Below are 55,358 nucleotides of genomic sequence, written 5' to 3' on the forward strand. Positions count from 1 at the left end.
CGCGGCCAACGATCCTCCGGTGGCCGACGATGACCGGGTGACTGGTCAGGAAGACCAGCCGGTCACGTTCAACCCGCTGACCAACGACAGCGATCCGGAGAGCGAGCCGCTGACGATCACCGAGATCAACGGCAGCCCGATCGTGCCAGGTACGCCGGTGGACATCACCGATCCGGCCACCGGTGACGTGATCGGCCAACTGGTCCTGAATCCGAATGGCACGCTGACGTTCACGCCGGAGCCGGACTTCAACACGACCACGCCGATCCCGATCCGCTACACGATCAGTGATCCGCATGGCGCAACGGCGTCCGCCACCATCGGACTGGTGATCACTCCGGTCAACGATGCGCCGGTGGCAACGGACAACGGCCCGGTGCCAGTGGCGCCTGGTGCGCCGGTGTCGGGCAACGTGCTGACCGACAACAGTGGCAGCGGCGTCGACAGCGATGTGGACGGCGATCCGCTGACGGTCACCGGCTTCACGGTCGACACCAACGGCGACGGTACGCCCGAGAACTTCGTGGCAGGTCAGACCGCCACGATCACCGACAGCGCCGGCCAACCGGTCGGTACGCTGGTGATCGGCCCGAACGGCAGCTTCACCTTCACGCCTGCACAAGGCTACGAAGGCCCGGTGCCGAGCGCGACCTACACCATCAGCGATGGCCAAGGCGGAACCGATTCGGCGGTACTGAGCTTCGGCGACGTTCCCAACCAGCCGCCGGTGGCGGTCGATGACGGTCCGACGCCGACCTCGGTGAACACCCCGGTGACGGGCAATGTGCTCACCAACGACTCGGACCCGAATGGCGATCCGCTGACGGTCACGGGCTTCACCGTGACGGGTGTGCCAGGGACGTTCAATCCGGGCGATACCGCCACCATTCCTGGTGTCGGTACGCTGGTGATCAGCCAGGATGGCAGCTTCACGTTCACCCCGGTGACCGGTTACACGGGTCCGATCCCGAGCGCCACCTACATCGTCACCGACGGTACGTCGACCAGTTCGGCCGTGCTGTCGTTCGCGGCGATCCCAGCCCCACCGGCTCCACCGGCGCCGGCTCCTGCGCCCGCTCCGGCTCCCGCACCTGCTCCGGCGGCACCCGTGGACGAAACGCGGCCGACCTGGCCAGCGCCGACTCCAGTGGCTCCGGCTCCGACGGGTGCGCCGCCACCGGCACCGGCAGCGCTGCACGTTCTGTACGCCGTCGCCGATGCCCACAACGTGAGTGACCTCACCAGCTCTCCGCTGGGTGTGGTGCAGGCCAGCGCGCCGCTGATGGGCGAAGCGCAGTCGCAGCTGCCCGACGGCCTGCTGTTTGCCAACAACTCGCACGGCGAGCACATCGGCCTGATCCGCGAACGTGGATTCGGTGAAGTGCAGGAAGTGCGCCCGGACCTGTACGTGCAGCTGGCGGTTCGCCACCAGCAGATCACGACCGATCCGAGCCTGTGGGTCCAGCATGCGGTGCGTTCGTCGCAACTGGAATCGCAACTCCGTGGTGCCAGCCTGGAGGCCAGCAACTCGGCCACACCGGGTTACAGCAGCCTGATGGATCCGTTCGCGCTGGGTACACCTCAGCCTGAAGGCTCTCCGATCAAGGTGGCCGACGCCGGTACCGACCAGAACCGCCAGGATGCGGTGGCCAAGGTCGCGCCGGAACCTGTTGCGAAACCGGAAGCAGTGAAGGCCGTGAGCCATGCACCCGATAAGGTGGTGGACAAGCCCCGTGCCGCCGCCGGATTGCGCAACCAGCTCCAGCACTTTGCGAAGGACCGCGCGTCCAGCGCTCGCCCCATTACCCGTTCCACTGTCAACAGCTGAACAACATTCTGAAAGAGGACCTCAAGATGAGCACACAAAAAACGACCTTCTCCGGCGCTGTTCAACTGTTGCCGCGCACCCTGGTGGCGCTGGCGGTCACGGCGGTGGTCGCGGGCTGCTCGGTCACCCCGAAAGCCATCACGGCCGACGAAGTGCGTGACCGGGTCAAGTCCGACACGGCCAAGATGTATGTCGATCAGGCACCCATCAGCGCGCCGATCACCATGGAAGAAGCCGTGGCGCGGGCACTGAAGTACAACCTGGACTACCGCCTCAAGAAGATGGAGTCGGCGCTGGCCCAGGGCCTGACCGACTACGCCAGCTATGACATGCTGCCGCAGATGGTTGCGTCGGCGGGCTATCGCCACCGCAACAACGATTCGGGCGGCGTCAGCGTGGGCATCCTCGACGGTGAAATGTCGGAACGCCCGACCACCTCCGACGAACGCAGCCGCACGCTGCGTGGCATCGAGTTCTCCTGGAACGTGCTGGACTTCGGTGTGTCCTACTACCGCGCCCGCCAGCAGGGTGACCAGTTCCTGATCGCCGAAGAGCGCCGCCGCAAGGTGGTGCAGAACCTGTTGCAGGACGTGCGTGCTGCCTACTGGCGCGCCCTGGGTGCCCAGCGCCTGAATGCGCAGGCCGACGACATCCTGCAGCGCGCTTCGCTGGCCATGAGCCGTTCGCGCGAAGCCGAGACGCAGAAGATCATTCCGCCGGGCCTGGCCCTGGCTTATCAGCGCGCCCTGCTGGATGCCACCACGCTGCTGAACCAGCGCCGCCAGGACCTCGAGTTCGCCAAGCGCGAACTGGCCGCCCTGATGAACGTGCCGCCCGGTGCCGACTTCAAGGTCGCAGAAGCCAACGAAACCTCCTTGCCCGGCGTTCCGCGCGACGTGACCAAGCTGGAAGAAATGGCCCTGCTGCAGCGCCCCGAACTGCGCGAGGAAGACTTCCGCAAGCGCATCACGGCCGACGAAGCGCGCAAGCAGATCCTGGGTGTGCTGCCCGGCATCACGCTCAACTACGGCCGCAAGTACGACTCCAACATCTTCACGTACAACAACAACTGGTCGGAAGGCGGCGTGAGCCTGGCCTGGAACCTGATGCGTCTGGTGTCCCTGCCGGCCCTGCGCGACGCCCAGAAGTACCAGGAAGCCACCGACGAAGCCCGTCGCATGGCCCTGTCGATGGCCATCCTGACGCAGACCCGCGTGAGCGCCGAGCGCTACAAGATGGCGCTGGAAGACTTCCGTCTGGCCGATCAGGCCGCCCAGGTCGACACCCGCCTGGCCGCTTTCACCAAGGCCTCGGTGACCGCCAAGCTTGACAGCGAACTCGAAGCCATCCGCACCCAGGCCCGTGCCGTGCTGGGTCAGTACCAGCGCGCCAATGCCTATGCGAACGCGCACATTGCCTTCGGCCGCCTGTACAACACGCTGGGCTTTGACCCGATCGCCGACGACTTCGATGGCAATGACCTGGGCAAGCTGACCGAACGCGTCAAGTCCCACCTGCAGGCTACCGAGAAGGACGCTTTCGCCCTGTCGTCGAACCTGTTCGGTCGCGCGGCGTCGGTCAACGTCAATCTGGCCGGCATTCAGGATCCGGTGCAGCAGGTCCGCATGAAGGCCCTGGTCACCGAACTGCTGGGTCGCCACCACATCACCACCGACGCCAAGGACGGCGTGCCGCTCAAGTTGGAGTTCGCTTCGGCCGAAAGCAACGGAGTGGAAAAGGCCTCCTGGACGGTCAAACTGACCGACGAGTCGGGCAAGCCCCAGCAGGCCCGCTTTGCGACTACCATCCCGGCCAACGCCCGTTCGTCGGTCTACGAGTCCAGCCTGGTGGCTGCGCTCAATGCCAATCTTGGCGACATCAAATCCTGGCTGAATGTTGACTGATCTTTCTCTCCATCGTCCCCTGCGCGCCGCTGGCGCCGCACTGTTCATCGGTGCGTTCGCCCTGAGCGCGTCGGCGCAGACCAGCCCCGCCGCAGCACCCGCCAAGGCGCCTGCGCCGGCAGCGGCACCACAGACCGCAGCTGCTGCATCAGCGGCCCCGGCCGCCGGTGAATCGGTGCGCGTGCTGGTGTTGCCGGCGGGTGAAACCGTGCTGGCTAGCCCGGTGCCGGGCCGCATCGCCAAGCTGCATGTTGGTCTGGGCATGCCCTTCAAGCAAGGCGAAGTCCTGGTGTCCATGGACTGCGACGAGCCACAGGCCCGTCTGGCCATGGCCAAGGCCGACCAGTCGGCGGCCACCGACCAGTACGAAGCCAAGCTGCGCATGCAAGGTCTGGAGCAGGCCAGCGACGTGGAAGTGGCACTGGCCGCCAGCGCCGTGGCGAAAAGCAAGGCACAGGTCGAGCTCTACAAGTTCCAGATTTCCCAGTGCACGATCCGGGCGCCCTGGGATGGCCGGACCGCCAAGCTGCATGTGCGCAGCTTCATGACCGTCAATGCCGGCCAGCCGCTGCTGGATCTGGTGCGCAGCGGCCTGCTGCTGATGAAGCTCAACGTCCCGTCTGCCTGGATTTCCAAGCTGAAGATGGGTCACAAGTTTGATGTGGCCATCGACGAAACCGGTCAGACCTATGCCGCGCAGGTTCACCGCATCAATGGCCGTGTCGACCCGGTGAGCCAGACCATCGAGCTTGAAGCCACGATGACCAAGGCCTACCCGGACCTGTTGCCCGGCATGAGCGGAGTCGCGAAATTCACCGGAATGCGGTGAGCGGACCATGAGCGACTCGTCGGATCTGGGCATCCTGCTGCAGATCGAAACCAGGGCGCTGGAAGCGACGACGCTTGCAGCGCTGCGATTCACCATCGTCAATGAAACCCACGCGCTGACGCCTTACCGTCAGGCCGCCATGTTCGAGCTTGAGGGCGAGAAGATGCGGCTGGTCGCGGCCTCGGGTCTGGTCAGCGTGGCCACCGACTCCCCGTTTGCGGTCTGGCTCAGCCGCTTTGCGCAGCGACTGCCGCGCGATGGCGCCATTCACCGCCTGGACTTTGCCGATGCACCGCCGGACGACGCTGCGGGCTGGGGCGAGTGGCTTCCTGAACATCTGGTGCTGGTGCCGCTGCGTGACCGCAAGGGCGGCATGCAGGCCATGGTGCTGTATGCCTCGGAAACGCCCTGGAGCGACGAGGCTTGTGCGCTGCTCGGACGCCTGCACGCCACCTACGGCTACTGTTTCGCCGCCATGCGCCAGACGGTTCAGGACCGCTGGGGCTGGCTGCGGACGCTGTTCAAGAAGCGCAACCGGTGGTTGATCGCGGCCGCGCTCCTGCTCAGCCTGCTGGTGCCGGTGCGCTTGTCGGTGCTGGCACCGGCCGAGGTGATTGCACTGAACGCCATGGCCGTCGCGGCACCCCAGGACGGAGTCGTGGGTTCGTTTGCCGTCGCGCCCAACGCGCGCGTGAAGGCGGGCGACCTGCTGTTTTCGCTGGACGACTCTGCCCTGCTCAACCGCCTGCAGGTGGCGCGCAAGGCGCTGGAAATCGCGCAGGCCGACGCCCATGTGGCGGAGCAGCGCGCCTTCGACGACGTGCGCAGCAAGGCCGATGTGGCGGTGGCCCTGGGTCGTGTGCGCGAAAAAGAGGCGGAACTGGCCTCGGTGCAGACGCAGGCGCAGCGCGTGGAAGTGCGCGCCGACCGCGAGGGCATCGCGATTTTTTCCGACACCAACGACTGGATTGGCCGACCGGTGCAGACCGGCGAGCGCGTGATGCAGTTGGCGCAGCCCGAAGATGGCGGCATCCAGGTCTGGCTGGCGGTGGCCGATGCCATCAACCTGGAGCTGGATTCGCCGGTGCGGCTGTTCCTGCATACAGAACCGCTGAGCCCACGCTCTGGTCGCCTGATCGAGGCCAGCTACCAGGCCACGCAGGGGCCGGAAGGGGTGGCATCGTACAAGCTGCGCGCCAAGTTCGATGAAGGTACCGAGCTGCCGCGCATCGGCCTGCGTGGCACGGCGCGGATCTCCGGCGACTGGGTGCTGCTGGGCTACTACCTGTTCCGCCGCCCGCTGTCGCACCTGAGGGAATGGAGCGGGCTGTGACTGCCGCTGTCGCGGTTTCCTCCGGCGGGGCTGTGGTTCCGGCCGCTCCGCCCCGCAAGATTGCCCTGCCGCCGATCCGCGACGAACTGATCCTGTTTGCGGCGGCGCCGAACGAAGACGGCACACCAGCCTGGATGATCCAGGACCCGGTGACCAATCGCTTCTATCGCATCGGCTGGCTCGATTTCGAGCTGCTGGTGCACTGGGCCGACAACGATGCAGCCTCACTGGTGCGGACCGTCAACGAGCAGACCCCGCTGAACGTGACAGAAGACGACGTCCGGGCGCTGGTGAAGTTCCTGGCCGACAACCAGCTGCTGCGGGCCACCAACAAGGCAGACGTCATGCGCATGCTGGGACGTGCGCAGATGATGAAGCGCTCTCTGTTCGAGACGGTGCTGCACAACTACCTGTTCTTCCGCCTGCCATTGCTGCGTCCACAGGCCTGGCTGGCGGCGCTGCAGCCATGGCTGGCGCGGATCAACATGCCGCTGGTCGCGGCGCTGATCCTGGCGATCACGCTGGTGGGCATCTATCTGGTGTCGCGGCAGTGGGACGTGTTCACCCACACCCTGGTCGACAACATGACCTGGAAGGGCATGTTCGGCTATGGTTTCGCGCTGGTGTTTGCCAAGGCCCTGCACGAGATGGGGCATGCGCTCGCCGCTACCCGCTACGGAGTGCGCGTGGCTCACATGGGCGTGGCGTTTCTGGTGATGTTCCCCATGCTCTACACCGACACCGGGGAGAGCTGGCGGCTGCGGGATTCGCGCCAGCGGCTGGCGATCGCCTCGGCCGGCATCGCGGTCGAGCTGGCGCTGGCGGGCATTGCCACGCTGGCCTGGACCCTCGCACCGGAGGGATCGTTCCGCAACGGCATGTTCTTCCTGGCGACCACGAGCTGGGTGATGACGGTGCTGATCAACGCCAGCCCGTTCATGCGCTTCGATGGGTATTTCATCGCCAGCGACGTGCTTGACCTGCCCAACCTGCATGAGCGCTCCGGCGCGCTGGCCAAGACCTGGATGCGGCGCACCCTGCTGGGGTTCGAGGACAAGTGGCCGGAAGCGTTCGGTGACCACAAGCGCCGTGTGCTGATCGGCTTTGCGCTGTTCACCTGGATGTACCGTCTGGTCGTGATCGCCGGCATCGCGATCACGGTGTATTTCTATTTCTTCAAGCTGCTGGGCATCGCGCTCATGCTGGTGGAAGTCGTCTGGTTCATTGGAAAGCCTGTGATGCGCGAACTCGAGGTCTGGAACAAGCGCCGTGCCGAGATCCACCCCAGCCGCAAGCGCTGGCTGGCGATGGGCCTGCTGGCCGGGCTGGCGCTGCTGTTCTTCCCGTTCAGCAGCAACGTGTCCGGTCACGGCTGGTACCACGCGCAGGAGCAGCAGCTCATTCACGCGCCGTTCCCGGCACAGATCGTGTCGATGCCGGCGCAGAAGGAATTCAAGGCGGGCGACGTGCTGTTCGTGCTCGACTCGTCGCAGCTGAGCATCGCCAGCGGCAAGTCGCGCCAGCTGGCCAAGGCACGCGAGGCGCAGATCGCCGGCCTGCTGGGCCTGCCGGACGGTGAAGCACAGCGCCAGTCGCTCAACTCGCAGAAGGCCTACTACGAGGCCGAAGAGAAGATGAGTGAGGACGAGCGCGGCCGGCTGACGCTGCGGGCGCCGTTCGATGGTGTGCTGCGGGACGTGGACCACGGCCTGGCGCCTGGCGTCTGGGTCAAGCCGCGCGAGCCGCTGGCCGTTCTCGTGGACCACGGCCAGTGGGTGATCGATGCGTACATCGCCGAAGCCGACATGGCCCGGCTGAAGGTGGGTCAGAACGTGCGCGCCGGTTTGATGGCCAACGCGCTGTCCTGGTCCGACGGACGTGTCGAGTCGATCGACGTGTCGCGCACCCTGGTGCTGCCCACGACCATGCTGGACGCGAACAACGGCGGCCCGATTCCCACGGTGTCGGAAGCGACCAAGGAAGGGCAGGAGCGCACGCAAGTGGTCCGCGATGCCCTGTACCGCGTGCGCATCGTGCTCGACAAGCCGCTGCCGACACACCAGGTGTCGACGGTCCGCGTGGCGATCGAAGGCAAGTCCGAATCGATCGCCGCCGGGTTCTTCCGGCGCGTCGCCTCGATCTTCATTCGCGAGAGCGGCTTCTAGCGCAGGCTCGTGCGATCATTGCGCGCATGAGCATCCTGCGCGTGGCGACATACAACATCCACAAGGGCGTCCAGGGCCTGGGGCCGGCGCGCCGGCTGGAGATCCACAACCTGGCGCACGCCGTCGAGCAGTTCGACGCCGACATCGTCTGCCTGCAGGAAGTGCGGCGTCACCACCGCAAGCTCGAGAAACACTTCACCCGCTGGCCGGACCTGGAGCAGGCCGACTACCTGTCGCCGGAGGGCTACGAATCGGTCTACCGCACCAACGCGGTCACGCGCCACGGCGAACACGGCAACGCACTGCTCTCGCGCTGGCCAGTGCTCGATACGCGCCATTCGGATGTGTCCGACCACCGCTTCGAGCAGCGTGGCCTGCTGCATGTGCAACTGCTGGTCGACGGCCGGGAGATCCATGTGGTGGTGGTCCATTTCGGCCTGATCCACGCCAGCCGGGAACGCCAGGTGCAGCGGCTGGGACGCTATGTGGCCAACGAGGTGCCGGCCGAGGCGCCGCTGATCGTCGCCGGCGACTTCAACGACTGGGGCGCGCAGCTGCTCAAGCCGATGGCGGCACTGGACCTGCGCACCTTTGACGGCATCCGCCTGCCGACCTACCCGGCGCGGCTGCCGATGCTGCACCTGGACCGCATCTACATGCGCGGGCTCAAACCGCTGAGCGCCCATGTGCCGCACGGCCGGGCCTGGACGCGCATGTCCGACCACCTGCCGCTGATTGCCGAGCTGGAGCTGTGAACCCCGAGGCCGACGCCCCCCCGCCGGTCGCGCACCGCAACATCTCGGTGCCGCGGCCGGGCCACCAGCTGTTGTTGCTGGAGGGCGGTGATGCACTGTTCCCGGCGCTGGTCGAAGCGATGGACGCGGCGCGGCGCGTGGTGCATCTCGAAACCTACATCTTCCATTTCGCGGGATCGGCGCTCACGGTGGCCGAGGCGCTGGAGCGTGCGGCGCAGCGCGGTGTGCTGGTGCGTCTGGTGGTGGACGGTGTGGGCACTCCCCGGGTGCCCGACGAGTGGCAGCAGCGCTTTGCGAAGGCGGGCGTGCGCTGGCGCGTGTATGCGCCCATGGGCAGTCTGGGCCTGCTGATTCCCAGCCGCTGGCGGCGGCTGCACCGCAAGCTCTGCGTGGTCGACGGCGCGGTCGGCTTCTGTGGTGGCATCAACATCATCGATGACCGCGACGACGTGTCCCTGGGCCGGCTCAGTGCGCCGAGGCTGGACTTCTCGCTGCGCGTGGCGGGACCTCTGGTGGATGACATGGTCGAGACCATGGAACAGCTCTGGTGGCGTTTGCAGGCCGTGCGCAAGGCGCGCCAGCGCGAGTTCAAGGCGGCCTGGGATGCCCTGCGCGAGACCCGCCCGATTGGCGACTTCTCCCGGCTGCTTCGCAAGATCGAGGTCTACACCGGCGTCGGTTCGCGGGTGAACACCGACGCCGAAGACGAAGAGGGCGTTCTGCTCTGCGAGGGGCCGATGGGCGTCAACGACGCAAAAGCTTCGCTGCTGCTGCGGGACAACGTCAGCCACCGGCACGACATCGAACGGGCCTACCTCAAGGCGCTGGGCTCGGCCCGGCAGGACATCGTGATCGCCAACGCCTATTTCGTTCCCGGGCGCAAGCTGCGGCGCGCGCTGACCATGGCGGCGGCGCGGGGTGTGCGGGTGCGGCTGATGATGCAGGGCCGCTACGAGAATTTCTTCCAGTACCGCGCCGCGCGGCCGGTCTACCAGAAGCTGGTGGATGCCGGCATCGACATCCGCGAGTACGCGCCCAGCGCACTGCACGCCAAGGTGGCGGTGGTGGACCAGGCCTGGGCCACCGTCGGCTCGACCAACCTGGACCCGTTGTCGATGTTGCTGGCGCGCGAGGCCAATGTCATGACGAACGACCGGCGCTTCGCCGAACTGCTGCACCAGCGCCTGGACGCCCTGGTCGAACACGCGGGCCAGAGGCTGGATGCCCGCACGTTGGCCCAGCGACCCTGGCACCAGCGGCTGCTGGACCGTCTGGCGTTCATGGTCATGCGCACCTTGCTCTTTCTGACCGGGCACCGTTACTGATACCCACAGCAGGGGCGTGGCGGAAGGTCCGGTGTTAGCATGATCCAATGCTGATGAAATCCGGAACACCCATGAGCAAGCCCGAACAGCTGGACGATGGTGAAGGCACCCCCGTCTCGGTCAAGATCCGCGAGCGCCTGAAGGCCGCGCGGCACCGCTTCCATTCCAACGACAACATCGCCGAGTTCATCGAACCTGGCGAGTTGGAGAAGCTGCTGGACGAAGTGACTGTCAAGATGCAGGGTGTGCTCGACGCCATGGTGATCGACACCGAAAACGACCACAACACCGGCGACACTGCGCGCCGTGTGGCCAAGATGTACCTCAAGGAGGTCTTCAACGGCCGCTACATCAAGGGTCCGAGCGTCACCGAGTTTCCCAACGCCGAACACCTCAACGAGCTGATGATCGTCGGTCCGATCACGGTGCGCAGCGCCTGCAGCCACCATTTCTGCCCGGTGATCGGCCGCATCTGGATCGGCGTCATGCCCAACGAACACACCAACGTGATCGGCCTGTCCAAGTACGCGCGGCTGGCCGAGTGGATCATGGGCCGCCCGCAGATCCAGGAAGAGGCCGTGGTGCAGCTGGCCGACCTGATCCAGGAGAAGACGCAGCCCGACGGCATGGCGATCGTGATGGAAGCCAGCCACTACTGCATGGCCTGGCGCGGCGTGAAGGACATGGACAGCAAGATGATCAACTCGGTCATGCGCGGCGTGTTCCTCAAGGACCCCAACCTGCGCCGCGAATTCCTCTCCCTCATTCCCCGTTAAACACCAAGAACCCACCATGCTGGTACGTCTGCTGTATGTGAGCCGCGCCGTCGACCAGGACAGCGCCAAGGCCATTGAATCGATCCTCGAAACGTCGCGGGCCCACAACCTCAGCAACGGCATCACTGGCGTGCTTTGCTACGGCGGCGGTGTCTTCCTGCAGGCCATCGAGGGCGGGCGCGAAGCGGTCAACACCCTCTACAACCACATCGTGCGCGACAAGCGCCACAGTGATGTGGCCCTGCTGCACTACGAAGAGATCACCGAGCGCCGTTTCGGCGGCTGGACCATGGGCACGGTCAACCTGGCCAAGCTCAACACCTCGATCGTGCTCAAGTACTCCGAGCGGCCCGAGTTCGATCCCTACAAGGTCTCGGGCAAGGTGTCGCTGGCGTTGCTGGAAGAGCTGATGGCCACGGCCTCGATCATCGGTCGCGCCTGATTCCGCTGGAACCGAAGCCGCAGCGACCCTCTCGGGGCCTGCGGTTTTCTTTTTTCTCCGTCTGTGACGCCTTCCGCCTTTTCGCTCGTCGTGCTGGCTGGCCTGATCCACGCCGGCTGGAACATCGTTGCCAAGAAGGCGGCGGGCGACGCGCGCTTTGCCTTCTTCACGGCCTTCATCATGATGCTGCTGTGGGCGCCGCTGGGCTGGGTGCTCGGCCGCGATGTGGTGCCGAACTGGGGCCGCGCCGAGTGGGCGCTGGTGGTGGCCAGCGGCGTGCTGCACGTCTTCTACTACGTGACCCTGCTGCGCGGCTACCGCAAGGCGGACCTGACGGTGGTTTATCCGCTGGCGCGCGGCAGCGGGCCGCTGCTGTCGTCGCTGTTGGCCATCGTTTTTCTCGGCGAGCAGATCTCGGCGCTGGGCGCGGCCGGCATTGCCGGTGTGGTGCTGGGCGTGTTCCTGATCGCGGGCGGACCGGGCCTGTGGCGCGCAGCGCACGACCCGGTGGCGCGCCATCGGGTGCGCAAAGGCATGTTCTACGGTGTGCTGACAGGCGCCTTCATCGCGTCATACACGCTGGTCGACGGCTATGCGGTCAAGTGGCTGCTGATGTCGCCGATCCTGCTGGACTACGTGGGCAACTTCGTGCGTGTGGCGTTGCTGGCGCCCAGCGTGCTGCGCGACCGCGCCACCGCCTGGACGCTGTGGCAGCGCCAGTGGCGTTACGCGCTGGCGGTCGCGGCCTTCAGCCCGGTGGCCTATGTGCTGGTGCTCTATGCGATGCAGCAGGCGCCGCTGTCGCATGTCGCGCCGGCACGCGAGGTGTCGATGCTGTTCGCGGCGCTGATCGGCGGGCAGTTGCTGGGCGAAGGGGAGCGCGGTCTGCGCATCCTGGGTGCCGTCTGTATTGCGGGCGGCGTGGTCGCGCTGGGGCTGGGGTGAAGGCATGAGCGCGCCCTCCACCATCCTGCTGGGTTGCGACTTCACCAGCGCACCCTCGAAGCGCAAGCCGGTCACGCTGGCGGTGGGCCGCAGCGACCGTGGCCGTGTGGTGCTGGACCGCGTGGAGACCTTCGAGACGCTGGACGCCTGGCAGGCGCGGCTGGCGGCAACACCGGACGGTGGCTGGATCGGCGGCTTCGACCTGCCGTTCGGCCTGCCACGCGAACTGGTCGAGACGCTGGGGTGGCCTACCGGCTGGCGCGACTGCATGGCGCACTACGCGTCGCTCTCGCGCGAACAGATCCGCGACACCTTCGCCGCCTTCTGCGACGCGCGCCCGGTCGGCGGAAAGTTCGCGCACCGAGCGACCGACGGACCGGCCGGGTCGAGCCCGAGCATGAAGTGGGTCAATCCGCCGGTGGCTTTCATGCTGCACGCGGGTGTGCCACGACTGATCGAGTCGGGGGTGAGCCTGCCGGGGCTGCATGCGGCCGATCCGCAACGTGTGGCGCTGGAGGCCTACCCGGGCCTGCTGGCGCGCAGCGTGCTGGGCAGCACCAGCTACAAGAGCGACGACCGCGCGAAGCAGACCCCCGAGCGCCTGATCGCGCGCAAGAGCCTGATCCACGCGCTTGAAAGCGGGGAGGCGCCGATGTTGCGCAGCGCCGGCCTGCGCCTGAAGCTCAGCCACGCCCAGCGAGACGCCCTGGCCGATGATCCGAGCGGCGATGCGCTGGACGCCGTGCTCTGCCTGCTGCAGGCGGCCTGGGCGCTGCAGCAGCACACGTCGGGTCACCCCTGTTACGGTCTGCCACGTTTCGACCCGCTCGAAGGCTGGATCGTCGGCGCCTGACTTCCCGGACAATACCGCCACCCATGAGCACTTCCGCCCCACCCCCCCTTCCTGCCGACCTCCGTTTTGCCTTTGTCGAAGCGGTCTGGCACGCCGACATCGTCCAGCAGGCTCGTGATGCCTTCTTTGCACGCATGGCCGAGGCCGGCATTGGCCCGGAACGCATCGACCTGTTCGACGTGCCCGGTGCGTTCGAGATCCCGCTGCACGCCCAGCGCCTGGCGCGCTCGGGCCGCTACGCCGCCGTGGTCGGCAGCGCGCTGGTGGTCGACGACGGCATCTACCGCTTCGACGCCCTGATGCAGACGGTCGTCAAGGCCATGATGGATGTGCAACTGGACACGGGCGTGCCCATGATCCTGGCGGTGCACACGCCGCACCATTTCCACGAACACGCCGAGCACCGCAAGTATTTCCTGCGCCATTTCGCGGTCAAGGGCACCGAGGCCGCCGAGGCCTGCCTGCGGACCGTGGCAGGCCTGCGCCAGATCGACACCCAACTGCCTGCCTGACCCGGACCGATCCATGAAAACCATCGCTTTCTTCGGGCTGGCATGGCTGGCGCAGGGTGCCTGGGCGGCCGACATCTGCGAGCCGCTGCGGGAACAGATCGAGGCCCAGATCGCCGCCACCGGCAAGTCCGGTTTCGCCGTGATCGTGGCGGATGTCGATGCCGACGTGGCGGGCAAGGTGGTCGGCACCTGCGCCAAGGGCGCGCGCAAGCTGGTCTATGTGCAGGCGGCCGCCTCGGGTTCGGGGACGGTGGCGTCCGCCAAGGCTGCACGTCCTGCCATGACGGCCCAGGCGCCCAGGCCCAAGGGACCGCTGGTCATCACCGAATGCCGCGACGGCACGGTGGTGCAGGGCAACGCGACCTGCAAGCCCTGAACGGATCAAGGCCTTTCCGGGGTCAGGGCACTCAGTACACGTCGAAGAAGGTCTGTACGGCCTGCGGATCCCGGGTGCGGGTCAATGCAAGTTGCAGCAGGATGCGCGCCTTGGGCGGACTGAGCGTGTCCCCGGTCACGGTGCCGTGGGCCGCATCGTCGAACTCCATGCCACGACCCACCACACCGTGTGCACCGCGCGGCGCCCGCACCACCACCACGCCCCTGGACACCGCGTCCAGGATCGCCGGTTTCACCCGTGCGCTGACCGAAGCCGTGCCGGCGCCAGCGTGCACGATGCCCTGCGCGCCGGCGGCCACGAAAGCGTCGATGGCAGTCCGGTCGTCGTCCTCGTGGCCATAGGCAATGTCCACCCGCGGCAGCGACGACAGGGTTGTGATGTCGAACTCGCTGGCTTCGGTGTGCCGGCGCAGGCCACCGCGGTAGAACCGTGCCGTGCCGTCGGTCACCAGCCCCATCACACCGAACAGCGGTGAACGGAAGGCGTCCACCGCCAGGGTGTCGGACTTGTGCAGGTCGCGCGCGCCAATGATCTGGTCGTTCATCACCACCATCACTCCGCGGCCGCCCGCCTGCGGGCTGGCAGCAACCACGGCAGCCCGGAACAGGTTCATCGGCCCGTCGGCGCTGAGCGCGTTGGCTGGCCGCATCGCCCCCACCAACACCACCGGTTTGCGACTGCGCACGGTCAGGTTGAGGAAGTACGCGGATTCCTCCAGCGTGTTGGTGCCGTGGGTGACGATCACGCCGTCGCAGTCGTCCGCGGCTAGCAGGGCGTTGATGCGACGGGCCAGGGCCAGGCGCAGTGCACCCGTCATGTCCTGGCTGGCCACCTGGGCCACCTGTTCTGCAGCGATGTCCGCCAGCTCGGCCAGCGCCGGCACGGCGGCCAGCAACTCATCGGCCGCGGCGACGGCAGGACGGTAGCCCACGTACTGGGTGGCCGACGCGCTGGAGCCGGCGATGGTGCCGCCGGTCGCGAGCAGGCGGAGGCGAGGTCGTGCTGTCATGCAGGGGATTCTGCAGGCTTCAGCCGAGCTCCTTGAACGACTGCAGCGGCGACAGTGGCGTGAACTGCCCGGCGCGCTTTTCCTTCATCGCGGTGATCGACTCGCGCACGTGCGCATTGCTCCAGACCGCGCCCTGCAGCCAGCCCATCTGGCGCAGGCTGTCTTCCACCGAGTGGTCGCGCGCGTAGGTGACGGCCTGTTTGGTTCCCCATATGGCGATCGGCGGCTTGCTGGCAATTTCTTTGGCACATTGCAGCGCAGCGGCCAGCAGCGCTTCGGGCGTGTCGAAAACCTCGTTGACCAGGCCATAGGCCAGGGCGCGATCGGCCGGCAGACGTCGGCCGGTGTAGGCCATTTCCTTGACCACCGCGAACGGCACCAGCTTGGGCAGGCGCTGCAGCGTGCCCACATCCGCCACCATGCCGATGTTGATTTCCTGGATGCAGAAGAAGGCGTCGGCGGTGGCGTAGCGGAGGCAGCCGGTGGTGACCATGTCGACCGCGCCGCCGATGCAGCCGCCCTGGATCGCGAAGATCACTGGCACCCGCAGGCTTTCGATCTTGGTGAAGGTGGCCTGCATGTCGGTCAGCAAGTCGAAGATCGCGGCGCGGCCTTCGGGGCTCTGGTCGTCCATGCTGATCGCGCCGGCGAAAGTCTCCAGCGCCATGCCGGCCGAGAAGTGTTTACCGGTCGAGCTGATCACCAGCGCGCGGGCCGTGCCTTCGCGGTGCAGCTGCGTGAGGATCTCGTCCAGCTCGCGCCAGAAGGTCGGGTGCATGGTGTTGAGCTGGTCGGGGCGGCTGAGCACCAGGTGCGCAATGTGTCCGTCAATCCAGTTCAGGGAAAAGCAGGTCGGTGTGCTCATCGGGTTTGTCTTTCGGTGGGCGGGGAGGGCGGCCATCAATGTATTCCGGCGCGCTAGCTTCGGCTGTCCCCACCTTGACCAGCTTGCCCACCCGCACGCCCAGCAACCTGAAACGCCGCGACAGGTCGACCCGCTTGAGGCTCAGCCCGGCCTGGCGTCGGATCACTGCGGCATCGGCGGTGTAGACGTCGATGGTCTGGTCGCGAGTGACCTTCTCGAAGTTGTCGAAGGTGATCTTGATGCCGATGGTCTTGCCCAGGTAGCCCTTGCGCTGCAGATCGCCCGCCACCTGTTCGCACAGTTTGGTGAGCACCGCGCCGGCCTCGGCCCGGTCACGCACGGCGTGCAGATCGCGGTCAAAGGTGGTTTCGCGGCTCATGCTGACGGGCTCGCTCTCGGTCTCCACCGGCCGGTCGTCCCGCCCCCAGGCGGCCTCGTGCAGCCAGGCGCCGTAGCTCTTGCCGAAGGTCTCGATCAGCCAGTGCTTCTCGCGCGCGGCCAGCTCGCCGATGGTGCGGATGTCGTGGCTTTGCAGCTTCTCGTCGGCCTTGGGTCCGACGCCGTTGATCTTGCGGCACGGCAGGGGCCAGATCATGGTCTGCAGATCGTCCGGACGCACGATGCTGATGCCGTTGGGCTTGTTGAACTCGCTGGCCATCTTGGCCAGCAGCTTGTTGGGCGCGACGCCGATCGAGCAGGTCAGGCCGGTGGCCTGCAGGATGCTTTTCTGGATCAGCCGGGCCAGCACGCGACCACCCTCGCGCTGGCCGCCGGGCACATGGGTGAAGTCGATGTAGACCTCGTCCACGCCGCGGTCCTGCATCACCGGCGCGATTTCCAGGATGGTGCTCTTGAACAGGCGCGAGAGCCGCTTGACCTCTTCAAAGTCGACCGGCAGCAGGATCGCGTCGGGGCACAGCTTGGCCGCCTTCATCAGGCCCATCGCCGAGCCGACGCCGAACTGCCGCGCGGCGTAGGTCGCGGTGGTGGCGACGCCGCGGCCGGCGTAGTCCTTGAGGCGCGGAAAGAAGTCGACCGGGATGCGGTCCAGCGAGTCCGGCCCCCATTCGCGCTCGGGGTAGGCCGCCTGCAGCCGCGCGAACATCTCGGCTTCGCGCCGCCGGCCGCCGCCGATCACCATCGGCAAACCCTTGAGCTGCGGGTATCGCAGCAACTCGACCGACGCGTAGAACGCGTCCATGTCCAGGTGCGCGATGCGGCGGAGAAGGGGGGCGGGCTCGGTCACGGTGGCTGCGGGTGCGGTGCCCGCCCGGTGTCAGATGGTCTTCTGGACCAGCGCGCCCTTGAACAGCCAGGGCAGGCGCGGGCCCTGCGACTGCGGCACACCGCCCTTGTTTTCCACGCTGATGGCCAGCTCGGTCACGCCCGTCAGCGCGGTCCCCTTGGCCGGCAGCTGCAGGGTCTTGAGCTTGCTCCCGATCACGCCCAGCGACTGCGGCGGCTGACCGGGCTGGATGGCCCACAGCTGCATGCTGTCTTCCTGGCCTTCTTTCACTTCGTTCAGGCGTTGCAGCTGCAGCACGCCCGAGGTGGTGTCCATGGTTACCAGCAGCGCCGGTGCGGCTTTGTCATCGAGCAGCACGGCGATGTGCCGCACTTGCGGCAGCTTGGCCAGCTTGGCCTGCAGGTGGCTGATCTGCGCCTTGGACTGCTCGAACAGGCTGGCGGTGGCGGCCCAGCCCAGCAGGATCACCAGCAGCAGGAAGATCGCGAGTGCGCGCCACCAGGAAGGGACGCGGCGGAAAGCGGGTTCGGGGGTGGATGCAGGGGCGTCGCCGGCCGGTCCGGCCGAGGTGGTCTGGTTCATGCCCGAAGTATGCCTGCCCGGGGCTCGGGACTTGCCCTAGGGTGAAACCCAGAGGCATCGCCGGTACACTGCGCCGCTTCGGAAAACCCGTCAAACGCCAGTCTGTGCAGTGTTTGGCGCTATCGATCCGCTAGTAATCCCCGCCCCACACCCGACATGCAGGCCACCGAAATGGCGATCTGGTCGGCCATGGCGGGCGTCCTGCTGACCCTGGCGGTCGTGGCGACGTTCGACATGGCCTCGCGTCCCACGCTGGCGGCGGTGCGGGCGTGGGTGAGCATGCTGCTCACCGGTTGGGTCTGCGTGCTGATGTCGGGTTTGCCGCTGGCCTTGTGGCCATCGTGGCAACTGATCGACTGGCTGCCTGTCAAGGCCTCGCTGGGTCCGCTGTGCGGCGCGCTGGTCATGACCTACCTGGGCTACTGGTCCGGCCTGCGGCGCGAAGACCGGCTCGTGAAACGGATGATGGAGCCGGGCGCGGCGGTGCTGGTGACCGGCACGTTCGGGCTGCTGGCGCTGGTCCTGGCCGGCTTCGATGCCGCCACGGTGTTGCCGCTGACAGCGGCGCTCAACGGGCTGGCTGTGCTGATGGGGGTGCTGATCGCGGTGCGCAGCGTCACGCTGGGTGATGCGATGGCGCGCTGGATGGTGATGGCCTGCCTGTGCCTGGCGCAGATGACCGCGGGTCTGTACGCCAAGGGCCTGGGCCTGGCCATGGGCAACGTCTACTGGGCGGTCACCGCCACATCGACGGTGGGCTATTTCGTCACCGTGGTGGTGCTGGTGCGCGGGCGCAACCGCGAGTACCGCCGCCTGCGCCGGCAGGCGCTGGGCCAGTCGCCCTCGGTGGATCTGCCGACCCTGCCCTGGGGCGCGCAGCTGGTGCCCCGTATCGAAGATGCGCTGTGGCGCAGCATGCGCATGGGCCGGCCCTGTCTGGTGGCCGCCGTGTCGGTGTCCAACCTCTATGCCTACCGCGAAGCCGCGGTGCCCGATCCGGTGGGCGACATTCTGGTCGCGCTGGCGGCGCGCATCCGGCAGCTGGTGGGCTTTCGCAACGTGGTGGGGCTCTACCACCAGCGCTGCTTCGTGCTGGCGATCTCGGCGGTGCAGGACCCCAAGCGCGCCGAACTGGTGACCGACCGGCTGCTGCGCGAGCTGCGCATGTCGGTGAACGTCGGCCCCGATCCGCTGGCGATGGCGTTCCAGCCCGAGGTCTCCATCGGCGTGGTGCAGGTGCCGGCGGGCACCGGCGAGGCTTCGGCGGTCCGCATCATCAACCTGGCCGAGCAACTGGCCCTGCAGGCACTGGACGAGCCCGAGCGCGTGTTGCAGCGGACCTGGGTCGGACAGGCGCCCACCCCGATCGCGGTGGTGCCCTGTCTTGCGGAAACCCGGCCGGCGCCGCTCTGAGGCTGTGGTTCCGGCGCACTGCCGGGAAGCGTTTCCTGCTTCAAGAGCGGTGGGGGAACTTCCGATATCCCGGACAATCCCTGCATCAATGACAGAGCCACTCCAAGGCTCGGCCTCAGGGAAGCCCGACAAGAACAACCGTTTCCCCCATGATCCCCATCCAGCAGGACCCCGGCAACACGCAATGGCCAGACAGCGGCAGTGAAGTCTCCAGCCAGGACACCGGCCGCCTGATCTACGCCAGCATCAGTTCGGTCGACGTGCCCGTGCTCGACGAGATGCGCCGCATCCGCGACCACGCGGTGATCCACAACCAGGAAAGCGGCCTGCGCGTGGCGCTGATGCACCGCTGCGGCTGGTTCGTCGAGTGGATCGAAGGTCCGCCCGACGGCATCAAGGACCTGCTCGCGCGCGTCTCGCTCGACGAGCGCCACCGCAGCCTCAAGATCGTCCACGAAAGCGTTGGCCGGCCGCGCCTGTTCAAGCCCTGGATCGGCTCGATCGCCGAACCCACCGAATCCGCCGGCGAGTTCGCGCGCCGGGTGATGGCGTTGCACGAGCGGCATCTGCGCAACAAGGGTTACGAACCGGCCAGCGTCTGGCGCAGCCTGTGTTCGCCGCTGCCGGGCCACGTCGAGGTCGCGGCGGCGCGCGAGGGCACCTACCAGCGCGTGATGCTGATGGCGGCCAAACAGACCGGGTCGTTCGACCTGTTGCACTGGCTGTCCAGGGAAACCGAGCGCCCGGTCGTGCACCGCCGGTTCGCTGGCGCGGCGCAGGACGCGCTGGACGTCGAGAGCGACTACATCGACCTGCCCGACCAGGCCAAACAGGGTCGTCGCCTGATCGCCAACGCCCGCAAAGGGCTGGCCATGGGCATGACCCACGCCTTCCTGCCCGACTACTCGGCAGTCGTGCTGATGCTGGACGCTACGGCCGAGCGCAACGAGCAGGTGCTCGAACGCATCCTCAAGGCCTGCCAGCAGGTGCACCACCAGCCTGCGGTCATCGGTCTGGGCGCCGACGGCTGGTTCAGCGACAGCCTGCGCTCCGCCACGGAAGCACGCGGCATGCGCTGGCACGAAGCCCGCACTGGCAACAACGCGCCCGACAAGGCCGAACAGTGGTGGGCACTGCGCCAGATCCTTGACCAGCTGTAGCCCCCACGCTCCGCCGCTGCGCGGGTCGCTGCCCCCCGAGGGGGGCTGATCCGGCCTGGGGCGGCCCGGCACCGGATCGCTCCCGTGTGGCACTCAGGCCGTCGGGTAGGTGCCCGGCAGCAGGATGTTCTGGTCGACGTTGCCGATCAGGGTGTGGCCGCAGAAGGCCATGGTCACGTCCAGTTCCTTGTGCAGGATCTGCAGCGCCTTGAGCACGCCTTCCTCACCCATCGCGCCCAGGCCGTAGACCATCGCGCGGCCGATCATGGTGCCGCGAGCGCCCAGCGCCCAGGCCTTGAGCACGTCCTGTCCGCTGCGGATGCCGCCGTCCATCCAGACCTCGATCTGCTCGCCCACCGCCGACACGATGGCTGGCAGCGCTTCGATGCTGCTGGGTGCGCCGTCGAGCTGGCGGCCGCCGTGGTTGCTCACCACGATGGCGTCGGCGCCGCTGGCTACGGCCAGCTTCGCATCCTCCACGTCCATGATGCCCTTGAGGATCAGCTTGCCGCCCCACTGCGCCTTGACCCAGGCCACATCGGCCCAGGACAGCGTCGGGTCGAACTGCTCGTTGGTCCACGAGGCCAGCGACTTCATGTCGGTCACCGCCTTCACGTGACCGACCAGGTTGCCGAAACTGTGGCGCTTCGTGCCCGCCATTCCCATGCACCAGCGCGGCTTGGTCATGAGGTTGATGATGTTGGCGATGGTCGGCCGGGGCGGCGCGGTCAGGCCGTTCTTCAAATCTTTGTGGCGCTGACCGATCACCTGCAGGTCCAGCGTCAGCACCAGCGCGCTGCATTTGGCGGCGCGCGCGCGTTCGATCATGCGGGCCATCGCTTCGCGGTCGCGCATCATGTAAAGCTGAAACCAGAACGGTGCGCTGGTGTGCTGCGCGATGTCCTCGATCGAGCAGATGCTCATGGTCGAGAGCGTGAACGGGATGCCGAAGCGCTCGGCTGCCTTGGCCGCCTTGATCTCGCCGTCGGCGCTCTGCATGCCGGTCAGGCCCACCGGCGCGATGCACACCGGCATCTTCACGTCCTGCCCGACCATCTTGGTCGCCGTGCTGCGGTTTTCCATGTTCACCGCCACGCGCTGGCGCAGCTTGATCTTCTGGAAATCGTCGCTGTTGGCGCGGTAGGTGCTCTCGGTCCACGAGCCGGAATCGGCGTAGTCGTAGAACATGCGCGGCACGCGCTTTTCGGCCAGGACGCGCAGGTCTTCGATGTTGGTGATCACGGGCATGGGACAGTCTCCGGGTCTGAGGAATCGGACGATGGTAGCCAGCCGCCCCGCGAATGGCTTGTGAAACCGCGACAGACCGGTTTGAAATTTATTGGGGCAGGCTCGCCGCCCGCTCGGCCACGGTCAGCGGCTCCAGCCAGCCGAACTGCTGCTCCAGCACCGCCAGCGTCGCCTCCGACGCGTCGCTGCCGGCCGCCTGACGCGCATTGATGCGCCGCCGCAATTCGTCGGGCGGCGCCTCGCAGGCCAGGATGTGGAACGGGCAAGCCTCTGCCTGCGCCAGCTCGGCAAAGGCCTGGCGCTCCGCCTCGCGCAGGAAGGCCGCGTCCACGATCACCGACCAGCCGTCGTGCAGCAGCATGCGCGCCCGCGCGCGCAGCGAGGCATAGGTCTCTTCGTGCGCCTGCGGGCGGTAGAGGCCTTCGTTCAGGCCCGAGCCGCTGGCCGCCAGCGGGCTCACGCCATGCAGGCGTTTGCGCTCCACGTCCGAGCGCAGCCGGATCGCGCGGCCGCTGGTCTCGGCCTGCAGCCACTGGCCCGAGGCCCAGGTCTTGCCACTGCCCGAGAGGCCGTGCGTGATGACCAGTTTCGACTGGGGCGGGTGCGCGATCCGGTCGGCCAGCGCGAGGTAGCGCCGCGCTTCGTCCAGGCTTTGGTCCGCCTCCGGGTTGTCGGCCTGCTGCCCGGCGCGGATGGCGGCCACCTTCGCCCGCACGCCGGCGCGGTAGCTGGCGAAAAAGCTCCAGACGCTGGGCGCCGACACGTCGCCGCTGGCGTCCAGCCACTCGCTGAGCAGCATGTTCGCCAGCCCCGGCCGGTCGTGGTCCAGCAGGTCCATCCACGCAAACGCCATGTCGCTCGCCACATCAATCCAGCGCAGCTCGTCGTTGAATTCGATGGCGTCGAACGGCAACACCTCGTCCTCGATCAGCACGAGGTTGGCCAGGTGCAGGTCGCCGTGTCCTTCGCGCACGCGGCCCTTCTGGCGCCGCCGCGAGAGCAGCGGTTCGATCGCGATGAAGCGCTGTTCGGTCCAGTCGCTCTGCGCGCGCACCAGCGCCGCATCCTCCGGCGCTTTCAGCAGCGAACGCAGAGACGTGAAGTTGTCGCGCGGCCAGCGCATCGCCGCCGCCGCGTGGCCCCAGGGCTGGGCCTTGTCGGCCACCGCCGCCCGGGCCTGGAACGCCGCCATGCGCCGCGCCAGCCCGCCGATGTGTTCCGCCGTCAGCGCGCCGCGCACGCAGAGGTGGTCCAGCCGCGCCGCCTCGTCGAAGCGCCGCATCTGCACCGCGAACTCGATCGCCGGCTGGACAGTCCCATCGGTGCCGGCCTCGCCCCAGCGCGGGTCCTCCGGCGTGCCGACGATGGGCAGCACGCCCAGGTACAGCTGCGTGGCCGGCCGGTCGTGCGACTGGAAGCGCCGGTTCACCCGGATTTCGGTCTCGCAGGCGTGGCGCCGCGCGCCCAGCGTGCCGAAGTCCATGAACGGAAAGCGAACCGGCTTCTTGATCTTGTAGGCGAATTCCCCCGCCAGCAGCACCCAGGCGCCGTGCGTCTGCACCAGCTCCACCCGCTCGACGGCGTGCGGGTACCGCGCCGGGTCCAGCAGGGCGGTGATCAGCGGGGGCAGGGTGTCGCTCATGCAAACCACTGTAAGGCCGTACACCTTCTGCCAGCCTGACGCGACAGCTTGCCCGTGCGCCGGCGCCGACAATGCGCCCACCCGCACCCCATCTCCCGGAGGCCGCCCCATGAACCTCGCCCACCTGCTGCAGCGCAAGGCCCTCGAACACCCGGACCGCCCCGCGATCTTCAGCGGCACCCAGGTCGTCGCCACCCACGCCCAGTGGGCCGAACGTGCCGCGCGAGTGGGCGCTCACCTGAGAAAGTCCGGTCTGCAGCCCGGCGATCGCGTCGTGCTGTTCATGCACAACCACCCGCGCTATCTGGAGCTGCTGCTCGGCGCCTGGTGGGCCGGGCTGGTGGCGGTACCGGTGAACGCCAAGCTGCACCTCAAGGAAGTGCAGTGGATCGTGGAGAACGCGGGCGCGCGTCGGGCCTTCGTGACCTCGGACATCGTCCCCGACCCGGCCGAACTCACGGGGCTGGACGGCGTGACCGACGCCGACAGCGCCGAATGCGACGCCTGGATCCACGACGGCGAAGGCCTCACACATATAGAAGAGCGCGCCCCGGGCGACACCGCCTGGTTGTTCTACACCAGCGGCACCACCGGCCGGCCCAAGGGCGTGATGATCACGCACCGCAACTTGCTCACCATGGGCTTGGGCTACTTCAACGATGTCGACCACGTCGATCCGGGCGACGCCATCGCCTACGCCGCGCCCATGTCGCACGGCGCCGGCATCTACGCGATCCCGCACCTCATGGCCGGCGCGCGGCACGTGGTGCCCGCCTCGGGTGGCTTCGACGCCGCCGAGCTGTTCAACCTCGGCCGCGCGCTCGGCCCGCTCTCGCTGTTCGCCGCGCCGACCATCGTCAAGCGCATCGTCGACGAGGCCGAGGCGCAGGGCCTCACGCCCCCGCAGTGCGGCCAGAGCTTCAAGACCATCGTCTACGGCGGCGCGCCCATGTACGCCGCCGACATCCGCCGCGCGCTGCGCACCATGGGCCCGCGCTTCGTGCAGATCTATGGCCAGGGCGAAAGCCCCATGACCGGCACCGCCCTCAGCCGCGCCCACCTCGCCGACACCGCGCACCCGCGGCACGAAGCACGCATCGCCTCCGTCGGCGTGGCGCAGACGCCCGTGCGCGTCCGCGTCGCGGGGCCGGACGGGCAGCCGCTGCCCGTGGGCGAGGTCGGCGAAGTGCTGATCCAGGGCGACAGCGTCATGAGCGGCTACTGGCAGAACCCCGAGGCCACCCAGGCGGCCATCCGCGACGGCTGGCTCTGGACCGGTGACATGGGCGCGCTCGACGCTGGCGGCTTCCTCACCCTCAAGGACCGCAGCAAGGACCTGATCATCAGCGGCGGCAGCAACATCTACCCGCGCGAGGTGGAAGAAGTGCTGCTGCACGCGCCCGGCGTGGCCGAAGTCGCCGTGGTCGGTGCGCCCGACCCCGAGTGGGGCGAAATCGTGGTGGCGTTCGTGGTGCCACAGCCGGGCGCGGCGGTGGACGCGAAGACGCTCGACGCCTTCTGTCTGGATCAGATCGCCCGCTTCAAGCGGCCCAAGCGGTATGAGTTTGTCGAGGCGCTGCCGAAGAACAACTATGGGAAGGTGTTGAAGACGGTGTTGCGGGAGCGCGTGGGGGTGGCTGGAGCCAGTGAAGCCAAGCGCGCCTGAACGGGCAGTGTTCGCGGGCGCACCGACCGGCGTTCGGAAATGGGCGATGGTGGGTGCCGGGTCACGCACCGTCGACCCATCTGATGGAGATCGCCCCCATGAACAAGCGCACTGCACTACTCTTCCTCACCGCCGCCATGGCCGCCACGATCGTGGTGGGTGGCTGCAGCAAGCCGGCTGAAACCCCTGCAGCCGTGCCCGAAGCCCCAGCCGCGGCCGCGGCCGCCAACGTCCCGGACGCCGACGTGACCAACCATGTGACGACCGCTCTGCAGCAGAGCGAATCACTCAAGGGTTTCAACATCGAGGTCGTGACCGCCAAGGGCGACGTGCGCCTGATCGGCGTGCTCGACAGCCAGGCGCAAATCGATGAGGCACTCAAGATCGCGCGCGCATCGGAAGGCGCCCACGCCGTTCACGATGAGCTCACGGTCAAGAAGTAAGGCTGCACCGTGTTCAGGCATTTGATCCGCCTGTGCGCTGTGGCTGCGCTGTCTGTTTCAGCGTTGCTCGGTGCGACGGGTTTGGCACAGACCAGCGTCGCCCAGGGAGGTCCGGTCACGGTGGTTGTGGAAGTCACGCTCGCGGAGAACACCACGTCCGCCGAAGCCTTGGTGGCACTGAACGGCATGAGAGCCATGATGAAACGTCAGGCGGGCTACCTGTCGGAGGAGTTTCTGCAGAACCTCAATGCGGACAACGCGCCGCGCTATGTGCATGTGTCCCGCTGGGCCTCGATGGGCTACTGGGCTGCATTGTTCAGGTCGCCCGAGTTCGAACGCCTCAATGCGCATGGCAACGCACACTACACCATCTCGGCCAGCGCGTTTCTGCCAGCGGAATAGGTTCAGACCCGTCGATGGTTCTCAGCGGATCTGGCGCAGCGAAGAGAGTGTCATGAACCGACTGAACGGATCCTCCCGGTAATCCGCAAACGGCCCACATGCCTCAAACCCGAATCGCCGGTACATCGCGATCGCCGGTTCAAACGGCGGCGTGCTGCCGGTTTCCAGGCTGACCCGTGCGTAGCCGCGCTCACGGGCGAGCCTGAGCAGTTCGGTGAGGATGGCCTGCCCGGCACCCTGGCGCAGGTGGCGCGCGCTGGTGCGCATGGACTTGAGCTCGCCGTGGCCGCCTTCGGTGGCGGTGGTGGGTGTCAGTTCCTTGAGGGCGCCCATGGCGACCAGTTCGCCTTCGGCGCCGGCAGGGGTGTCGGCTGAGGCCTCCGCCGGCAGGCGCCAGGCGGTGAGGAAGGTGATCTCGGGCCGGCGCAGGCCGTCGAGGTCCAGCGCGAACACACATTCGGGCGGCGACTCGGCGCGCATGCCGGCGAGGTGTTCTTCGAGCAGGGCGATGACCTGCGGGTGCGTGAGTGCGCGGTCGATGCGGATGTCGAACTGGCGCGGCGGTGCCTCTGGATGCATGTCGCTCCCTCCCTGGGCGGCGTGTTTTCTGGCCGAAATGGCTCTGCGGCCATTGTGTTCGTTTTGTTACCGGTGAAGCAAGCCGGACGGCTCAAGCGAACCGGGCGCCGGCCGATAAAGGTGGAACCCCTTGAAAGGAACTGCCATGGACCTCGAAATCTCCCCCGAACTGCTCGTCAACCGAGTGGTCCAGTCCCGCCAGGGCTCCGTGGCCGAGGCGGCCCAGGTGCACGTGCTGAAGAAAGCGATGGACCTGCAGGAGTCGGCGTCTGCCACGCTGCTGAACTCGGTGGCCGGCAGCCTGCCGCTGGCCAGCAGCGGCTCGGTGGGGACGAGGGTCAACGCGATGGTGTGACGTTGAGTTCGAACCGGTAGGTGAAAGCGAACTTCAACGTGACGCCCGCGCCATTGCGCGAGACCGGGCTGAACTTCCATTGGGCGACCGCGTCGCGCGCAGCCGCCGAGAGATCGTCGTTCGGGCTTTCCACCACGGTCACATGGCTCACCGAACCATCCGCGAGGACGTCGAACCGCAGCGTCACGCTGCCTTCAACACCTTGCTGCAACGCCTTGATCGGGTATTCCGGCAACGCCGCGTTGAGCAGTTGAAGCGGTTTGTCCAGCGGCGGCTTGACCTGGTGTTCCAGCGTCTCGCGGATCAGCTCGCGCTGCGCATCCTGGCTGCTCAGGAACGCCGGGTTGTTCCCCACGCGGTAGGCAGTACCGCCTTGGGGCAGGGCGCAAGCACCCAGGAGCGTCAGGGTCACCAAGGCGGTGGCGAAGCGGGCTTGGGTGAACGGCATGGCAGGATCTGGCGATCTTTTGATTCAGGCGTGCCCGTTGGCATCGCCTTTCAGAACAAATTTTGCGGCTTGTCGTCGAAGCGGAACGTGTTGATCACCCACCCGCTCTTCCCCAGGTAGCAGAAAAAGACCCAAGGCATGGCTTGGTTGTCGTACTTTTGAAAGTAGGTCAGTCGGACCATGGACTTGCCGACCCATTTCTCCTCGATGAACTCCTGACCAATAGGGTTGCCAAATCGGGCGGCCACCGTGGGGAGGAAAGCGGCGGACTGCGCGAGCATCGAGTCGAACTCGGCCTTTGGGATGACCGTCAGATGGCGGAAGCTCTTGAGGGCCGCGTCGGTTTCACCTTTACCAGCAAGCTGCATGGCCGCGTCCGTCACTTTTCTCAGCTCCTCAAAGGTCGCCAGACCCTGAGCGAATGATGTCGCGCTGCAGATGGTCAGCGTTGCAGCGATCAGGATCCTTGAGAGTCGTCGTTTCATGTGGTGTTGTCCCTGTGTGAGTCGTCTAAACGCCCGGAGTCCCGTTTTAGCATGCGCGCCGCCAGCACACTGGCGAGCAGCACGAGCACGCTGCTGACCAGCGCAGTGAACTGCAGCGCATCGGTGAAGGCGGCCTGCGCGGCGCTCACCAGCGCCCGGGCCGCGTCGGGCGGCAAGCGGTTCGCGGCTTCAAGGGCGCCGCCGAGCGTGCTCTGTGCCTGTGCCGGCAACTCGGCCAGCCCCGCGCCGTCCAGCTGGTGGCGGTAGATGAGCGTGCCCGCGCTGCCGAACAGCGCGATGCCCAGCGCACCACTGAACTCGGAGGCTGTCTCGGCGATGGACGAGGCCGCGCCCGCGCGCTCGGGCGGTGCCGCGGTGATGATCTGTTCGGTGCCGATCGCGAACACCGGCGCCATGCCCAGGCTGACCACGACCATGCCGGCCACCAGCACCCACAGCGCCCACGGGCCGTCGGCGCCCACCATCAGCAGCATGCCCACGGCCGCCGCGGCCAGGCCCCGGACCATCACCGGGCCGGGGCCGTAGCGCGCGGCCATGCGCGGCGCCAGCACCATCGAGCCGAACACGAAGCCGCCGGCCCAGGGCACGGTGGCCCAGCCGGCCTGCAGCGGCGTGAGCATCAGCACCATCTGCAGGTACTGCGCGATGAAGATGTAGACACCGAACATCGCCAGGCACGACAGCGCGTAGGCCACGATGGCGGTGCGGAAGGTCGGGATGGCGAACAGCCGCAGCTCCAGCAGCGGGTAGTCGATCACCCGCTGGCGCCGCACGAACACCCAGCCCACAGCCACGCCCGCGGCCAGCAGCGCCAGCCGCGCCGTGTTGGGGCCGGCCTCGGCCATGGCCTTGATGGCGTAGATGGTGCCGAGCACGGCGGCCAGCGAGAGCAGCACGCTGGCCGCGTCGATGCGGCCGGCGTTTTCGTCGCGGTACTCGGGCAGCAGGCGCGGCCCCAGCACCAGCAGCAACACCATCACCGGCACCGCGGGCAGGAACACCGAACCCCACCAGAAATGCTCCAGCAGCCAGCCGCCCACCAGCGGGCCGATGGCGCTGCCGACCGAGAACGCGGTGATCCACACGCCGATGGCGAACTGGCGCTGCGTCTCGTCGTGGAACATGTTGCGGATCAGCGAGAGCGTGGACGGCGCCAGCGTGGCGCCGGCAATGCCCAGCAGCGCGCGCAGCACGATCAGTTCGGCCTGCGAACGCGCAAACGCGGCCAGCACCGAGGCCGCGGCAAAGAAGGCCACGCCGATCAGCAACAGGCGGCGGCGCCCGATGCGGTCGCCCAGCGTGCCCATGGTGATCAGAAATCCGGAGACCAGAAACCCGTAGATGTCGATGATCCACAGCAGCTGCGAGGCGCTGGGCGCCAGCGCGCGGCTGAGCGCCGGCACCGCGAGGTTGAGCACCGTCAGGTCCATCGCATAGACCAGACAGGGCAGGGCGATCACAGCCAGCCCCCACCATTCGCGGGGGGTGGCTTTGGCGGATGTGGTCATGCGATGTTCAGAAGGCTGCCGACCGACTGCTCCAGCAGCTGGACCAGCTCGGGGTCCATGTACTTGTACTCGTCGGGGATGTCGAGCACGTGAACCGGCTTGCCGGCCAGCAGGTCACCGAAGTCTGCGGCGAGGCGCGACTTGTGTTTCTGCTCCATCACGATCACCACGTCGGCCCACTCGACGTCGGCGTCCGAGACCGTGTGGCGCGCACTGGGGCTGGTGCCGCCGGAGCGCACGTTGAGTTGTGGATGCCGCCGCCAGACTTGCTCGGCGGTGGGGCTGCGCCACTGGTTGCGGCTGCAGACGAAGAGGACATTTTGCTTTTCCCTGTGCATCGTCCCGAGTGTCGCCAAAAGACATCAGCTGCGACCGATCCGCTTGCGCACTTCGTCGCACGCCCGCTACAGTTCGCCCCTCGCTTCGCGCCGCCCATCGACACCGATGCCCGTGCGCGGCGACTCCCACCCCCTCAACCACTCACCAGGAGAAACACATGCAAAACAACATGACCTCCCTGTGGGCTGGGTCAGCGGTGGCGGGGCTGTCGGTCTAAGACGCTCCCCCTCTCTCTGTTCCGCGCCCATGGCTGGCCGGCAACGCGTTCGCGTTGCGCGGTGGGTTGTGGTGCGCGCGTCTGTCCCGGTCCGGTTTCAACGTTTTTGATTCTGGATTTTTCATGGGCAACTTTGTCAAAACCCTGTCGGACCGCGCCTGCGTGGTCGCGTCCGACACAACGTGGATGGAAGACGCTGCCATTGCGCAGCTGGTCACCACGTCACAACTCGAAGGCATGCAACGCGTCGCCGGCATGCCCGATCTGCACCCCGGTCGCGGCTACCCGGTCGGTGCGGCTTTCTTCTCGGTGGGGCGGTTCTATCCCGCCCTGGTCGGCAACGACATCGGCTGCGGCATGGCGCTGTGGCAGACCGATCTGCAGGCGAGCGCCGTGCGGCTGGACAAGCTGGAAAAGCGCGTGGGCAACATCGACGGTCCGATGGACGACGCGGCGGCGCGGGCGCACGCCATGCAGGCCGCTGGCGTGCTGCTCAATGGCCACGAGGCGTCGCTGGGCACCATTGGCGGCGGCAACCACTTCGCAGAGTTCCAGCAGGTGGACACGGTGTTCGACGCGGATGCGCTGTCGGCGCTGGGCATCGATCCGAAGTGCCTGCAGCTGCTGGTGCACAGCGGCTCGCGAGGGCTGGGCGAGCGCATCCTGCGCCTGCATGTCGACGCGTTCGGGCACCACGGTCTGCAGGCCGGAACGCCCGAAGCGGTGGCATATCTGGCGCAGCACGACGGCGCCTTGCGCTACGCGCGCTGCAACCGCCACCTGGTGGCGCATCGGCTGCTGGGCAACGTGCGGGCCGAGGGACGCTGCGTGCTGGACGTGCACCACAACTTCGTGGCGCCGGCGATCATCCAAGGCCAGGACGGCTGGCTGCACCGCAAGGGCGCGACGCCGTCGGACGCCGGGGCTGTGCTGATTCCCGGCTCGCGGGGTGACCACAGCTACCTGGTGCGCCCGGCGCGCCTGTGCAACGACACCCTGCTGTCGCTGGCGCATGGCGCGGGCCGCAAGTGGATCCGCTCGGCCTGCAAGGACCGGCTGTTCAAGCTGATGACGCCCACGCAGATGGGCCGCACGGCGATGGGCAGCCGCGTGATCTGCAACGACCGCCAGCTGATTTACGAGGAGGCGCCGCAGGCCTACAAGCCCATCGACAGCATCGTGCAGACGCTGGTCGGTGCGGGGCTGGTCGAGCTGCTGGCGCGGACCAAACCGGTGCTGACCTACAAGACGCGTGGGGAGTGCTGCGAATGATCCTCCTGCAACTGACGGCCAACACTGGCCCCGAAGAGTGCTGCCTGGCGGTGCGCAAGGCGTTGTCGCAGCTGCTGCGCGAATGCGATGCAGCGGAAGTTCGCACCGAGCTGCTGGAGCAGGTGCCGGGCGAGCGGCCGGGCAACTTCCGCTCCGTCCTGCTGGCGCTGGAAGGGGCGCAAGCCCTGGCCCTGGCGTCGCGCTGGAGCGGCAGCGTGCAGTGGGTCTGCCCCAGCCCCTACCGGCCGGGGCACCGGCGCAAGAACTGGTTCATTGGAGTGGAAGCGTTCGAAACCGATGCATCTGAAGCCAGCCATGAGCTGCGCGAACAGGACATCCGTTACGAAGCGGTCCGCGCCAGTGGTCCGGGCGGCCAGCACGTCAACAAGACCGACTCGGCCGTGCGCGCCACGCACGTGCCGAGCGGCCTGAGCGTGAAGGTGCAGACCGAGCGCAGCCAGCACGCCAACAAACGCCTGGCGAAGGCCTTGCTGGCGCACAGGCTGGAGGCGCTGGCCGACGGGGCGGCGGATGCGGCGCGCAACCAGCGCTGGCGGCAGCACCACGGCGTGGAGCGCGGCAACGCGGCGCGGACCTTTGTCGGTGAGCGTTTTGTGGAGCGTGCGGCGGCCCCATGAACGGTCGTGCGGGTGGGCTCCAGGCCGCCCGCACCCCGGGGGTAGAGCCACTGCATGAAATCCGGCTACCTCTGCTCACGACCGCCAGCATGGGGCTGATCATCGCGGGCGTGCTGGTGATCAACCTGTTCTCGCGATCGGTCGCGCAGTGATTTTCGGGAAATTCCGCACAGTGGGACGGGCGGCATTTGTTTACACTTTGTTGCAGATGCGCCGGGTGGGCCGGATGCACGGAGCCTCCCCATGAAGTCACTGGTCGTCATCGTCAACATCCTGGCGTCGCTGGCATTGCTGCCGGCGCTGTACATGGCGCTGATGTCTCCGATGATGTTCGACTCGGGGGCGACCACCCGTACCTGGACGCTGTTCTGGACGGTGCTGGCGATTCCGGCCTCGATCGTCGTGACACAGATTGCTTCCTGGGTGTTGTTCTACAAGGGTGTGTACCTGTGGGCGCTGGGCGTGGCCTGTGTGCCGCTGTTGTTCGTGGCCCTGCTGGTGGTGCTGTTCGTGATGTCCAGCAGCCTGACCTGACGCATTCCCTCTTCACTTTTTTCAACCGACAGACAAGACATGGACAAACGGTACGGCGGATACAAGATCGGCAAGGTTCCTGACGACGCCAAGCGCAGGGAACGCAACCACAGCAAGACCCTGCCGCAGCGGGTGGACCTGCGCAAGTTCCTGACCTCGATCGAGAGCCAGGTGGGCAACAGCTGCGTGGCCAACGCGATGGCCGGCGCCTACGAGTACCTCGCCAAGCGGGAGCTGGGCGATTCGGAAGACGTCAGCCGCCTCTACATCTACTACAACGCGCGCTACCTTGACGAGAGCCAGGACGAAGACGGCGGCTCGTACATGCACACCGCGATCAAGGGGCTGATGGAGTACGGCGCCTGCTCCGAGCAGATGTGGCCCAACGACGAGGAAATGATCAACGACGAGCCGCACGAGGACGCCTACAACCAGGGCTCGGAGTTCCGCATCGTCGAGGCCGAGGCGATGGACACCGACCTGCAGCTCTGGAAGGAAACGCTGGCGGCGGGCTACCCGATCGCGTTCGCGCTCAACACCTTCAAGAACTTCGACGACGCCAACCGCAACAAGGGCCGCGTGCCGATGCCCAAGGACAACGCCGAGACCCGCAAGACGCACGGCTGGCACGCGATGCTGTGCGTGGGCTATTCGGACATCGACCGCGTGTTCATCGTGCGCAACTCGTGGGGCGAGGAGTGGGGCGACAAGGGCTACTGCTACCTCCCGTACGACTACGTGATGCACGACAGCTACAACGCGCACGACAGCTGGGTGATCAAGTCGGTCGAAAAGCTCGACTACAGCGAAGGCGTCGAGGTCGAGGGCGACGACTCGTACTTCTACGACGACGAGTACCTGCAGATCTCGGACTACTACGTCTACACCGAGGACACCGATGACTTTGTGGAGCGGCTCGAAGCGCTGCTCGGCGAGTGGGTCGAGTCGGAGGACAACTACTTTTTCGACTGGGAAGTCGACGAAGACAAGGACGGCACCTTCATCCAGTTCGGCGAGTTCTACCTGCTGGTGGAGGACCAGGAGGGGTTCCTGGAAGCGCTGAACGAACTGTCGGAAGAGTTCGCCGGCGAGGAGGGCTACGACTACACCGTGGACGAAGGCGACGACGAAGAGGAAGAAGGGGACGAAGAGGACGACGAAGAAGAGGAGGAGGACGAAGAAGACGAAGAAGAGGAGGACGAAGAGGAGGACGAAGAGGAGGACGAAGAGGAGGAAGAAGAAGGCGAGGAAGAAAAGGAAGAGGAAGAAGAGGAAGAGGAAGAGGAAGAGGAAACGCCGGGCCGGAAGAAAAAGCGCTGACGGTGTCGGCCGCCAATGGGCGGTCGTGGTGGCAAGGCGGGTACGGGCCAAGGGCGGTGCATTCAAGCGCCGCCTTGAGGTGCCGATACACCGGGGGATATCCCAATTCGCGGCCGTTCGCGGCCGTCTGCAGGAGCCTTGCATGCACCAATCTCCCCACTTCACGCCTGACCAGCCGCCGTCCCCCTCCCTCCGATCCGGTCCGCAAAGGCTTTGCCGATGGCGCCAGGGCGCGGCGCTGACCTTGCTGGCGCTCGCGGCCCAGCTGGCCTGCGCCGAATCGGCCCAGGACCCGATGGCGCTGTCGCTGGAAGAGCTGATGAACATCGAGGTCAGCTCGGTGGCCAAGAAACCCCAGCGCCTGCTGGACGCCGCCTCGGCGGTCTATGTACTGGGCCGCGAAGACATCCGCCGTTCCGGGGCAACGACGCTGCCCGACCTGCTGCGTCTGGTGCCTGGCGTGCAGGTTGCCCGCATCGACGCCAGCCGCTTTTCGGTGAGCATCCGCGGCTTCGGCAACCGCTACTCGGGCAAGCTGCTGGTGCTGCAGGACGGGCGCACGCTGTATTCCCCGCTGTTCAGCGGCACCTACTGGGAAGTGCAGGACGTGTTGATGGACGACATCGAGCGCATCGAGGTCATCCGTGGCCCGGGCGGCACGCTCTGGGGAGCCAACGCGGTCAACGGCGTGATCAACATCATCACGCGCCAGGCGGGCGAGACGCAGGGGGTGTACGCCCAGGCGACCGCAGGGACGCAGGAGCGTGGCATGGCCTTGCGCTACGGCACCTCGCTGGGCCAGAGCGGTCATCTGCGTGCCTACGCCAAGCTCGATGAACACGACGCCCAGGACGTCACCCCGGGCGTGTCGGCCAACGATGGGGGGCACTCGGCCCGGCTGGGTTTTCGTGCCGACCTCAAACCGGCCGCGGGCGACAGCCTAACGGTGCAGGGCGACGTCTACGACACCAGCGCGCGCGAGAACGTGCAGTACAGCACGCCTTATCCTCCGATGACTTCGTTCGTGCCCAGCGCCGCGAAGTATTCGGGCAGCAACCTGATGCTGCGCTGGGAGCGCACGCGAAACTCCGACGAGAGCTGGCACGTGCAGAGCTATGTCGACCACACGGCCCTGACCGATCTGTTGCACCACCAGAGCGTCCTGACGTTCGACACCGAGTGGCAGCACCGCATCCGGCTGAACCCTGCCCACGAAATCACCTGGGGCCTGGGCTACCGCCGCGTGATGGACGAGATCCAGGGGTCGTACACCCTGGAGGCCACTCCGGTCAGGATGTCCACGTCGCTCTACAGCGGCTTCGTGCAGGACGAGGTGCGCCTCGGCGACGACCTGCAGCTCACGCTGGGCAGCAAGCTGGAGCACAACGATTTCACGGGCTTCGAGTGGCAGCCCAGCGCGCGGCTTCTGTGGCGCCTCTCGCACAACGACAGTCTGTGGGGCGCGGTGTCGCGTGCGGTACTCACCCCCTCACGGTCCAGCCGCGACGTCCAGATGAAGCGCGACACGCTGACCGGCGTGCCGGGGTTGCCGGTGCCGGTGCTGGTGCGCGTGGAGGGCAGTCAGGACATGGTGTCGGAGCGGCTGGTGTCGACCGAGATTGGGTACCGCAGCCAGATCAGCAAGGAGCTGAGCGTCGACGTGAGCGGCTACTACAACCGCTACGAAGACCTGGTCACGGTGAGCCCGGGGAACCTGCGCTTCGATCCGGCGCCGGTGCTGCCGATGAAATTCGGCAACCAGATGAATGGCCACACCTACGGCGTCGAACTCTCCGGCCAGTGGCAGGTCAACCCGGCTTGGCGGCTCAAGGGCGGCTATGGCTGGCAGCATCTGCGCCTGCGCGCGACGCCGGGCAGCAACGCCGTCCTGGCATTCGGCTCGGAAGGAAGCTCGGCGCAGAACGTGTTGCAGCTGAGCAGCCAGCACCGTCTGGGCAACGACTGGGAACTGGACGCCAACCTGTTCTACATGGGGCCTCTCAAGAGCATCGGCCGCCGGTCTGCCTTCGGGCCGTCCGAGTCGGGCCGCATCGATGGCTACACGCGGCTGGACCTGCGGCTGGGCTGGAAGCCCCGGCCCGGCGTCGAGCTGAACCTGATCGGCCGCAACCTGCTGCAGCGTCGCCATCAGGAATACATCGGTGACGACATCACCGCCAGCCAGGTGCCGCGCAGCGTCCTGCTGCAGGCGACCTGGGCCTACTGAGCCTGGCCATGTCCGGTCGGTCAGGTCACCGTTGGATGCGGGCCATGGTCCTGGCCTTGTCCTGCCTGCTGGCAGGACAGGTCGGCACGGCCATGGCACAGACGGTGAGCGACCAGGCGGTCAAGGCGGGCTTCGTCTTCAACTTCTTCAAGTTCACGCAGTGGCCGGGCCTGCGCCCGGACGACGGACGTCCGCTGCGGCTGTGCACGCTGAGCGAGCAGCCGATCGACGAAGAGCTGGCGCTGCTGCAGGGCAGAAAGGTCGACGGTCACACGGTCGAGGTGCGCACGCAGGTGCCGGTCAACGAATGGCACGGCTGTCACATGCTGTTCATCGGCGCGGGTGACCGCACCGAGGCCACGCTGCGGACCCTGGGTACCCTGCCGGTGCTCACCGTGGGCGACCAGAGCGGTTTCGTGCAGGCCGGCGGCATGATCGCCCTGCGGGTGGAGGACAGCCGGGTGCGGTTCGACGTCAACCTGGGCGCTGCCCAGCGCGCGGGGCTCACGCTCAACAGCCAGATGCTCAAGCTGGCCAGGCAGGTGTTGCGATGAAGCTCATGCCCCGCTGGTTGCGCGACCTGCCGGTGGCCCGCAAGCTGGGGCTGCTGCTGGCGCTGAACACCACGCTGGCCGTGTTGGCCATCGCGGTTGTCTTCACCGTGGGCGGTGCGCTGACGCGCTACCACGACGCCCAGCAGCAGTTGCAGGCCATGGCCGAAGTGATCGGCGAGAACAGCCGCGCCGCGCTGGCGTTCAACGACCGGCCGGGAGCGCTGGCGGTGCTCGACGCGCTGCGGGTCAAGCAGGACATCGGCCTGGCCGTGCTCCGCGACAGCCGCCAGCAGACATTTGTCCGCCGTGCGTTCGAACGCGGCGACGACCGGCTGCACGGCATTCTCGGCACGATGACCGACCGTCTGCTGCCGCTGAAGCTGACGGTGTCGCACCGGATCGAGGACGGCGGTATGGGCGTCGGCTACATCGAGCTCACCGCAGGGCTCAACGGCATGTGGGCCGACGTGCTGGAGAGCATGGGTCTGATGGCGCTCGTCGGGGTGGCGCTGGCGGTGCTGGCGGTGTACTTCGGCATGCGTCTGCGCAGTCTGGTGATTTCGCCGGTGCTGGAGCTGGCGCGGGTGTCGCACCAGGTCTCGTTGTCTCAGGACTACTCGCTGCGGGCGGGGCGACAGGGCAACGACGAGGTGGGCCGGCTGGTGGACGACTTCAACCACATGCTTTCGGAGATCCAGACCCGCGACGAGGCCTTGCGCCAAGAGCGCGCGTCGCTGGAAGAGCGCGTCGACCAGCGCACGGCGGAACTCAAGCGCGCGATGGACGAGGCGACGCAGGCCAACCGGGTGAAGTCGGAGTTCCTGTCCACGGTCAGTCACGAACTGCGCACGCCGCTGACGGCGATCTCGGGCTCCATCGGCCTGCTCGCGGGCGAGGCGCTGGGGCCGCTGCCCGAGCAGGTGCTCAACCTGCTGCGGATCGCGCAGAAGAATGGTCAGCGCCTGGCGCTGCTGATCAACGACCTGCTTGACGTGGAAAAGCTGATGGCGGGAAAGCTGCGGTTCGACGTTCAGCGCCAGCCGCTGATGCCGCTGCTTGAACAGGCGCTGGCGGACAACGAGGCGTACGCGCAGACGCTGATGGTCAAGCTGGTGCTCACCGACCGGATGGATGACGCGCTGGTCGATGTCGATGCCTTGCGCCTGCAGCAGGTGCTGTCCAACCTGCTGTCCAACGCGGCCAAGTTCTCTCCCCGCGGAGGGCGGGTGGAACTGGGTGCGCACCGCGTCGGCGAGACCGTGCGCGTGACCGTCACCGACCACGGCGTGGGCATTGCGCCATCGTTTCGCCAGCGTGTGTTCGAGCGGTTCTCCCAGGCCGATTCGACCGATACGCGCAAAAAGGGTGGCACGGGTCTGGGGCTGGCGATCTCCCGCGAACTGATCGAACGCATGGGCGGCCGCATCGGCTTCGAGTCCGAGGAGGGACAGGGCGCCTGCTTCTATTTCGATCTCCAGCTTTCCTACGCCAGCGGTGGTGAGTCGACATGGTCGGGCCTGCTGTCGCTGCCGGCCGACGCGGCGCGCGTGCTGCTGCTGGAGGATGACCCGGATGCCGCGCGCCTGATCCAGCGCATGCTCGCGCGCGCCGGCTATGCGGTGGACCTGGCCGAGCACGCCGGTGAAGCCGCGCTGACCCTGGCCTCGCGCACCAACCGCTTCTCGGCCATCGTGACCGAACTGTCGGCCGGTGATCCGGCCGGGGTGGCCTTTGTGCGCCAGCTGCGCGCTTTGCCCAGCACACGGCACCTGCCGGTGGTGGCGATCACAGGCGACACGGACCGTCTTCGCCATGCGCTGGGTGACTGTGCGGCCGATGTCGTGCTGCTGGCCAAACCCATCGAGCAGGCACGGCTCGCGGCCACGCTGGACCACCTGGTCGTTCCCCAGCGCCAGCGCAGCCTGCGCGTGCTGCACGTCGAAGACAGCAGCCAGGACCACCGCGCCGTGCTCGACATGGCCGACGGCCAGTTCGACATGGAACTGGCCACCACCCTGCGAGAGGCCCGTACCCGGGTGGCACTGGAGCGCTTCGATGTCGTGGTGCTGGACCTGTCGCTGCCCAACGAGTCGGGATGGGACCTGTTGCCGGAAATCCGCGCCCGCCAGCCCGACGCCCGGGTGGTTGTGCTCACCGGCGGCGACATCAGTGCCGAAGACGCACGGCGCGTGGACGCCGTGCTCAAGAAGGACCAGCTTTCGCCCGGGCGACTGGTGCAGGTGATCAGCGCCGACCCGTTGTCGGGATTGGCCAGGAAGGAAGACACATGAACAGCCTTGAACGCATTCTTTACGTCGAGGACGAGCCCGACATCCAGGCCGTGGCCGCGATGGCGCTGGAGATGGTCGGCGGCTTTCAGGTCAAGGTGTGCTCATCGGGCGAAGAAGCGCTGCAGGAGGTGCGCAGCTTTGCGCCCGACCTGATCCTGCTCGACGTCATGATGCCGGGCATGGACGGTCCGGGCACGCTGCGGGCGCTGCGGGCGATGCCCGCTACGGCGCGGGTGCCGGTGGCGTTCATGACCGCGAAGGTGCAGCCGGAGGAAGTCGAGCATTACCGCGCGCTGGGCGCCCTGGACGTGATTGCCAAGCCGTTCGATCCGATGACCTTGTCCACCCGGGTGCGCGACATCTGGGCCGCACAACATGGCTGAAGTCGTGCTCCCAGCCGGTGGCGAAGCCGGCGCCCTGCAGGCGCTGACGGTGCTGCGTCGGCGCTATGTCGAGCGCCTGCCGGCGATCATCGACGGCTTGCGCGCCGACCTTGCGGCCGCCTGCGCGCCGGACGCACCGGCCGACCGGTTCGAGGCGCTGCATCGCCGGCTGCACACCCTGGTGGGCACCGCCGGCACCATGGGCCTGCCTGGCGTGTCGGCCCAGGCGCGGGTGCTGGAACGGGCCGTGAAAGCTCTCCGTACTGGACACCATCCGGCCGCGCCGTTGCCCTGCGACGAATGGGCCCGGCAGATCGACGCCCTGGACGTGCAGGCGCGCAAAGAAGGCGCCGCGCTTGCCGCCGGACAGGCCGCGCCTGCGCCAGCCGAGCCGGTGGCGCCGGCGATCTTGCACCTGGAGCCACTGATCTGCCTGGTGGTGGACGTGCAGGGCGAGGCCGATGCCTTGTGCGAGGGCCTGCGGGCCCGCGGCTACCGCACACTGCAGACGCCGGTCTTCCGCATCGGCGAGACGCCGCTGCCCAGTGCCTGCGACGAGATGGCGGGCGTGGTGGTCTGGCTGGCGAAGCTTCCGCGGGATGCCGAAAGACGCCAGGAGCAGATGGCGCAGCTGGGAAGTTTCAATCTCGGCACCGGGCGGCCCTTGTTCGTGGCGCTGGACGACGACGACGACCTGGCCCTGCGGGTACTGCTGGCCCGGGCGGGCGTGACGCGGACCTTGCCCAGCCCGGTCACGGTGGAGCCGTTGGCCGAGGCACTGGACGCGCTGACGGGCCGGGTACGGCAGCCGCCCTACCGTGTGCTGCTGGTCGATGACGACCCGGATCAACTGGAGGCGCAGGCCCTGGTGCTGCGGCACGCCGGGATGGAGGTGCGCACCCTGTCGGAGCCGCTGCAGGCCCTGGGCGTGCTCAGGTCGTTCGACCCGGACGTGCTGGTGCTCGATGTCTACATGCCGGGTGTGACCGGTCCCCAGCTGGCCGCCGCGCTGCGGGAACGCGAGCAGCATCTGTACCTGCCGATCCTGTTCCTGTCGGCCGAGACCGACATGACGCAGCAATTGCTGGCGCTGAACCTTGGTGGGGACGACTTCCTGGTCAAGCCGGTGCGGCAGGACCACCTGATCGCGGCTGTTTCGGCGCGGGCGCGGCGGGCGCGGCAGAGCGCCGCGATGCGCCAGCGGCTGCAGACAACCCTGTACGAACGCGAACGGGAGCACCAGGCGCTGGGCGAGCACGCCAACGTGTCGGTGCTCGACGCGACCGGTGTCATCACCTATGCCAACGAGCGCTTCTGCCGCACCAGCGGCTTTGCCCTCGACGAGCTGGTGGGCTCGCCGTTCGCGCTGATGCGTTCGGACCTGCACGATGCGGTCTTCTACGACCAGATCCTCGACCATGTGACCGCCGGTGGCGTGTGGCACGGTGAAATGGCCGCGCGGCGCAAGGACAGCAGCGTGTACTGGGTGGAGACGACGATCACGCCCTTCATGGATGCGCGCGGTCAGGTCTATCAGTACGTGGTGATCCAGACCGACATCAGCCACATCAAGGCCGCGGAAACCGCGCTGCGCCAGAGCAAGGCGCGGTTGAACTTCCTGGTGTCGTCCAGCCCGGTGACGATCTACACCCGCCCGGTGCAGCGGATCACCGAGCTGGCCTATGTCAGCCCGAACCTGCCGCAGATCGCCGGCTGGGCGCCGGAGGCGATGACCGAGCAGCCGGAGTTCTGGCTCAGCCTGGTGCACCCGGAGGACCGGGCGCGTGTCGGACAGGAGCTTGGTCTGGTGCTCACACAGGGCAGCCACCGGATGGAATTCCGGTTGCGCCGGCCCGACGGCAGCCACCGCTGGATGCACGACCAGCGGCTGCTGGTGCGCAATGCCGACGGGCAGCCGCAGGAAGTGATCGGCTACTGGATGGACATCACCGATCGCAAGCGCATCGAGGACGAACTGCAGCGCTTCAACCAGGAGCTGGAGCAGCGCGTGGCCGACCAGATCCAGTCGGTGATCGAGAGCGAGCGGCTGGCCCGCGCCACGCTGGACGCGATGAGCGCCGGTGTGCTCATCCTCGACGGGCAGGGCGTGGTGCTGGAAGTGAACCGGGCGTGGTGCGCCATGGACCCGCGCGCGCAGGTGCGCGAGGGCGTGGACTACGTGGTCTGGTGCGACCGCGCCAGCGCCCACGCGACCGGTCGGCTGGCGCCGCTGGCGGAAGGCATCCGGGCCGTGCTGGCAGGCGCCGAGCGCAACTTTGTCCACGAGTACCACCGCAAGGCCGACCGCGAGACCTTCTGGTATGTGTGCCGGGTCGAACGTTTCCCGGGCGTGGACGAGGTGCGCGTGGTGGTCTCGCACGAAGACGTCACCGACCTCAAGAAGATGGAACGCCAGCAACTGCGCTCGCAGCGCCTGGAGAGCCTGGGCACGCTGGCCGGCGGTGTGGCACACGATTTCAACAACGCGCTCGCTCCCGTGCTCATGGGCATGACCCTGCTCAAGGAGTCGTTCCCGCAGGAATCACGCCTGATCGACATGATCCAGAACAGCGCCCAGCGAGGCGCCGACATGGTGCGGCACCTGCTGACCTTCGCGCGCGGCGCCGACGGCGAGCGCGAACCGGTGCAGCTCGATCGCTTGCTGCGCGAGATCGAAAACCTGGTCAAGGGCAGCTTTCCCAAGAACATCGACCTGCACCTGGCGATCGAAGAAGACCTGCCGGCCGTGGTCGGCGACGCCACCCAGCTGCACCAGATCCTGCTGAACCTGTGCGTCAACGCGCGCGATGCCATGCCCGAGGGCGGCGTGTTGCGGTTGACCGCCCGCACGCTGGCGCTGGATGAGGCCGGTGCGCGCAGCATCGCCGACGGGCGACCGGGCCACTACGTTGTGTTGTCGGTGGAAGACGACGGCATGGGCATCGCGCCCGACATCGTCGACCGCATCTTCGACCCCTTCTTCACCACCAAGCGTGCCGACAAAGGCACTGGCCTGGGCCTGTCCACGGTGCTGGGCATCACCAAAAGCCACGGTGGCTTCGTGCACGTCTACTCACAGCCGGGCGACGGTTCAGCGTTTTCGGTCTATCTGCCCTGGGTCGCCACGCCCGAGGCCGCCAGCGATGGTCAGGCGGTGGCCGATCTGGCGTTCCGGGGGCAGGGCGAGACCGTGCTGCTGGTGGACGATGAAGCCGCGGTGCGCGAGGTCGGGCGCATGGTGCTGGAGCACCTGAACGTTCGGCCGCTGGTCGCGACCGACGGCGCGGACGGGCTGGCGCAGGCGGCCCGCCACCGCCACGAGCTGCGGGCGGTGATCACCGACCTGCACATGCCGCACATGGACGGGCTCGCGTTCGTGAAGGCGTTGCGCGACATCCTGCCGGAGGTGCCGGTGGTGGTGGCCAGCGGGCGGGTGGACGAGCAGGTCCTGGAGTCCTTCCGCCAACTCGGTGTCACGCGCCGGCTGGACAAGCCATTCACCGAGGCCCGGCTGGCGCAGGCGCTGCGGGCCATGCTGCCGCATTGATCTGGCGACGGCGTCGCCAGCCCCACCTCACCAGCTCACTTCGCGGTCGGGGGTGGCGCTGATCTTGTGGATCGTCAGGTCAGCGCCTTCGTATTCTTCTTCCTGGTCCAGCCGCAGCCCCAAAGTGGCCTTGAGCACACCATAGACCGTGGCGCCACCCAGCAGCGCCCAGCCCACTCCCATCGCGGTGCCGATCAGCTGGGCGCTGAAGCTCACGCCGCCCAGGCCGCCGAGCGCCTGCTGACCGAAGATGCCGGCGGCAATGCCGCCCCAGGTGCCGCACAGGCCGTGCAGCGGCCAGACGCCCAGCACGTCGTCGATCTTCCAGCGGTTCTGCGTCAGCGTGAACATGGAGACGAACAGCAGGCCGGCGACCACGCCCACCACCAGTGCGCCCAGCGGGTGCATCAGGTCCGAGCCAGCGCAGACGGCGACCAGGCCGGCCAGCGGGCCGTTGTGCACGAAGCCGGGGTCGTTCTTGCCGGCGATCAGCGCGGCCAGCGTGCCGCCGACCATGGCCATCAGCGAGTTGACCGCGACCAGGCCGGAGATCTTGTCCAGCGTCTGCGCGCTCATGACGTTGAAACCGAACCATCCGACGCACAGGATCCAGGCGCCCAGCGCGAGGAAGGGAATGTTCGATGGCGGGTGGGCCGAGACGCCGCCGTCTTTGCGGTAGCGGTTGGCGCGGGCGCCCAGGAAGATCACCGCGGGCAGTGCGATCCAGCCGCCGACCGCGTGCACGACCACCGAGCCGGCGAAGTCGTGGAAGCTGGCGCCGGTCACGGACTCGATCCACGCCTGCACGCCGAAGTGGCCGTTCCAGGCGATTCCTTCGAAGAAGGGATACACAACACCGACGATGACCGCTGTTGCGATCAGTTGCGGCCAGAACTTGGCGCGTTCGGCGATGCCGCCGGAAATGATCGCGGGAATGGCGGCGGCGAAGGTCAGGAGAAAGAAGAACTTCACCAGTTCGTAGCCGTTCTTCTGGGCGAGCTGTTCGGCGCCGATGAAGAAATGCGTGCCGTAGGCGACACCATAGCCGACGATGAAGTACGCAATGGTCGAGACCGAGAAGTCGACCAGGATTTTGACCAGCGCGTTGACCTGGTTCTTCTTGCGAACCGTGCCGAGTTCTAGAAAGGCAAATCCGGCGTGCATCGCCAGGACCATGATGCCGCCCAACAGGATGAACAGGGCATCAGCGCCCTGTTTCAGTGCGTCCATGAGAAATCTCCGTGCAGAAAACTTGTTTTGGTGCGTGATTGGCGCCAAAACAGGGTCTGCATGGCGAATCGCACCACGATCTAGCAAAAACTAAGCCAAATGGATGAAGGTGGTGCATGGGGCACCGCCAAGGTGCTCTTTGTGTCAGATCGCGTGCAGCCAGGCGATGCCATCCGGCAGCTGGCGCGGCCCGAACACGAAGTGCAGCACCCGGCGCCGGCTTTGGCCGCGGGCCTTGGATGAACGGTGCAGCAGCAACGGGCGCATCAGCAAGGCATCTCCAAGGGCTGCCGGGCAAAGCTCTTCCTCGGCGCGAAGGGCAATCGCCTCGTCCGGTGCAACAACACCTTGCCGATGAGAGCCCGGGACAACCACCAGCGGGCCGTCGTTCAGCCCACACGGGTCAAGATGCACGCGCACCGCCAGCAACTGTTCCAGCACGGGCAGCGGGGGCTGCACGTAGGTGGTGCCATCCTTGACCGACCAGGCTTTCCAGGCGGGATGAGCGGTGTGGCCCTTGACGGGGAAACCGAGGTCCTGATGCACAGCGACGAGCCCGTTGAGGTCGGCAGATTTTTCGAAGCAGATGCATTGCAGCGCCACCGCGTCAGGAGCGAGTGCAGGGGCCAGCGCCTGGTGGTGACGCAGGCCAAGGGCCAGATCGGCACACCACCCCTCGACCAGCCGTTCGCGTTGGCCGGGTTTGCCAGCTGGAGCGTCGATCAGGCCTGACAGCCTTTGCGCTTCGGCGGCGGACAGGATCGCCGGAACCAGGGTATGGCCCTGCCGGTCGAGCTGTTGCCGCAGCATGAGGGCGGCAGCTCCCGTCAGGCTGCCACCCGAGCCGGCGCGCCGATGGCGCGCAGCACCGTGGGAGCGATCAGCTTGTGCATCGGCTTGACCGGCAGCATGTACAGCCGACCCAGGCGGTTCTTGGTGTGCACGACGGTGGTGACGGTCACGCGCACCGGCTGGCCGGCTGGCCGGTCGCAATGCACCGAGAGCACCACGTCCAGGTGCTTGTCGCGGTCGCCCAGCAGGACCTCGTCGGGCGTTTTCTCGAACAGCGTGAAGATGCCGACGCGGTCGCCCGGCTGGTAGTCGGCGTCGGGCTTGGCCGGATTGATTTCCGAAAGTTCGCCCAGGTTCTTGAGGCCGACCAGCTGCACCGCGCGGTTGCGCAGCGTCATGCAGGTCTCGACCCAGCGCGGCGTGGTCTGCACCGCCTTGAGGAACTGGCCGAGCGCGCTGAGCGACGGGTCCGCCGCGTCGATGCTCCAGGCGTCGTGGAAGTCGGCGCCAGCGATGCGGCCGGCGATGCGGCTGCCCGCGGGCGGCTGCGTGGCGGTGGGTGTGTTCATGGTGTGGTTCGTGTGGTCAGGACAGCAGGATGGCGCGGGCCAGCAGCGCCCACATGCCGAGCAACACGAAGTTGCTGGCCGCGAACGCGAGGAAGCGGTGCAGCACGTGGTTGTAGGTGATGTGGATCAGGCTGTGCACGATGCGCAGCGCGACGTAGGCCCAGGCGAGGCCGATCAACAGCGGCGTCGCGTTGGCGGTTGCGTGCGCCAGCAGCACCGCCACGTAAAACAGCAGCGGAAGCTCCAGCAGGTTCATGTAGTTGCGGTTGGGCAGCGACACGGTGGCGGTTACCCGGCCGGACTCACCCAGCGCGTATTCGCGTGGCGAGATGGTGCCGTTGAAGCCCGCCTGCAGGCGCCGGAACGCAATCAGCACCAGGATGCAGAAGGTCCAGGCTGCCAGCGCGAAGGCCGGAGCGAAGAGGGACGCGGTGGAGTGCGGTGTGGGCATCCGCCCACTGTAGCGGGACTTGCTCAGGGCCAGCGGGCGGCCCTGTCAGGCTTCACGAGCAGCTGACGCTGCCGCAGCCGCTCATGGTGGCGGGGCGGACCCGGTCCGGGTCGGCCAGGGTTTCGGTCTTCGAGTCGAAGCCGACTTCCTTCATGTGCAGCGCAAGACCGGCGTCCATGCTGGCGGCGTGTTGCGGGAACCACTCGACCAGCGCTTCCGCCAAGCGGGTGATGATTTCCTTGTCGTCTTTCTCGTAGTGCTCGACCACGGCGTGGAGCGTTTCCATGATCGTGGCGTGGTGGCCGGCGTGGCAGTTGTCTGCAGCAAAGCCGGTCGCGACCATCCAGCGCTCTTCCTGCGCGAAGTGCTCTTTGGTGTGCTCGATGAAGCGCAGGTACAGCGGCAGTTGCTGGTCCTGCGGGGTGGCCAGCAGTTGGTTGAGCATCTCCACGAATTCTTCGTGGGTGTCGTCCATGCGGCCGTCGCCGGTGTGCAGTTGCGGGTTCCAGTCCAGGCCGGCAATGGCCTGGGCGGGAGCTTCGTGGGTGGTGGTCGCGTCCATGGGGCGTCACTGTAGCCGCAAACCCGGCCGGCAGCGCTTGACCGGGGTCAAGCCAGCCCGGGTCGCCGGGGCTATCATGAAATTTTCAACCTGGAGGAGAGCGGCATGAACTTTGTTGACGCGGTCAAGCAGTGTTTCACCAAGTACGTGGGCTTCGAGGGCCGGGCACCCCGGTCGGAGTACTGGTGGTGGGTGCTGTTCATCATCGTGGTGTCGATCGTGCTGGGGTCGGTCCGGGCCGGCATGCTGGCCAACCTGTTCTCGCTGGCCACACTGCTGCCGTCGCTGGCGGTGGGCGCACGCCGCCTGCACGACATCGGCAAGAGCGGCTGGTGGCAACTGGTGGCGCTGATCCCGCTGATCGGCTGGATCCTCCTGATCTACTGGGCCGTGCAGCCCAGCGAAGGCGACAACAGCTACGGTCCAGCGCCCTCGATCGCCTCGAACTGAAGGCGCAGGTCCGGCGGGAGGGTCAGGCTTCGGCCGCGACCCGGCCCAGCATCTGGTCCACCGTGGCCTGCAGCTCGGGTGAGGCCAGAGCCTGGTCCAGTTTGGCCAGTGCCGGGTGCGAGAGGCTGGCGCGCAGGTGGTAGGTGTCGACGCCGCCGTCCTGCTGCGAGCTGTAGCCTTCAAGGCTTTCTAGCTGACCCAGCGCCAGGCGTTCACCCAGCCGGGCACAGAGGTAACCCAGCGCGAAGCGCGGCGCGCGTTTCGGGTCGGTCGACATGAAGGGTGTGACCAGCTGGCGGCCGACGCCGCTGACGTCGTTGACCAGTTCCTCGGGCAATTCCCAGGACTTCATCAGCAGCCCGCCGATTTCGGTCGCATTCAGGCCCAGCAGTTCCTGCTCCAGGCGGGCGCGCTCCAGGCGGCCGCGATCCAGCCACTTTTCCAGCCCGGACATCGGGATCAGCGAGGCGGTGGCGAGCTGTCCCACGAAGCTGAGCACCACCTGGGTCGAGAGCGTGCCCTGGTCGGGCAGATTGAGCGCCTTGGCCAGCCGCACACAGAGTTCGCTGGCGATCGCGCTGGCCTTCCAGATCGCGTCAAAGCTGCGTTGCGCTTCGGCCAGCTTGGGCTTGAAGGCTTCGGCCAGCATGTACTGCAGGCAGATGCTGCGCACCGTGTTCATGCCCAGGAAGGTGACGGCCTGGCCGATGTTGGTCACGGGCGTGTGCAGGCCGTAGATCGGGGCGTTGACGGTCGAGAGGATCTTGGCGGCGATCAGCGGTTCGCCCATCACCAGATCGCTCAGTTCGGCCGAACCGGCGCGCGCGACGAAGTCGGGCGAGAGCAGCTTCTGCATCGAGCGCGGGGGCTTGGGAATGCCGCGCACGGCGGTCAGCAGGGTGTCGCGGTGCGCCGGTTCCATGTCCTGCGCGCCCAGCCAGCGGAACTCCGACAGACTGGCCGGCAGTGGCTCCTGCACCGGCGCCACGGGTTCGCGCAAGGTCGGCACCTGTGCCGGTGCGGCGGTGGGGGGCGAGGCTTTGGGCGCCGGCGTGCTGACGCGTTGAACGGCGACGTGTGGCGAAGCGGTCGCCGTCGGCGTCGGGCGCCGGAAAAACCACCAGGCCAACGCCAGTGCCAGGACACCAGCAATCCACATCATGAGAAGCGACACGACAAACCTCCATCCAGGGATGTGGTCCATGGACATTCCATGGACTTGTTTGTCGTCTAGATCGGCGTTTGGCCGCCGGTCTTGAGCGGCTACTTGCCGACGTTGACGAGCGGCGTGGCGGAGCCGCCGAGCAGCACGGTGTTGCCAGGCTTGCTGGCCAGCGCCAGGGCGGTGTCTCGCTGAATCTCGGCCAGCTTGATTTCCTTGAGGGAGGGCGTGAGCGAGGCGCTGATGATTTCGTTGGCTTTTGCTTCGCCCTGGGCCTGCACGATGAGTCTTTCGGCCTCGGCCTTGGCCAGTTCGACTTCCTTGCGCTTCTTTTCGATCGCCTGGTCGGTCTCGGCGCGCGAGCGGATGGCGGCCTCGATGGCCGGGTCGGTCAGCAGGTTGCGGACGTTGACGGCGGTGACGACGAACGCGCCGGGGTCGTTCTTTTCCAGTTCCTGCTGCAGCCGGGCGCGGACCATCTCCGACAGTTCGGTGCGTTTGGTGTGCATGGTGGTCGCGTCCAGCTCGGCGACAGATTTGTAGATCGCTTCGCGGGCTTCGCGCGAGACGCGGCTGAAGGCCACCACCAGGTCTTTGGTGCCGCCCTGCACGATCTGGTTGTGCTGCACCACATCACCCTGGTACTTGATGTAGAGCGCGGGCACGGCCGCGGGCGTGGTCTTGTAGTAGACGTCGATGTCGACGTCTTTCATCGTCAGGTTGTCCCGGCTCTTGGGCGTCATGTCGTTGAGCTGGAAGCTGACTTCCTTGGTCGTGAACTCGTCGACGGTCTTGAACAGTGTGAAGTAGACGCCGGGGTTCAGCGCCTCGGTGCCGACCTTGCCCAGCGTGCGTTCCACGCCGACGTTGCCGGTGTCGATCTGGCTGCAGGCTGCCAGCAGCAAAGCGGCAGCGGGAACGGTCAGTCGGCGCAGGGCGGCAGAGGCGGTCATGGTCAGAGCAGTTTGGTGGAGGGAACGAAGTAGGCGACGACCAGCATGGCTAGCAGCACCAGGGCCACGGCGGCCAGCCGCAGGCCGTGGCGCTTGATCAGACCGATCTGCTCGGGTCTGACCAGCGGACGGGTCAAAAGCCACAGACCGTAGCCGGCGGCGATCGAGAAGAAGAGCAGCAGGAGTTGGCGCATCGGTCGGTGGTGTCCGTTGGCGGAAGTCTATTTCAGGGACTGTGTCGCCCACGCCGGGAGTGCGCGGCGCAGGGGGTGTTGGGCACTGGCGTCGGTCCGGCCAGCCAGCCAGTATCCCAGCAGGTCCGCGGCAATTTCGTGGGGGTGGTAGAGCTCGTTCCGGTTGGGGAACGCGTCCACATAGCCCTGCACTTCCAGCAGCGGTCCGGAGGATGGGCGCCCATCGGGTTCCTGCAGGCGCCACTGACCTTGTTCCAGGCGAAAGCGCACGGCCTGCTTCTGGAAGTCGCGCGGCATGCTTGGCGTCTGCAGATTGCCCAGCTGCAGCCAGGGCAGCACCGCCTCGCCGGGCGAACCGGGCAGCGGGAAAATCCATTCGCTCACCGGTGCATCGGGATTGATCACGCCGCGCTCCTGCAGCGCCGGCATCTGCGGGGCCGGGACGCGCACGAAGCCAAGAAACTGGGTGTTCAGCCCGTCAAAGATCGCCGGGTGGCTGCGCTGCAGGATGTGCGTCTGCTCGTGGACCAGCAGGTAGCCCAGAAACACCTGGAGCCGGGTCAGATCCTGTGCGCGGTAGCCGGCCAGCAGGTTCTGCAGGATCCCCGCACCAAAGACGATGGTGTCTTCGCGCGTGTGGGGCAGGCCACCTTCCACCCGGTCGCTGATCTTGGCGAACTTCCAGGGGGTGCGCGCATACAGCGGGGCCTTGTCGACCAGCGTGGGCCACAACGCATTCAGCGACCAGCGCAGCAGGGCCTGTTCGTCGGCGGAGAACTCCAGTGTCTCGGCGGCGTAGTGGGCTTTTGCGCGTTCGCGTGCCTCGGCCAGCGACAAACCCCGCAAGTCCTGGCGGGTCTTGGCCAGGAGCTCGGGAACATGCATGGCGTCGAAGTAGGCCTGTGCGCCAGGGCCAGCCATCAAGGCGGCGGCTTCGCTGCGGTTCAGAAACTGCGGCGCCGGATGTTCCGGCGCCTGTGTTTGCGCTGGCGCCGCCACCGCGCCCAGCCCCAGGCCGACCAGCAGCACCAGCGGCAGAAGGGCGCGGCGCAGCATCGGGCTCAGGCCAGCCGGGTGCGGTGGCGGGCAATCTGCGCCTTGACCTGCACTGGCGCGGTGCCGCCCAGGGTGTTGCGGGCGTTCAGGCTGCCGCGCAGGCTCAGGCATTCGTACACGTCCTTTTCGATCGACGCATTGAAACCCTGCAGCACGGTCAGCGGCAGTTCGGACAGGTCGCAGTTGTGTGACGTGGCGGCCTTGACCGCATGGGCCACGGTTTCGTGGGCGTCGCGGAAGGGCAGGCCCTTCTTGACCAGGTAATCGGCCAGGTCGGTGGCGGTGGCGTAGCCCTTGTTGGCCGCGGCTTCCATGGCTGCGGCGTTGACGGTGATGCCGCCTTCCTTGGCGCCGGTGGCGGGGTTGAGCTGTCCGCCCACCATCTCGGCAAAGATGCGCAGCGTGTCTTTCAAGGTATCCACCGTGTCGAACAGCGGCTCCTTGTCTTCCTGGTTGTCCTTGTTGTAGGCCAGGGGCTGGCCCTTCATGAGGGTGATCAGGCCCATCAGGTGGCCGACCACGCGGCCGGTCTTGCCGCGGGCGAGTTCGGGCACGTCGGGGTTCTTCTTCTGCGGCATGATCGACGAGCCGGTGGTGAAGCGGTCGGCGATCTTCACGAAGCCGAAGTTCTGGCTCATCCACAGGATCAGCTCTTCCGAGAAGCGGCTGATGTGCACCATGCACAGGCTGGCCGCGGCGGTGAACTCGATCGCGAAGTCGCGGTCGCTCACACCGTCCAGGCTGTTCTGGCACACGCCCTCCATGCCCAGCGTCTTCGCGACGCGCTCACGGTCCAGCGGGTAGGTGGTGCCGGCCAGCGCGGCGCTGCCCAGCGGCAGGCGGTTGGTGCGGCGGCGCACGTCGACCATGCGCTCGGCGTCGCGGCTGAACATCTCCACATAGGCCAGCAGGTGGTGCGCAAAGCTCACCGGCTGGGCGACCTGCAGGTGGGTGAAGCCGGGCAGGATCACTTCCACGTTCTTCTCGGCCACATCGACCAGGGCGACCTGCAGTTCTTTCAGCAGGTCGCTGATCAGGTCGATCTCGTCGCGCAGCCACAGGCGCACGTCGGTGGCGACCTGGTCGTTGCGGCTGCGGCCGGTGTGCAGGCGCTTGCCGGCGTCGCCCACCAGCTGGGTCAGGCGCGCCTCGATGTTGAGGTGCACGTCTTCCAGGTCGAGCTTCCATTCGAAGCCGCCAGCCTCGATTTCAGAGCGGATCTGCGCCATGCCGCGCTGGATGTCGGCCAGGTCGCTGGCGCCGATGATCTTCTGCGCAGCGAGCATTTCAGCGTGGGCCAGGCTGCCGGTGATGTCGGCCAGCCAGAGGCGCTTGTCGAAGAAGACGCTGGCGGTGTAGCGCTTGACCAGCTCGCTCATGGGCTCCGAGAATAGGGCGGACCAGGCTTCGGATTTCTTGTCGAGTTGGTTGGTGGACATGGTGGTGCCAGCGGCGAGAGAGGGGTTCGGAAGGTGGCGCATGCGCCCGGCAGGGGTGGACCGTGCGCGCTGACTCATCAACGGTCGTCGGCGACAACCTATAGTGCGAGCCATGCAGGACTCCCGAATTTTATCGACCTTCCACGACCTGTCCGGGCCGGCCTCGAGGCTGCCGATGTCGCAGATGCCGGATCACCGGCAGGCGGGCGAACTGCTGTTCGAGACCTGCCGGCTCGGGGTCGTGCTGCGTGCGGTGCTGTTTGTGCAGGCGATTGCCTGGGTGGTGTCGCTGTACGGGGCGCATTCGCTGGTGGCCTGGCTGTCGCAGCTGGCGGTGCTGACGGCGGCGGTGCTGCCGTCGGTGCTGATCTGGTTGCTGGTGACCTGCATGCTCAAGCGTGCGATCGGGCGACTGCCGGTGCCGGGCCAATGGGCCAGCGGGATCCTGCTGGGTGCGGTGTCGGCGATCTATGGCTGCGGAATGCTCTCGTGGACCAATCTGGTGTCACCTGCTCCGTGGCTGGCGAGCGCCGCGACCGGGGCGCTGGTGGCGGCGGTGATGGTGGCCGGCCTGGTCTGGCGTTCGCGCGCCAAGGAGCCCGCCGGTACCACGGCCCGCCTGGCCGAGCTGCAGGCCCGTATCCGCCCTCACTTTCTGTTCAACACGCTCAACAGCGCGATTGCCCTGGTGCGCGCCGAGCCGGCCAAAGCCGAGACCCTGCTCGAAGACCTGAGTGAACTGTTCCGCCATGCACTGGCCGACACCAAGGAAGATGTGCCACTGCGCCAGGAGCTGGAGCTGGCCGAGCACTACCTGGCGATCGAGCAGGTTCGGTTTGGTGACCGTCTCAAGGTCGAGTGGAATCTGGACGAAAAGGCTGCGGGCGCCCGCCTGCCGCCGCTGATCCTGCAGCCGCTGGTCGAGAATGCGGTCAAGCACGGGGTCGAGCCCAGCCCGACGGGGGCCACGGTGCGCATCACCACCAAGCGGCGTGGTTCGGTGGTGGTCATCAAGGTGACCAACACAGTGCCGGCCGGCAGCGGATCACCCGGACACGGGCTGGCGCTGGACAACGTGCGCCAGCGGCTGGCGCTGCTGCACGATGTCGAAAGCAGGTTCCAGTCGGCGCTGGTCGACGGTGTGTATCAGGTTCGACTCGAAATACCGATATAAGTCGGGTTGGCGGCAGGGATGAACGGAGCGTGACATGACACTCAAGGTACTGATCGTGGACGACGAAACGCTGGCGCGGTCGCGCCTGCGCACGCTGCTGGGCGACTGCACCGATCCGCGTGCCGAGGTGGTCGGCGAGGCGGCGAACGCGGTGGCGGCCATGGAGCAGATCCAGCGAATGCCTTGCGACCTGGTCTTGCTGGACATCCACATGCCCGGGGTCGATGGCGTGGCGCTGGCGGCGAACCTGCGCAACCTCGTCTCGCCCCCCAAGGTGGTGTTCGTCACGGCACACGCCGAACATGCGTTGAGCGCCTTCGAACTCGATGCGGTCGACTACCTGACCAAGCCGGTGCGGCTGGAGCGCCTGCAGCAGGCCTTGCAGAAGGTGCAGCGCCTGCAGGCGGCGTCGGACCTCAATGAGCAACCGGGCACGACCGAGAGCCTGCTGATCCAGGAACGGGGCCGCAGCGAGCGGGTCGCGCTGGCGGATGTGATCTACCTGAAGGCGGAGCTGAAGTACATCACGGTGCGCACGGCGGAGAAGGAGCACATCTACGATGGCGCGCTGAGCGAACTGGAACAGAAGTACGCGCACCTGTTCGTGCGGGTGCACCGCAATGCGCTGGTGGCGCGGCGCTGCGTGCGCGCGGTGGAGAAGCACCACGATCCGGTCGAAGGCGAGGGCTGGACGGTGCGGCTGGACGGCTGTGAGGAACGTCTGGCCGTGTCGCGCCGACAGCTTTCTGCGGTGCGCGAGTCTTTGATGGGCTGACTTTTGTTCGTTGTCGGGGCTGCGTTCGTCGGCGACCGGGGTGACCGGCTCCGCTCATGTCACCCGGCCCGGGCTGCGCCCAGGCCTCCTTCTTTACTTCGCTACGCCGGTCACCCCGATCACCGACGACCTCCTGGCGCTCGCCAGTGGGGGAGAGCCGGTACGTCACGCGCTGGAGGGTGCGGGTGGTGCTGTGTAGCGAAGTAAAGGAGGAGACGGCCACCGGCCGTCGGGGGACATGAGCGGAACAGTGCCGCCCGTGCCCTCCAGCAACGCACAGACGCAGGAACAAAAGGACTTCAGATTTCCGCCGCCTCGATCAGAAAGCGAACCCGCCGCTGCCCCTGCCACTCATCCGCGTCCAGCCGGAACGCGATCTTCACCGTCGATGGGAGCGGCTCCGTGTGCCCGAACCAGATCCCGTCCACCGGATCGCCCTGGTGCTTGAGCTTCACCGACAGGTGTTTCTCGCCCACCAGCCGCTGACTCACCACCTGCACCTCCTCGCAGAAAACCGGCGGCGCGAAACCCTGGCCCCACACCTCCGCGTGCAGCGTGTCCACGAGATCCGTGCGCCGGTACTGCCTGTCCAGCGCACCGTCCGCCTCCAGCCGGCGCTGCAGCGTGGCCGCGTCGAGCCACTCGTGCGCCACCTGCGCAAAGGCCTGCTCGAACACGTCCAGGTGTTCCTCATCGATCGTGCAACCCGCCGCCATCGCGTGGCCGCCGAAGCGCAGCAGGACGCCCGGGTGCCGCTTGGCGACCAGGTCCAGCGCGTCGCGCAGGTGGAAGCCCGGGATCGAACGGCCCGAGCCCTTGAGCTCATGCTCCTTGCCTTCGGCGCCGCTGGCCGCGAACACAAAGGTCGGGCGGTGCAGCTTGTCCTTCAGCCGTGAGGCCACGATGCCGACCACGCCCTCGTGGAAATCCGGGTCGAACACGGTGAGCGCGGGTGGCGGCTCTTCCGAGTCGTCGAAGAGCTCTTCGGCCAGCATCAGCGCCTGCTCACGCATCTCGCCTTCGATTGCCTTGCGATCGCGGTTGATGCCATCGAGCATGCGCGCCAGTTCGTCGGCGCGGCCCGCGTCTTCGGTCAGCAGGCACTCGATGCCCAGCGTCATGTCCGACAGGCGTCCGGCGGCGTTCAGGCGCGGCCCGAGCGCGAAGCCGAAGTCGAAGGCACTGGCCTTGGCTGGCTGGCGCGCCGCGACCGCAAACAACGCTGTCATGCCCGGCGGCATGGCGCCGGCACGCACGCGCTTGAGACCCTGCGCCACGAGGCGGCGGTTGTTGGCGTCGAGCTTCACCACGTCGGCCACGGTGCCGAGCGCCACGAGGGGCAGCAGCGTGTCGATCTTGGGCTGTGACTTCGCGTCGAACACACCCCGCTCGCGCAGTTCCGCGCGCAAGGCCAGCAGCACGTAGAACATCACCCCGACCCCCGCGATCGACTTGCTCTCGAAGCCGCAGCCGGGCTGGTTGGGGTTGACGATGGTGCAGTCCTGCGGCAGCGCGACCGCGCCGTCGATCACCGCGGGCAGGTGGTGGTCGGTCACCAGCACCTGCAGGCCAGCTTCGCGCGCGGCCTGCACGCCTTCCACGCTCGCAATGCCGTTATCCACGGTGACCAGCCAGTCGGCGCCGCGCTGTTTGACGCGCCTGGCGATCGACGGCGTGAGACCGTAGCCGTCGGTGACGCGGTCGGGCACCAGGTACTCGACCCGGTCCCAGCCCAGCGGCGCGCCCAGCAGCTTCAGCCCGCGCACGGCAACGGCACAGGCAGTAGCGCCGTCGCAGTCGTAGTCGGCCACGATGCACAGGCGCTGGCCGGCGGCCATCGCGTCTGCCAGCTGCTTCGCGGCGGTGGTCGCGTTCAGCATCTGCGCCGGCGGGATCAGCAGGGCCAGTGCGTCATCGAGCTGTTCCCGGGCGGTGATGCCGCGGGCGGCGAACAGGCGGGCCAGCAGCGGGTGCAGGCCGGCCTGCTCCAGCGCCCAGGCGGCGCGCGGCGGCACTTCGCGGGTGATGATCTTCATAGGTCTTTCAGGGTCTCGGCGACCGGGACGGTGCCAAACAGGTTCTTGATCGAGCGG

General features: G+C 67.2%; 55 protein-coding genes (1 of these 55 running past the window's edge). 32 read left to right on the forward strand and 23 right to left on the reverse strand.

What is annotated here, in order from left to right:
- The 13 genes from ACLIJ1_RS00005 to ACLIJ1_RS00065 form a co-directional block, all read left to right on the forward strand.
- On the forward strand, window positions 1-1,828 hold a 1,828-nt coding region (locus ACLIJ1_RS00005; protein WP_411363424.1), incomplete at its 5' end, for an Ig-like domain-containing protein.
- Window positions 1,829-1,854: 26 nt separating this feature from the next.
- Window positions 1,855-3,732 carry a TolC family protein gene (locus tag ACLIJ1_RS00010; protein ID WP_411363425.1) on the forward strand — a complete coding sequence of 626 codons (1,878 nt, stop codon included), beginning with the start codon at window positions 1,855-1,857 and terminating at the stop codon, window positions 3,730-3,732.
- A complete protein-coding gene (locus tag ACLIJ1_RS00015) occupies window positions 3,722-4,561 on the forward strand; it encodes an efflux RND transporter periplasmic adaptor subunit (RefSeq protein WP_411363426.1) in 840 nt (279 codons plus the stop codon). The genes ACLIJ1_RS00010 and ACLIJ1_RS00015 overlap by 11 nt, the downstream gene beginning before the upstream one ends.
- A gap of 7 nt (window positions 4,562-4,568) precedes the next feature.
- Entirely contained in the window at window positions 4,569-5,894 is a 1,326-nt protein-coding gene (locus ACLIJ1_RS00020) for an efflux RND transporter periplasmic adaptor subunit (protein WP_411363427.1), read from the forward strand.
- Entirely contained in the window at window positions 5,891-8,059 is a 2,169-nt protein-coding gene (locus ACLIJ1_RS00025) for an HlyD family efflux transporter periplasmic adaptor subunit (RefSeq protein WP_411363428.1), read from the forward strand. Before ACLIJ1_RS00020 ends, ACLIJ1_RS00025 begins: the two co-directional genes overlap by 4 nt.
- A gap of 26 nt (window positions 8,060-8,085) precedes the next feature.
- Window positions 8,086-8,814, forward strand: coding sequence for an endonuclease/exonuclease/phosphatase family protein (locus ACLIJ1_RS00030; protein WP_411363429.1), 729 nt, complete (start codon window positions 8,086-8,088; stop codon window positions 8,812-8,814).
- Entirely contained in the window at window positions 8,811-10,139 is a 1,329-nt protein-coding gene (clsB, locus tag ACLIJ1_RS00035; protein WP_411363430.1) for a cardiolipin synthase ClsB, read from the forward strand. Before ACLIJ1_RS00030 ends, clsB begins: the two co-directional genes overlap by 4 nt.
- 47 nt (window positions 10,140-10,186) lie before the next feature.
- On the forward strand, window positions 10,187-10,915 hold the full coding sequence (gene folE / locus ACLIJ1_RS00040; protein WP_411363431.1) for a GTP cyclohydrolase I: 729 nt from the start codon (window positions 10,187-10,189) through the stop codon (window positions 10,913-10,915).
- Between the two features lie 16 nt (window positions 10,916-10,931).
- A complete protein-coding gene (locus ACLIJ1_RS00045; RefSeq protein WP_411363432.1) occupies window positions 10,932-11,357 on the forward strand; it encodes a BLUF domain-containing protein in 426 nt (141 codons plus the stop codon).
- A gap of 63 nt (window positions 11,358-11,420) precedes the next feature.
- Window positions 11,421-12,302: an EamA family transporter gene (locus ACLIJ1_RS00050; protein WP_411363433.1), complete on the forward strand. Its 882-nt coding sequence runs from the start codon at window positions 11,421-11,423 to the stop codon at window positions 12,300-12,302.
- Window positions 12,303-12,306: 4 nt separating this feature from the next.
- On the forward strand, window positions 12,307-13,155 hold the full coding sequence (locus ACLIJ1_RS00055; protein WP_411363434.1) for a DUF429 domain-containing protein: 849 nt from the start codon (window positions 12,307-12,309) through the stop codon (window positions 13,153-13,155).
- 23 nt (window positions 13,156-13,178) lie between these two features.
- Complete coding sequence (locus ACLIJ1_RS00060) at window positions 13,179-13,667, forward strand: 6,7-dimethyl-8-ribityllumazine synthase (protein ID WP_411363435.1); 489 nt, start codon at window positions 13,179-13,181, stop codon at window positions 13,665-13,667.
- 13 nt (window positions 13,668-13,680) lie between these two features.
- The gene (locus tag ACLIJ1_RS00065) at window positions 13,681-14,043 is read left to right on the forward strand and encodes a DUF1161 domain-containing protein (protein WP_411363436.1); all 363 of its coding nucleotides are present in this window, start codon (window positions 13,681-13,683) and stop codon (window positions 14,041-14,043) included.
- 31 nt (window positions 14,044-14,074) lie between these two features.
- Here the strand turns inward: ACLIJ1_RS00065 and ACLIJ1_RS00070 are convergent, their stop codons facing one another.
- From ACLIJ1_RS00070 to ACLIJ1_RS00085, 4 genes are all read right to left on the reverse strand, one after another.
- Window positions 14,075-15,073, reverse strand: a complete 999-nt coding sequence (locus ACLIJ1_RS00070) for an asparaginase (protein WP_411363437.1) — start codon at window positions 15,071-15,073, stop codon at window positions 14,075-14,077.
- 19 nt (window positions 15,074-15,092) lie between these two features.
- Window positions 15,093-15,938, reverse strand: coding sequence for an enoyl-CoA hydratase-related protein (locus tag ACLIJ1_RS00075; RefSeq protein ID WP_411363438.1), 846 nt, complete (start codon window positions 15,936-15,938; stop codon window positions 15,093-15,095).
- The gene (locus ACLIJ1_RS00080) at window positions 15,901-17,139 is read right to left on the reverse strand and encodes a Y-family DNA polymerase (protein WP_411364755.1); all 1,239 of its coding nucleotides are present in this window, start codon (window positions 17,137-17,139) and stop codon (window positions 15,901-15,903) included. The genes ACLIJ1_RS00075 and ACLIJ1_RS00080 overlap by 38 nt, the downstream gene beginning before the upstream one ends.
- Before the next feature lie 75 nt (window positions 17,140-17,214).
- Window positions 17,215-17,766: an anti-sigma factor domain-containing protein gene (locus ACLIJ1_RS00085; protein WP_411363439.1), complete on the reverse strand. Its 552-nt coding sequence runs from the start codon at window positions 17,764-17,766 to the stop codon at window positions 17,215-17,217.
- 156 nt (window positions 17,767-17,922) lie between these two features.
- Between ACLIJ1_RS00085 and ACLIJ1_RS00090 the strand changes: the two genes are divergently transcribed.
- Window positions 17,923-19,179, forward strand: a complete 1,257-nt coding sequence (locus tag ACLIJ1_RS00090; RefSeq protein WP_411363440.1) for a hypothetical protein — start codon at window positions 17,923-17,925, stop codon at window positions 19,177-19,179.
- A gap of 149 nt (window positions 19,180-19,328) precedes the next feature.
- Complete coding sequence (locus tag ACLIJ1_RS00095; protein WP_411363441.1) at window positions 19,329-20,339, forward strand: BLUF domain-containing protein; 1,011 nt, start codon at window positions 19,329-19,331, stop codon at window positions 20,337-20,339.
- 93 nt (window positions 20,340-20,432) lie between these two features.
- Here ACLIJ1_RS00095 and ACLIJ1_RS00100 read toward each other — a convergent pair whose 3' ends face one another.
- Both ACLIJ1_RS00100 and ACLIJ1_RS00105 read right to left on the reverse strand, forming a co-directional pair.
- Window positions 20,433-21,587: an L-lactate dehydrogenase gene (locus tag ACLIJ1_RS00100; protein WP_411363442.1), complete on the reverse strand. Its 1,155-nt coding sequence runs from the start codon at window positions 21,585-21,587 to the stop codon at window positions 20,433-20,435.
- An 88-nt stretch (window positions 21,588-21,675) separates the two neighbouring features.
- Window positions 21,676-23,229, reverse strand: coding sequence for an AAA family ATPase (locus tag ACLIJ1_RS00105; RefSeq protein ID WP_411363443.1), 1,554 nt, complete (start codon window positions 23,227-23,229; stop codon window positions 21,676-21,678).
- Between the two features lie 109 nt (window positions 23,230-23,338).
- On the opposite strand from ACLIJ1_RS00105, the gene ACLIJ1_RS00110 reads away from it, so the two are divergent.
- The 3 genes from ACLIJ1_RS00110 to ACLIJ1_RS00120 all read left to right on the forward strand — a co-directional run bounded on the left by ACLIJ1_RS00110 (window position 23,339) and on the right by ACLIJ1_RS00120 (window position 25,740).
- Entirely contained in the window at window positions 23,339-24,895 is a 1,557-nt protein-coding gene (locus tag ACLIJ1_RS00110; RefSeq protein WP_411363444.1) for an AMP-binding protein, read from the forward strand.
- Window positions 24,896-24,993: 98 nt separating this feature from the next.
- On the forward strand, window positions 24,994-25,338 hold the full coding sequence (locus tag ACLIJ1_RS00115; protein ID WP_411363445.1) for a BON domain-containing protein: 345 nt from the start codon (window positions 24,994-24,996) through the stop codon (window positions 25,336-25,338).
- 81 nt (window positions 25,339-25,419) lie between these two features.
- Entirely contained in the window at window positions 25,420-25,740 is a 321-nt protein-coding gene (locus tag ACLIJ1_RS00120; RefSeq protein WP_411363446.1) for an antibiotic biosynthesis monooxygenase family protein, read from the forward strand.
- Window positions 25,741-25,761: 21 nt separating this feature from the next.
- On the opposite strand, the gene ACLIJ1_RS00125 is transcribed toward ACLIJ1_RS00120, so the two are convergent.
- Complete coding sequence (locus ACLIJ1_RS00125; protein WP_411363447.1) at window positions 25,762-26,319, reverse strand: GNAT family N-acetyltransferase; 558 nt, start codon at window positions 26,317-26,319, stop codon at window positions 25,762-25,764.
- A 145-nt stretch (window positions 26,320-26,464) separates the two neighbouring features.
- On the opposite strand from ACLIJ1_RS00125, the gene ACLIJ1_RS00130 reads away from it, so the two are divergent.
- Entirely contained in the window at window positions 26,465-26,674 is a 210-nt protein-coding gene (locus ACLIJ1_RS00130) for a putative motility protein (RefSeq protein WP_411363448.1), read from the forward strand.
- Here the strand turns inward: ACLIJ1_RS00130 and ACLIJ1_RS00135 are convergent.
- The 4 genes from ACLIJ1_RS00135 to ACLIJ1_RS00150 are packed head-to-tail and all read right to left on the reverse strand — an operon-like array spanning window position 26,658 to window position 29,474.
- Window positions 26,658-27,122 (reverse strand): energy transducer TonB, encoded by a 465-nt coding sequence (locus tag ACLIJ1_RS00135; RefSeq protein ID WP_411363449.1) that lies wholly within the window; start codon window positions 27,120-27,122, stop codon window positions 26,658-26,660. The two genes, ACLIJ1_RS00130 and ACLIJ1_RS00135, sit on opposite strands and share 17 nt — an antisense overlap.
- A 50-nt stretch (window positions 27,123-27,172) precedes the next feature.
- The gene (locus tag ACLIJ1_RS00140; RefSeq protein ID WP_411363450.1) at window positions 27,173-27,607 is read right to left on the reverse strand and encodes a hypothetical protein; all 435 of its coding nucleotides are present in this window, start codon (window positions 27,605-27,607) and stop codon (window positions 27,173-27,175) included.
- Window positions 27,604-29,136, reverse strand: a complete 1,533-nt coding sequence (locus ACLIJ1_RS00145; RefSeq protein WP_411363451.1) for an MFS transporter — start codon at window positions 29,134-29,136, stop codon at window positions 27,604-27,606. The genes ACLIJ1_RS00140 and ACLIJ1_RS00145 overlap by 4 nt, the downstream gene beginning before the upstream one ends.
- Window positions 29,133-29,474 carry a low molecular weight protein tyrosine phosphatase family protein gene (locus ACLIJ1_RS00150; protein WP_411363452.1) on the reverse strand — a complete coding sequence of 114 codons (342 nt, stop codon included), beginning with the start codon at window positions 29,472-29,474 and terminating at the stop codon, window positions 29,133-29,135. Before ACLIJ1_RS00150 ends, ACLIJ1_RS00145 begins: the two co-directional genes overlap by 4 nt.
- Before the next feature lie 341 nt (window positions 29,475-29,815).
- On the opposite strand from ACLIJ1_RS00150, the gene ACLIJ1_RS00155 reads away from it, so the two are divergent.
- The 10 genes from ACLIJ1_RS00155 (at window position 29,816) to ACLIJ1_RS00200 (ending at window position 42,458) form a co-directional block, all read left to right on the forward strand.
- Window positions 29,816-30,964 carry an RNA ligase RtcB family protein gene (locus ACLIJ1_RS00155; protein WP_411363453.1) on the forward strand — a complete coding sequence of 383 codons (1,149 nt, stop codon included), beginning with the start codon at window positions 29,816-29,818 and terminating at the stop codon, window positions 30,962-30,964.
- A complete protein-coding gene (prfH, locus tag ACLIJ1_RS00160) occupies window positions 30,961-31,602 on the forward strand; it encodes a peptide chain release factor H (RefSeq protein WP_411363454.1) in 642 nt (213 codons plus the stop codon). The genes ACLIJ1_RS00155 and prfH overlap by 4 nt, the downstream gene beginning before the upstream one ends.
- Complete coding sequence (locus ACLIJ1_RS00165; protein WP_411363455.1) at window positions 31,599-31,754, forward strand: hypothetical protein; 156 nt, start codon at window positions 31,599-31,601, stop codon at window positions 31,752-31,754. The genes prfH and ACLIJ1_RS00165 overlap by 4 nt, the downstream gene beginning before the upstream one ends.
- A 91-nt stretch (window positions 31,755-31,845) precedes the next feature.
- Window positions 31,846-32,136, forward strand: coding sequence for a hypothetical protein (locus tag ACLIJ1_RS00170; protein WP_411363456.1), 291 nt, complete (start codon window positions 31,846-31,848; stop codon window positions 32,134-32,136).
- Between the two features lie 39 nt (window positions 32,137-32,175).
- Complete coding sequence (locus ACLIJ1_RS00175) at window positions 32,176-33,456, forward strand: C1 family peptidase (protein ID WP_411363457.1); 1,281 nt, start codon at window positions 32,176-32,178, stop codon at window positions 33,454-33,456.
- A gap of 142 nt (window positions 33,457-33,598) precedes the next feature.
- On the forward strand, window positions 33,599-35,683 hold the full coding sequence (locus ACLIJ1_RS00180) for a TonB-dependent receptor plug domain-containing protein (protein ID WP_411363458.1): 2,085 nt from the start codon (window positions 33,599-33,601) through the stop codon (window positions 35,681-35,683).
- 44 nt (window positions 35,684-35,727) lie between these two features.
- The gene (locus ACLIJ1_RS00185) at window positions 35,728-36,237 is read left to right on the forward strand and encodes a YfiR family protein (protein WP_411363459.1); all 510 of its coding nucleotides are present in this window, start codon (window positions 35,728-35,730) and stop codon (window positions 36,235-36,237) included.
- Complete coding sequence (locus ACLIJ1_RS00190) at window positions 36,234-38,528, forward strand: ATP-binding protein (RefSeq protein ID WP_411363460.1); 2,295 nt, start codon at window positions 36,234-36,236, stop codon at window positions 38,526-38,528. The genes ACLIJ1_RS00185 and ACLIJ1_RS00190 overlap by 4 nt, the downstream gene beginning before the upstream one ends.
- Window positions 38,525-38,911, forward strand: coding sequence for a response regulator (locus ACLIJ1_RS00195; RefSeq protein ID WP_411363461.1), 387 nt, complete (start codon window positions 38,525-38,527; stop codon window positions 38,909-38,911). The genes ACLIJ1_RS00190 and ACLIJ1_RS00195 overlap by 4 nt, the downstream gene beginning before the upstream one ends.
- Window positions 38,904-42,458: a response regulator gene (locus ACLIJ1_RS00200; protein WP_411363462.1), complete on the forward strand. Its 3,555-nt coding sequence runs from the start codon at window positions 38,904-38,906 to the stop codon at window positions 42,456-42,458. Before ACLIJ1_RS00195 ends, ACLIJ1_RS00200 begins: the two co-directional genes overlap by 8 nt.
- Before the next feature lie 27 nt (window positions 42,459-42,485).
- On the opposite strand, the gene ACLIJ1_RS00205 is transcribed toward ACLIJ1_RS00200, so the two are convergent.
- The 5 genes from ACLIJ1_RS00205 to ACLIJ1_RS00225 all read right to left on the reverse strand — a co-directional run bounded on the left by ACLIJ1_RS00205 (window position 42,486) and on the right by ACLIJ1_RS00225 (window position 46,062).
- Complete coding sequence (locus ACLIJ1_RS00205; protein WP_411363463.1) at window positions 42,486-43,688, reverse strand: ammonium transporter; 1,203 nt, start codon at window positions 43,686-43,688, stop codon at window positions 42,486-42,488.
- A gap of 144 nt (window positions 43,689-43,832) precedes the next feature.
- Window positions 43,833-44,498, reverse strand: a complete 666-nt coding sequence (locus ACLIJ1_RS00210) for a phytanoyl-CoA dioxygenase family protein (RefSeq protein ID WP_411363464.1) — start codon at window positions 44,496-44,498, stop codon at window positions 43,833-43,835.
- 17 nt (window positions 44,499-44,515) lie between these two features.
- Window positions 44,516-45,049: a DUF2867 domain-containing protein gene (locus tag ACLIJ1_RS00215; protein ID WP_411363465.1), complete on the reverse strand. Its 534-nt coding sequence runs from the start codon at window positions 45,047-45,049 to the stop codon at window positions 44,516-44,518.
- Window positions 45,050-45,065: 16 nt separating this feature from the next.
- Window positions 45,066-45,500 (reverse strand): MAPEG family protein, encoded by a 435-nt coding sequence (locus ACLIJ1_RS00220; RefSeq protein WP_411363466.1) that lies wholly within the window; start codon window positions 45,498-45,500, stop codon window positions 45,066-45,068.
- 52 nt (window positions 45,501-45,552) lie between these two features.
- On the reverse strand, window positions 45,553-46,062 hold the full coding sequence (locus tag ACLIJ1_RS00225; RefSeq protein ID WP_411363467.1) for a hemerythrin domain-containing protein: 510 nt from the start codon (window positions 46,060-46,062) through the stop codon (window positions 45,553-45,555).
- Between the two features lie 105 nt (window positions 46,063-46,167).
- Between ACLIJ1_RS00225 and ACLIJ1_RS00230 the strand changes: the two genes are divergently transcribed.
- Window positions 46,168-46,512, forward strand: coding sequence for a DUF805 domain-containing protein (locus tag ACLIJ1_RS00230; protein WP_411363468.1), 345 nt, complete (start codon window positions 46,168-46,170; stop codon window positions 46,510-46,512).
- 22 nt (window positions 46,513-46,534) lie between these two features.
- Here the strand turns inward: ACLIJ1_RS00230 and ACLIJ1_RS00235 are convergent, their stop codons facing one another.
- The 5 genes from ACLIJ1_RS00235 to argH all read right to left on the reverse strand — a co-directional run bounded on the left by ACLIJ1_RS00235 (window position 46,535) and on the right by argH (window position 51,316).
- Entirely contained in the window at window positions 46,535-47,686 is a 1,152-nt protein-coding gene (locus tag ACLIJ1_RS00235) for an HDOD domain-containing protein (RefSeq protein WP_411363469.1), read from the reverse strand.
- An 89-nt stretch (window positions 47,687-47,775) separates the two neighbouring features.
- The gene (locus tag ACLIJ1_RS00240; protein ID WP_411363470.1) at window positions 47,776-48,627 is read right to left on the reverse strand and encodes an SPFH domain-containing protein; all 852 of its coding nucleotides are present in this window, start codon (window positions 48,625-48,627) and stop codon (window positions 47,776-47,778) included.
- Between the two features lie 2 nt (window positions 48,628-48,629).
- Window positions 48,630-48,821, reverse strand: a complete 192-nt coding sequence (locus ACLIJ1_RS00245; protein WP_411363471.1) for a hypothetical protein — start codon at window positions 48,819-48,821, stop codon at window positions 48,630-48,632.
- Window positions 48,822-48,848: 27 nt separating this feature from the next.
- On the reverse strand, window positions 48,849-49,877 hold the full coding sequence (locus tag ACLIJ1_RS00250) for a hypothetical protein (protein ID WP_411363472.1): 1,029 nt from the start codon (window positions 49,875-49,877) through the stop codon (window positions 48,849-48,851).
- 5 nt (window positions 49,878-49,882) lie between these two features.
- Window positions 49,883-51,316, reverse strand: coding sequence for an argininosuccinate lyase (gene argH / locus ACLIJ1_RS00255; RefSeq protein ID WP_411363473.1), 1,434 nt, complete (start codon window positions 51,314-51,316; stop codon window positions 49,883-49,885).
- A gap of 112 nt (window positions 51,317-51,428) precedes the next feature.
- On the opposite strand from argH, the gene ACLIJ1_RS00260 reads away from it, so the two are divergent.
- Both ACLIJ1_RS00260 and ACLIJ1_RS00265 read left to right on the forward strand, forming a co-directional pair.
- Window positions 51,429-52,490: a sensor histidine kinase gene (locus ACLIJ1_RS00260; RefSeq protein ID WP_411363474.1), complete on the forward strand. Its 1,062-nt coding sequence runs from the start codon at window positions 51,429-51,431 to the stop codon at window positions 52,488-52,490.
- 34 nt (window positions 52,491-52,524) lie between these two features.
- Window positions 52,525-53,265, forward strand: a complete 741-nt coding sequence (locus ACLIJ1_RS00265; RefSeq protein WP_411363475.1) for a LytR/AlgR family response regulator transcription factor — start codon at window positions 52,525-52,527, stop codon at window positions 53,263-53,265.
- 299 nt (window positions 53,266-53,564) lie between these two features.
- On the opposite strand, the gene recJ is transcribed toward ACLIJ1_RS00265, so the two are convergent.
- Together recJ and ACLIJ1_RS00275 are read right to left on the reverse strand one after the other, a co-directional pair.
- A complete protein-coding gene (recJ, locus tag ACLIJ1_RS00270) occupies window positions 53,565-55,301 on the reverse strand; it encodes a single-stranded-DNA-specific exonuclease RecJ (protein WP_411363476.1) in 1,737 nt (578 codons plus the stop codon).
- Window positions 55,298-55,358, reverse strand: the final stretch of a protein-coding gene (locus ACLIJ1_RS00275) for a phosphoglycerate mutase (protein ID WP_411363477.1). It continues 890 nt past the right edge of the window; 61 of the gene's 951 nt are visible here — the last part of the coding sequence; its start codon lies beyond the right edge, outside the window; it ends in the stop codon at window positions 55,298-55,300. Before ACLIJ1_RS00275 ends, recJ begins: the two co-directional genes overlap by 4 nt.

It is taken from the genome of Hydrogenophaga sp. RWCD_12 (assembly GCF_046604225.1).
GTDB lineage: Bacteria > Pseudomonadota > Gammaproteobacteria > Burkholderiales > Burkholderiaceae_C > Hydrogenophaga.

Coding starts and splice junctions, on each gene's coding strand:
- ACLIJ1_RS00010 (WP_411363425.1), top strand. CDS start 1,855: ATGAGCACACAAAAAACGACCTTCTCCGGCGCTGTTCAACTGTTGCCG.
- ACLIJ1_RS00015 (WP_411363426.1), top strand. CDS start 3,722: ATGTTGACTGATCTTTCTCTCCATCGTCCCCTGCGCGCCGCTGGCGCC.
- ACLIJ1_RS00020 (WP_411363427.1), top strand. CDS start 4,569: ATGAGCGACTCGTCGGATCTGGGCATCCTGCTGCAGATCGAAACCAGG.
- ACLIJ1_RS00030 (WP_411363429.1), top strand. CDS start 8,086: ATGAGCATCCTGCGCGTGGCGACATACAACATCCACAAGGGCGTCCAG.
- folE (WP_411363431.1), top strand. CDS start 10,187: ATGCTGATGAAATCCGGAACACCCATGAGCAAGCCCGAACAGCTGGAC.
- ACLIJ1_RS00045 (WP_411363432.1), top strand. CDS start 10,932: ATGCTGGTACGTCTGCTGTATGTGAGCCGCGCCGTCGACCAGGACAGC.
- ACLIJ1_RS00055 (WP_411363434.1), top strand. CDS start 12,307: ATGAGCGCGCCCTCCACCATCCTGCTGGGTTGCGACTTCACCAGCGCA.
- ACLIJ1_RS00060 (WP_411363435.1), top strand. CDS start 13,179: ATGAGCACTTCCGCCCCACCCCCCCTTCCTGCCGACCTCCGTTTTGCC.
- ACLIJ1_RS00065 (WP_411363436.1), top strand. CDS start 13,681: ATGAAAACCATCGCTTTCTTCGGGCTGGCATGGCTGGCGCAGGGTGCC.
- ACLIJ1_RS00070 (WP_411363437.1), bottom strand. CDS start 15,073: ATGACAGCACGACCTCGCCTCCGCCTGCTCGCGACCGGCGGCACCATC.
- ACLIJ1_RS00075 (WP_411363438.1), bottom strand. CDS start 15,938: ATGAGCACACCGACCTGCTTTTCCCTGAACTGGATTGACGGACACATT.
- ACLIJ1_RS00080 (WP_411364755.1), bottom strand. CDS start 17,139: ATGGACGCGTTCTACGCGTCGGTCGAGTTGCTGCGATACCCGCAGCTC.
- ACLIJ1_RS00085 (WP_411363439.1), bottom strand. CDS start 17,766: ATGAACCAGACCACCTCGGCCGGACCGGCCGGCGACGCCCCTGCATCC.
- ACLIJ1_RS00090 (WP_411363440.1), top strand. CDS start 17,923: ATGCAGGCCACCGAAATGGCGATCTGGTCGGCCATGGCGGGCGTCCTG.
- ACLIJ1_RS00095 (WP_411363441.1), top strand. CDS start 19,329: ATGATCCCCATCCAGCAGGACCCCGGCAACACGCAATGGCCAGACAGC.
- ACLIJ1_RS00100 (WP_411363442.1), bottom strand. CDS start 21,587: ATGCCCGTGATCACCAACATCGAAGACCTGCGCGTCCTGGCCGAAAAG.
- ACLIJ1_RS00105 (WP_411363443.1), bottom strand. CDS start 23,229: ATGAGCGACACCCTGCCCCCGCTGATCACCGCCCTGCTGGACCCGGCG.
- ACLIJ1_RS00110 (WP_411363444.1), top strand. CDS start 23,339: ATGAACCTCGCCCACCTGCTGCAGCGCAAGGCCCTCGAACACCCGGAC.
- ACLIJ1_RS00115 (WP_411363445.1), top strand. CDS start 24,994: ATGAACAAGCGCACTGCACTACTCTTCCTCACCGCCGCCATGGCCGCC.
- ACLIJ1_RS00125 (WP_411363447.1), bottom strand. CDS start 26,319: ATGCATCCAGAGGCACCGCCGCGCCAGTTCGACATCCGCATCGACCGC.
- ACLIJ1_RS00130 (WP_411363448.1), top strand. CDS start 26,465: ATGGACCTCGAAATCTCCCCCGAACTGCTCGTCAACCGAGTGGTCCAG.
- ACLIJ1_RS00135 (WP_411363449.1), bottom strand. CDS start 27,122: ATGCCGTTCACCCAAGCCCGCTTCGCCACCGCCTTGGTGACCCTGACG.
- ACLIJ1_RS00140 (WP_411363450.1), bottom strand. CDS start 27,607: ATGAAACGACGACTCTCAAGGATCCTGATCGCTGCAACGCTGACCATC.
- ACLIJ1_RS00145 (WP_411363451.1), bottom strand. CDS start 29,136: ATGACCACATCCGCCAAAGCCACCCCCCGCGAATGGTGGGGGCTGGCT.
- ACLIJ1_RS00150 (WP_411363452.1), bottom strand. CDS start 29,474: ATGCACAGGGAAAAGCAAAATGTCCTCTTCGTCTGCAGCCGCAACCAG.
- ACLIJ1_RS00155 (WP_411363453.1), top strand. CDS start 29,816: ATGGGCAACTTTGTCAAAACCCTGTCGGACCGCGCCTGCGTGGTCGCG.
- prfH (WP_411363454.1), top strand. CDS start 30,961: ATGATCCTCCTGCAACTGACGGCCAACACTGGCCCCGAAGAGTGCTGC.
- ACLIJ1_RS00165 (WP_411363455.1), top strand. CDS start 31,599: ATGAACGGTCGTGCGGGTGGGCTCCAGGCCGCCCGCACCCCGGGGGTA.
- ACLIJ1_RS00170 (WP_411363456.1), top strand. CDS start 31,846: ATGAAGTCACTGGTCGTCATCGTCAACATCCTGGCGTCGCTGGCATTG.
- ACLIJ1_RS00175 (WP_411363457.1), top strand. CDS start 32,176: ATGGACAAACGGTACGGCGGATACAAGATCGGCAAGGTTCCTGACGAC.
- ACLIJ1_RS00180 (WP_411363458.1), top strand. CDS start 33,599: ATGCACCAATCTCCCCACTTCACGCCTGACCAGCCGCCGTCCCCCTCC.
- ACLIJ1_RS00185 (WP_411363459.1), top strand. CDS start 35,728: ATGGTCCTGGCCTTGTCCTGCCTGCTGGCAGGACAGGTCGGCACGGCC.
- ACLIJ1_RS00190 (WP_411363460.1), top strand. CDS start 36,234: ATGAAGCTCATGCCCCGCTGGTTGCGCGACCTGCCGGTGGCCCGCAAG.
- ACLIJ1_RS00195 (WP_411363461.1), top strand. CDS start 38,525: ATGAACAGCCTTGAACGCATTCTTTACGTCGAGGACGAGCCCGACATC.
- ACLIJ1_RS00200 (WP_411363462.1), top strand. CDS start 38,904: ATGGCTGAAGTCGTGCTCCCAGCCGGTGGCGAAGCCGGCGCCCTGCAG.
- ACLIJ1_RS00205 (WP_411363463.1), bottom strand. CDS start 43,688: ATGGACGCACTGAAACAGGGCGCTGATGCCCTGTTCATCCTGTTGGGC.
- ACLIJ1_RS00210 (WP_411363464.1), bottom strand. CDS start 44,498: ATGCTGCGGCAACAGCTCGACCGGCAGGGCCATACCCTGGTTCCGGCG.
- ACLIJ1_RS00215 (WP_411363465.1), bottom strand. CDS start 45,049: ATGAACACACCCACCGCCACGCAGCCGCCCGCGGGCAGCCGCATCGCC.
- ACLIJ1_RS00220 (WP_411363466.1), bottom strand. CDS start 45,500: ATGCCCACACCGCACTCCACCGCGTCCCTCTTCGCTCCGGCCTTCGCG.
- ACLIJ1_RS00225 (WP_411363467.1), bottom strand. CDS start 46,062: ATGGACGCGACCACCACCCACGAAGCTCCCGCCCAGGCCATTGCCGGC.
- ACLIJ1_RS00230 (WP_411363468.1), top strand. CDS start 46,168: ATGAACTTTGTTGACGCGGTCAAGCAGTGTTTCACCAAGTACGTGGGC.
- ACLIJ1_RS00240 (WP_411363470.1), bottom strand. CDS start 48,627: ATGACCGCCTCTGCCGCCCTGCGCCGACTGACCGTTCCCGCTGCCGCT.
- ACLIJ1_RS00245 (WP_411363471.1), bottom strand. CDS start 48,821: ATGCGCCAACTCCTGCTGCTCTTCTTCTCGATCGCCGCCGGCTACGGT.
- ACLIJ1_RS00250 (WP_411363472.1), bottom strand. CDS start 49,877: ATGCTGCGCCGCGCCCTTCTGCCGCTGGTGCTGCTGGTCGGCCTGGGG.
- argH (WP_411363473.1), bottom strand. CDS start 51,316: ATGTCCACCAACCAACTCGACAAGAAATCCGAAGCCTGGTCCGCCCTA.
- ACLIJ1_RS00260 (WP_411363474.1), top strand. CDS start 51,429: ATGCAGGACTCCCGAATTTTATCGACCTTCCACGACCTGTCCGGGCCG.
- ACLIJ1_RS00265 (WP_411363475.1), top strand. CDS start 52,525: ATGACACTCAAGGTACTGATCGTGGACGACGAAACGCTGGCGCGGTCG.
- recJ (WP_411363476.1), bottom strand. CDS start 55,301: ATGAAGATCATCACCCGCGAAGTGCCGCCGCGCGCCGCCTGGGCGCTG.